The organism is Arthrobacter sp. FW305-BF8 (genome assembly GCF_021789315.1).
Classification (GTDB): domain Bacteria; phylum Actinomycetota; class Actinomycetes; order Actinomycetales; family Micrococcaceae; genus Arthrobacter.
The window spans coordinates 1,717,245-1,773,145 of the sequence record NZ_CP084561.1; the positions used below are offsets into that span (position 1 = coordinate 1,717,245).

The following is a 55,901-nucleotide window of genomic DNA, read 5'->3' on the forward strand; positions in this document are numbered from 1 at the left end:
ACTGGCAGCAGATGCCGTCAAATCCCGGTTTTGAGAGCATTACATGCCAGTTCGCGCTGTTTGGAGGGCTACTGCGGGGGGAGGCCGTAACGGTGTTCGGGCCGCCCGGTGGTGCCGTAGCGGAGCTGGATCTCGACGGCGCCATCATCCGCGAGCGAGGACAGGTACCGCTGCGCGGTGGCCCGGGACACGCCAACCCGCCGGGCGACGTCGGCCGCCGAGTACTGCTCGCCGGGCACCAGTGATTCCAGCACAGCAGCCTCCGTCGCGGATCTCGGCTTGGCCGACGGTGAGACGTCACCGGGAATGAGCGCCCGCTTCGCCCGCTCCACGGTGTCCTGGTCCAGGGAACCGGGCTGGCCGAGGATCCGCCGGTACCGGGCATACGAGCGCAGTTGCTGCGACAGGGATTCGGCCGTGAAGGGCTTGAGCAGGTACCCGAGGGCGCCGCGCCGGAACGCAGTCCGCAGCGACGCCGCATCCGACGCCGCACTGAGAATCATCGTGTCCACGTCCAACTGATGCAGGAGGTCAAGGCCCGAGGCGTCCGGCAGGTACACGTCCAGCAGCACGAGGTCCGGGCGCAGGCTGTGGATGGACTGCAGCGCCAGCGACGCCGAACCCGCCGGGGGCAGCGCCAGGAACCCGGCCACGGAGTCCACATAGGCGGCGTGGAGCTTGGCGACGTGGAAGTCGTCATCCACGATCAGCACCCTGAAATCCTCAGACATCCTCGTCCTTCCGTCCGGTATTCATCGTCCTTGCACGCCCATCAGTCTTTGCGCGCCGTGGTGGTGCCCGGCAGCGTGGCCATGAACACCGCACCGGGTCCACCACGGTTCCCGGGTTCGAGCACTGTAACGTCGCCACCGCGCCGCCGCGCCAGTTGCCGCGCCAACGCCAGGCCCAGGCCTTGGCCGCCGGCGCGGACCTGTCCCTGGAGGGCACTGCCGCCCGCCGTCGTGAACCCTTCGGCGAACACCGCCTCCGGGTCGCCGCCGTCTGGCAGCCCGTCGCCGGAATCGGCGACGACGACGTGCAGGGTGCCCCCGCCGTCGCCCTCCGCATCCAGCAGCTCTAGCTCTACCCAGCGATCGGCGGCCGTACCGGCCACCGCCGCGTTGACCGCGTTGTCGATCAGGTTTCCGAGCACTGTGGTGACGTCCTGCGGCTCCGACACCTGGCCCCGGACCAGGGTTTCGGGCCCGATCCGCAACGATACCCCCCGCTCATCGGCTTCCACGCCCTTGGCCCCGATGAAGGCCTGCAGGTAGGGGTCCTGCAGCAGTTCGGCCTGGTCCACGGGGAACTTCAGCGGGCCTGTAGCGGCGAGCCTTTCGAGGTAATCGCGCGCCTGCTGATGCTGGCCGATGCTCATGAACCCGGCGATCGTGTGCAGCTGGTTGGCGAACTCGTGCCGCTGCGCCCGCAGTGCGGTGGACATGGTCCCCACGGCGTCGAGCTGCCGGGTCAGGTGCTGCAGCTCGGTGCGGTCGCGGAGCATGACCACCCAGCCCAGGTCTTCGCGCCGGTGCAGCGCCTTCCGGGCGCTGGCCACCAGGACCTGCTCCCCGGCCACCAGTTCCACGGCCTCGCCCTCACGGGCGTCAGGCAGGGTGAGGGCCTTGAGCCGGGCCGGTACCGGGGCGTCCTGCCAGAGCTGGCCGGAAAGGTCGGGCTGGCCAAGGAGACGCTGGGCCGCGGCATTGAACACGCTGATCCGGCCGTCAGCGGAGATGCCCACCACCCCCTCGTCCACGCCTTCCAGGACTGCCACCTGGTCGTGCACCAACGCCCCGATCTCCTCCGGCTCCAGGCCGAGCGTGAGCCGCTGCAGCCGGCGCCGGAGCAGGAAGGACGCCAGGACACCGGCGGCCAGCGAGCCGGCCGCTGTCAGCACGATCGGCACGATGTCCCGGGCGAGGCTCTGGCCGATGGACTCGGTGGAGTAGCCGACACTGACCTCGCCCACCACGGAACCGGAACCGGAACCGGGACCCGGTGCGAACACGGGGACCTTCGCCCCGGCCGACGGGCCCAGCGTGCCGGTGTTGCGGGTGGTCACCTCGCGGCCGGCAAGCGCTTCGGACGGGTCCGTACTTACGCGCTCGCCCAGCCGGTCGGCGTCGGGATGGGCCAGCCGCAGCCCTGTTTCGTCGGTGATCACCACGAACAGGGCTCCGGTGCTGGCCCGGGCGCCCTCGGCTACCGCCATGAGCGGCCCGGCCTTCAGTTCCGCGGGCGGGGGAGTGCCGGGCTGCCGGCTGATGGCCTGCACGTTGGCACGGACGGTAGGGTCCGAGGCCACGGTCCGGGCCAGGGTCAGCGCTTGGTTTTCCGCCTCGCGGCCCAGCCGTTCGAACGTCAGCCACGCATGCACCGCGCCGCTAAGGAGCACGACGAGGAGCACCACGCCCAGCTGCAGGAGCAGCGTCTGGGTGGAGAACCTGAGCGGAAGCCTGCCGGCGGGCCTCGTCATGGCACTCCTTAATGGATCGGGCGGCCACAGGGCGGTTTGGGCCGGCAGCGGGGCGTGTGAGCAGAATGAGCAAAATGCTCCCAATAAGCAGTATGCCAATCAATTGAGCCAAAGGCACTGCCGTGATCGGGGCCACTCTAGTCTCTGTAGTACGCATCACACCGGGGTGGTGCTGTTCACTTAGAAGGAGCCGGCTGTGCTGGTATTACTTGGATTCGCCATGATCGCGGTTTTCATGGTGCTGATCATGACGAAGAAGTTGACGCCAGTGCTGGCGCTGATTATTGTCCCCACCGTTTTCGGTCTGTTCGCAGGCGCCGGCCTCGGCATCGGCGACATGGTTATGGACTCGATGAAGTCCATGACCTCCACCGCCGCGCTGCTGATGTTCGCCATCATCTACTTCGGCCTGATGATCGACGTCGGACTGTTCGATCCGCTGGTCCGGTTCATCCTGCGCAAGCTCGGCAATGACCCCGCCAAGGTGGTCCTGGGCACCGCGCTCCTGGCAGCTGCCGTTTCGCTCGATGGCGACGGCTCCACCACCTTCATCCTCACCACTGCGGCCATGCTGCCCATCTACCTTCGCCTGAAGATGAGCCCTGTGGTGCTCACCTGTGTGGCCGGCCTGGCCAACGGCACCATGAACATCGTGCCGTGGGGCGGCCCCACCGCCCGCGCCGCCAGCGCCCTGAAGATCGACGTCAACGAAGTCTTCGTCCCCATGATCCCGTCGCTGGTCGCCGGCCTCGCCGTCGTCCTGGTCTTCGCCTGGGTGCTCGGCCTGCAGGAGCGCAACCGCCTCCGCACCACGCAGCCGGAAATCTGGGGAACGCCGAACACGGCTGAGCAGTTCACCGCTGAAGGGTTCGACGGCGGAGCTCGCGCCGGCGGCGGCCGCACCGGTTCCGGCCACGGTGGTTCGGGCCGCGGTACCGCACCTGTTCCCGCTACCGGCGGCCCCGCCGTCGGCGGTTCGTCGGTGGCTGTCCTGGAACGCACCGAGATTCTGGTTGACGACAGCGACACGGCCATGGCGGACACCGCACTGGACCCCAACCGCAAGACCCTGCGCCCCAAGCTGCAGTGGTTCAACCTGGCCCTCACCGTCGCCGTCATGGGCATGCTCATCGCCGACCTCGTGCCGCTGCCGTACGTCTTCATGGTTGGCTCGGCCATCGCCCTGCTGGTGAACTTCCCGCACGTCAAGGACCAGGCCGCGCAGATCGTGGCCCACGCACCGTCGATCGTCGCCGTTGTGAGCATGGTCATGGCCGCCGCAGTCCTCACCGGCGTCCTGACCGGCACCGGCATGGTTGAAGCAATGTCTGCCTGGCTGGTCCAGATCATCCCGTCCAGCATGGGTCCGCTCATGGCAGTCATCACCGGCGTGCTCAGCATCCCCATGACGTTCTTCATGAGCAACGACGCCTTCTACTTCGGCGTACTGCCCGTCCTGAGCGAGACCGCCGCCCACTACGGCATCAGCGCCGCCGAGATGGCCCGTGCCTCCATCACCGGCCAGCCGTTCCACATGCAGAGCCCGCTGGTTCCCGCCATCCTGCTCCTGGTCTCCCTGGCCAAGGTAGACCTGGGCGACCACCACAAGAAGGTCCTCTGGAGGAGCGCAGTAGTAGCCCTGGTAATGCTCGGAGTAGGAATCCTGACAGGAGCAATCGGCATCCACTAAGGCTCGTCCTCCCGCCCGGTCCGGAGGCCGAGATGGCAGTTCGCGGCAGTGTTTGTGCAAAACACCGCCGTGAACTGCCATTTGGCGTTGAATAGCCGGAAAGCGGCAGGGCAACGTGACAGTAGACTAGTCCGGAAACCCATTCCGAACTTGCAGGGAGATCCATGGCTGCGATCAACCGTGACGACGTCGCGCACCTAGCGCGGCTTGCGCACATTGAGATGAGTGCTGAAGAGCTGGACAGGATGGCCGGCGAACTTGCCGTCATCGTAGACGCGGTGAAATCCGTGAGTGAGGCCGCAGGTGACGGTGTTCCCGCAACGTCGCACCCGATTCCGCTGAGCAACGTGTTCCGCGAGGACGAGGTGGGCCACACCTTCACCGCCGAGCAGGCACTCTCCGGCGCTCCGGACTCAGACGCAGACCGCTTCAAGGTCCCGGCAATCCTGGATGAGGACTAGACCATGACTGAAACCAACAGCACGGAACTCATCCGTCTCTCCGCAGCCCAGCTGGCCGCGAAGCTCGCCGCCCGCGAGGTCACCGCCGTCGAGGTCACCCAGGCGCACCTGGACCGGATCGCCGCCGTTGACGGGGGAGAACGCGGCGTCAACGCGTTCCTGCACGTCAACACCGAGGAGGCACTCGCCGTCGCCGCCGAGGTGGACGCCATCCGTGCCGCAGGCGGGCAGGCCGCCGAGGAGCTGCACGAACTCGCCGGCGTTCCGATCGCCGTCAAGGACCTCATTGTCACCATCGGCCAGCCCACCACGGCCGGTTCCAAGATCCTCGAAGGCTGGCACAGCCCGTACGACGCGACCGTCGTCAAGAAGCTGCGCGCCGCGAAGATGCCGATCCTGGGCAAGACCAACCTGGACGAGTTCGCCATGGGTTCCTCCACCGAGCACTCTGCCTTCGGCCCCACCCGCAACCCGTGGGACCTGGACCGCATCCCCGGCGGTTCGGGCGGCGGGTCGGCAGCCGCCGTCGCAGCCTTCGAAGCACCGCTGGCCCTCGGCACGGACACGGGCGGATCCATCCGCCAGCCTGGCGCCGTCACCGGCACCGTTGGCGTCAAGCCCACCTACGGCGGCGTGTCCCGCTACGGCGCCATCGCCATGGCGTCCTCGCTGGACCAGATCGGCCCCGTCTCCCGCACCGTCCTGGACTCGGCGCTGCTGCAGCAGGTCATCGGCGGCCACGACCCGCACGACTCCACCTCCCTGCCGGACCCGCTGGGCGACCTTGTGGCCGCTGCGCGCCTCGGCAACGTGGACGGCATGAAGATCGGCATCATCAAGGAGCTCCACGGCGAGGGTTACCAGGCCGGCGTCGAGAACCGCTTCAACGAATCCCTGGAGCTGCTGAAAGAAGCGGGTGCGGAGATCGTTGAGGTGTCCTGCCCCAACTTCCAGTACGCGCTGGGCGCCTACTACCTGATCATGCCGTCGGAGGCCTCCTCCAACCTGGCCAAGTTCGACGGCGTCCGCTACGGCCTGCGCGTGCTCCCCGAGGAGCCGCCGCTCACCATCGAGCGTGTCATGGGCGCCACCCGCGCCGCAGGATTCGGCGATGAGGTCAAGCGCCGCATCATCCTCGGCACGTACGCGCTGTCCGCCGGCTACTACGACGCCTACTACGGCTCCGCCCAGAAGGTGCGCACGCTCATCCAGCGCGACTTCGAGGCTGCCTTCGCCAAGGCCGACGTCCTGATTTCCCCCACGGCGCCCACCACGGCGTTCAAGCTGGGCGAGAAGCTGGATGACCCGCTGGCGATGTACCTCAACGACGTCGCCACCATTCCCGCCAACATGGCCGGCGTCCCCGGCCTGTCCCTGCCCGGCGGCCTGGCCGACGAGGACGGACTGCCCGTCGGCATCCAGCTGCTGGCACCGGCCCGCGAGGACGCCCGCCTCTACCGGGTGGGCGCTGTCCTGGAATCCCTGCTGGAAGCGAAATGGGGCGGCCCGCTGCTGGACAAGGCTCCGTCGTTGGCTGAGCTTGCCGAAACCCAGGAGGCAAAATAATGACCACCGATGCAACCCTCAGCTTCGAAGAAGCGATGGAGAAGTACGATCCCGTCCTCGGGTTCGAGGTCCACGTTGAACTCAACACGAAGACCAAGATGTTCTCCTCCGCGCCCAACGTGTTCGGTGACGAGCCCAACACCAACGTCAACGAGGTGGACCTGGGCATGCCCGGCGTCCTGCCGGTGGTGAACAAGACCGCGGTGGAGTCCTCCATCAAGATCGGCCTGGCGCTGAACTGCAAGATCGCCGAGTCCTGCCGCTTCGCCCGGAAGAACTACTTCTACCCGGACACCCCCAAGAACTTCCAGACGTCCCAGTACGACGAGCCGATCGCGTATGACGGCTACCTGGACATCGAGCTCGAGGACGGCACCGTGTTCCGCGTCGAGATCGAACGCGCCCACATGGAGGAGGACGCCGGGAAGCTGACACACCTCGGCGGCTCGGCCGGACGCATCCAGGGCGCCGAATACTCGCTGGTGGACTACAACCGTGCAGGCGTTCCGCTCGTCGAGATCGTCACCAAGCCGATCGAGGGAGCCGGTTCCCGCGCCCCCGAGCTCGCCAAGGCTTACGTTGCCGCCGTGCGGGAAATCGTCAAGAACCTCGGCGTCTCGGATGCCAAGATGGAACGCGGCAACGTCCGCTGCGACGCCAACGTCTCGCTGCGCCCGCACGGCCGCGAACGCTTCGGCATCCGCTCCGAGACGAAGAACGTGAACTCGCTGCGCGCCGTCGAACACGCCGTCCGCTATGAGATCCAGCGCCACGCCGCCGTCCTGGACTCCGGCGAGCCGGTGATCCAGGAAACGCGCCACTGGCACGAGGACACGCGCACGACGACGTCGGGCCGGGAAAAGTCCGACGCCGACGACTACCGCTACTTCCCGGAGCCGGACCTGGTTCCCGTCGTTCCCTCCCGGGAGTGGGTGGAGGAGATCCGCGCGACCCTGCCTGAGCCGCCGGCCGAGCGCCGCAAGCGGCTGAAGCAGGACTGGGGCTACTCGGACCTGGAGTTCCGTGACGTCGTCAACGCCGGCGTGCTGGACGAGATCGAGGAAACCATTACCGCCGGCGCCACGGCTTCCGTGGCCCGCAAGTGGTGGATGGGCGAGATCGTGGGCCGCGCCAAGAACGCCGACGTCGACCCCGGCCAGCTGGGAATCACGCCGGCCACCATCGTGGAACTCAGCAAGATGGTGGAAGCGGGCAAGATCAACAACAAGATGGCCTCCGCGGTGCTGGATGGCGTGCTCGCCGGCGAAGGTACCCCGGCCGAGGTGGTCGAGAAGCGCGGCCTCGCCGTGGTGTCCGACGACGGCCCGCTCCTGGAAGCCATCGACGCAGCCCTGGCCGCTCAGCCCGACGTTGCGGAGAAGATCCGCGGCGGCAAGGTGCAGGCCATCGGCGCCATCGTCGGCGGCGTCATGAAGGCCACCCGCGGCCAGGCCGACGCCGGCCGCGTGCGCGAGCTGATCCTGGAGAAGCTCGGCGTCACCGCCTGAGTACTCCACCCAACTGGGTCGCAGTTAACGTCGTTTTGAGTGCTCAAAACGACAACAACTGCGACCCAGTTGGGTTTAAGCGTGGCTGAGCCGGGCCATGATGTCCTGCAGCGCCTCGCACACCACCCGCACCGACGCGCGCTTGAGGTTTTCCGGTCGCGCCAGGATATCGATCCGGCGCCGGGTGCTGATTCCGTGCAGCGGCCGCAGCACAATGTCCGGGTTCAGTACGGGCCGCGCCGTATACCGCGGCAGCAGGCCGATCACGCTTCCCGAGGCCACCAGCGCCGCCACTGTGGAGTAGTCATTGATCCGGTGCACGATGTTCAGCTCCCGGCTGGACACCGCGGCGACGGCGGACAGCACGTCCGCGGGGGAGTAGCCGGCGCGGCTGGTCACCCAGGGTTCCCCGACGACGTCGGACGCCGTCAGCGTCGCCTGCCCGGCCAGGCGGTGGCCGGCCGGCAGCGCCACGTCCAGCGGCTCATGCGCCAGCGGTATCACCGCCACCCGTTCCTCCGGCCACTTGGGGCTGTGGTCCATCCGGTGCGCCAGCACGAGGTCGTACCTCGCCGTCAGCGCGGGAAAATCCTGCTGGGCCACGTCCTCGTCGGAGAGCAGCACCTTCGGCTTGTCGGGGCCGTCCAGGAGCCGGGCCAGCGGCGCAAACAGCGCCTGCCCCGCGCTGTGGAACCCGCTCACCGTCACCGGCGCCACCGTGGAGCCGTGGTACGCGCCGATCGCCATCCGCGCGTCGGCCATGGCGCTGACGACGGCGGCACCCGCGTCCGCGAGCACCTGGCCGGCCTCCGTGAGGACCAGGTTCCGGCCCTCCTTGCGGGTCAGCGGCACGTCAACGCTTTTCTGCAGCTGGGCAAGCTGCTGGGACACGGCGGAGGGCGTAACGAGCAGGGTGTCGGCTACGGCCTTGACGCTTCCGAGCGCGCCAAGCTCGCGCAGCATTTCGAGCTGGTGGATCTCCATGTGCTTATCCTATTCCTTAGCGATTCCTTAATCGTCGATTGAGAAAATTGCCCTTGTGCTAACGGGTCGAAGGTCGCTCTAATGAAGGGAGAATTCCCTGTATGCCACGCATGCCGAACGTAAGGAAGCCAATGAAGGCCCTCTATAAGGCCGGCGCCCACGCCGGATTTGAACTGACAGACCGCCCGGAACCCGAGGCGGGACCCGGCGAGGTCAAGATCCGTGTGCATACCACCGGCATCTGCGGCACGGACCTGCATATCCAGTCCTGGGACGCCTGGGCGCAGGGCATCATCGAGGCCCCGCTGATCGCCGGCCACGAGTTCTACGGCGAGGTGGTGGCCACCGGCGAGGACGTGCGCTACGTCAAAGTGGGCGACCGGGTGTCCGGGGAAGGCCACATCGTCTGCGGCATCTGCCGCAACTGCCGCGCCGGCCGCCGGCAGATGTGCATCCACACGGTCAGCGTGGGCGTGCAGCGGGACGGCGCGTTCGCGGAATACGTTGTCATCCCGGAGACGAACGTCTGGGTGCACCAGGACCCGTCCGTCACGCCGGAACTTGGTGCCATCTTCGACCCCTTCGGCAACGCCGTGCACACCGCCCTGAGTTTCCCGCTGGTGGGGGAGGACGTGCTGATCACCGGAGCCGGGCCGATCGGCCTCATGGCCATCGCCGTGGCCCGCCACGCCGGCGCCCGCAAGATCGCCATCACCGATGTCTCGGCCCCGCGCCTGGAGCTGGCCCGGCAGCTCGGCGTGGATCTGGCCATTGACGTCTCCAAGACACGGGTCCGGGAAGCGCAGCGGGAGCTGGGCATGCGCGAGGGCTTCGACGTCGGACTGGAGATGTCCGGCCACCCCACGGCGCTGCCGGAGATGATTGACAACATGAACCACGGCGGACGCATCGCCATGCTGGGCCTTCCGAGCCAGTCCATCGACATCGACTGGGGCAAGGTTGTCACGCACATGCTCACCCTGAAGGGCATCTACGGCCGCGAGATGTTCGAGACCTGGTACGCCATGAGCGCCATGCTGTCCTCCAGCCCCGCCGTGCACGCCAGCATCTCCGCCGTCGTCACGGATGTCCTGCCGGCCACCCAGTGGGAGAAGGGCTTCGAAATCGCGAAGGCTGGCGTCGGCGGCAAAGTGGTGCTCGACTGGTCGGAAATCTGACCTGAAATCCGGGCCCCAAAATTGGGCCCCCGCCCTTCCACACCCGTTTTTGACAGTTTCCCAGCCGAGGAGAACCCGCCATGTACTCAGCCATCAAGAACCAGCTCCGCGCAGAGCTTGACGACATCCGCACCGCAGGCCTTTACAAGACGGAGCGCCACATCGACTCCGCCCAGGCCAGCCACATCACCGCCGGGCAGATCGGTGAATCAGGTTCGCCGGTCCTGAACTTCTGCGCCAACAACTACCTGGGCCTGGCCGACCACCCCGAAATCATCGCGGCGGCCAAGTCCGCCATGGACGAGCGCGGCTTCGGCATGGCCAGCGTCCGGTTCATCTGTGGCACCCAGGACCTCCACCTTGAACTCGAAGCCAGGGTCTCAAAGTTCCTGGGCACGGAGGACACCATCCTGTTCTCCAGCTGCTTCGACGCGAACGGCGGCGTTTTCGAATCCCTCTTCGGGCCCGAGGATGCCATCATCTCCGACGCCCTGAACCACGCGTCCATCATCGACGGCATCCGGCTGTGCAAGGCGCAGCGGTTCCGCTACGCCAACCAGGACATGGCCGACCTGGAGGCGAAACTGGTGGAAGCGAAGGATGCCCGGCGGAAGATTATCGTCACCGACGGCGTCTTCTCCATGGACGGCTACCTCGCCCCGCTGGAGGCCATCTGCGACCTCGCTGAAAAGCACGACGCCCTGGTGATGGTGGATGACTCCCACGCCGTGGGCTTCATGGGACCCACCGGGGCCGGGACTCCCGAGCATGCCGGCGTCACCCACCGCGTGGACATCTTCACGGGCACCTTCGGGAAGGCGCTGGGCGGCGCCTCGGGCGGCTACGTGTCCGGCCGCGCCGAAGTGGTGGCCATGCTCCGGCAGAAGGCCCGCCCGTACCTCTTCTCGAACTCCCTCGCGCCCGCCATCGTGGCGGCCACCATCAAAGCCCTGGAACTCGTGCAGACCTCCGGCGAGCTGCGGGCCACGCTGTTCCGGAACGCGGAGCTGTTCCGCCGCCGGATGACGGAGGAAGGCTTCGAACTGCTGGACGGCGAGCACGCCATCGTGCCGGTCATGTTCGGCGACGCCGTCCTGGCAGCGCAGGTGGCCGACCAGATGCTCCAGCACGGGGTCTACGTGACCGCCTTCAGCTTTCCCGTGGTGCCGCGCGGTGCCGCCCGGATCCGCGTCCAGCTGTCCGCCGCGCACAGCGCAGACGACGTCGAAACCTGCGTCCAGGCGTTCGTCAAGAGCAGGGACGCGGTGGCTGCGTAGGTCCCGGTCACCTGTAAAGTCCGGCCATCTGTAAGGATTGTGCCCATGGCATCAACGTATGACGTAGTCATTGTGGGCGGCGGGATTGCCGGACTGTCCCTTGCCTCCGCGCTGGCCGGCAAATGCACCGTGGCCCTCGTGGAGGCGGAGCAGCAGCTGGCGTACCACACGTCCTCGCGTTCGGCCCGGCAGCTGATACCCAGTTACGGCCCGCCGGTGGTGCAGGAACTGACTGTCCGCACCCTGGAACTGATCGCGGCGGACGACGCCGGACAGTCCCGGCCCGTGCTGTCGCCGCGGAGCTTTCTGCTCATCGGAGACGACGAAACGGTGCGCGCCGAGGCCAGCGGCGAGATGCGCCTGATAAGCCATGACGAAGCGCTCGGGTTGTGCCCGGCTTTGAAGCCCGAATCCTTCTCCGCCGCCGGCCTGGACACCGGGTCCTTCGGGTGCGACGCCCCGGTGCTGCTGGAAAGGCACCGGGCGCGTGCCGAGGCTGCCGGCGTGGACATCATCACCGGCGCCCGCGTCCACTCGGCCCAGCGGCTGGGATCGGGCTGGGAGATCGGCGCCGGGCAGGAAGGCTTCTCCGCCGGCGTGCTGGTCAACGCGGCCGGCGCCTGGGCCGACGAGCTTGCGGTGCTGAGCGGCGTCGAGAAGATCGGCCTGCAGCCCTACCGGCGCACGGCAGCGATTGTCGGCGTCGGCCATCCGCTGCCGGAAGGCAGCCCCATGGTGGCCGCCGCAGACGACTCCTTCTACTTCCGCAAGGAAGGCGGCGACGTGCTGATCTCGCCGTCGGAACACGTGGCCAGCCCGGCGGAGGACGCACGTCCCCGTCCCGGGGACGTGGAGCGGCTCATCTCCCGGCTCAACACCCTGACGACGCTGGGGATCGGAACCGTCCGGACGGCCTGGACCGGCCTGCGCACCGAGGCGGCCGACGGCGTGCCTGTCGTGGGGTTCGACGCCGAGGCCCGCGGATTCTTCTGGCTCGCCGGCCAGGGCGGCTACGGTTTCCAGACCTCGTCCGGAATCGCGGAACTGGCCGCGGCCCAGATTCTGGCGGGCCCGAACGGCCGTGACGGACAGAGTGCCGGACACGCGGGGCAGGACACTGGCAGCCGTCCGGTATCCCGGACGGCTGATGCGCTTGCTGCGACGCGCTGGTCCATCCGGCGCTGAAGAATGGATCCATGAGCACGCTGATCACCAACATCGCCGAACTGATGACCCAGGACGCGGAGCACCGTGTCCTCAAGAATGCGGCAGTGGTGATCGAGGGTGAACGGATCTCGTGGATCGGCCAGGCCTCCGCCGCCCCCGCGGCCGACGAAGCCGTGGACGCGGGCGGCCGGGCCGTGCTCCCCGGCTGGGTGGACTCCCACACGCACCTCATTTTCGCGGGCGACCGGACGGCGGAGTTCGAGGCCCGGATGGCAGGGGAGGAGTACAGCGCCGGCGGCATCGCCGTCACCACTGAAGCCACCCGGAACACCGGCGACTACGACCTTACGCGGCTGGCGCAGGGCCGGGTCGCCGAAGCAGTGTCGCAGGGCACGACGTACCTCGAGACGAAAACCGGCTACGGCCTCGATGTCGAGCAGGAAGCCCGGGGCGCGCGGATCGCCTCGACGGTGGCGGACGAAGTCACCTATTTGGGCGCCCACCTGGTGCCGGCCGGGGCGGATGCGGATGACTACACCAAGCTCGTCTGCGGCCCGATGCTGGATGCGGTCCGCCCTTACGTCCGCTGGGCCGACGTGTTCTGCGAACGGGGCGCCTTCTCGGAGGAACAGTCACGTGCCGTGCTGCAGGCCTGCCGCGACGCCGGCCTGGGGCTGCGGGTGCACGGCAACCAGCTGGGCTACGGCGCCGGCGTCCGCCTCGCGGTGGAGTTCGGCGCGGCAAGCGTGGACCACGTCAACTATCTTTCGGAGCAGGACATCGCAGACCTCGCCGCCGGCTGGTCGGGCTGGGATGCCGCCGCGGGAACGGGCGGCCGGGGAACGGTGGCCACCTGCCTGCCGGCCTGCGACCTCTCCACCCGCCAGCCGCTGGCCCCCGGCCGTCAGCTCCTGGACGCCGGCGTGCCCGTGGCGCTCGCGTCCAACTGCAACCCCGGCACGTCCTACACGAGCTCCATGGCGTTCTGCGTCACCACCGCCGTCCTCCAGATGGGACTGAGTGTCCATGAGGCCGTCCGGGCGGCGACGTACGGCGGCGCCCTGGCGCTGCAGCGCGACTCCGGTAGCGACGTCGACGGCGAACGCGCCGTGGGCTCACTCGCCGTCGGACACCGGGCGGACCTGCACGTCCTTAACGCCCCGTCCGCCACCCACCTCGCCTACCGCCCCGGCATGCCGCTGACCCACGCGGTGTGGCGTGCAGGGGTGCGGGCACGGTAGTGTCAGGCGGTGCCATTCCCCCCGGGAGTGACGCAAGATGATCGTTCAGGGTCTGATACAATCACAAAGCGTCATTTCTTTGTGGCGTTTTTGGATCTTGAAAGGCCCTGCATGACACGCACCGACCGACTGACGGCCATCCTTGATCTCCTTGCCGAGGCCGGCCAGGTGGAAGTCGAGGAAATCGTCACCCGGCTCGGCGTGTCACCTGCCACCGCCCGGCGGGACCTGGACAGCCTTGCCAAGCGGCGGCTGCTGACCCGGACCCGCGGCGGCGCCACCACCGGCGCCCTCGCCTACGACCTTCCCGGCAGGTACAACCGGGACGACCACGCCGTAGCCAAGCAGGAGATCGCCCTGGCCGCCTCGGCGCTCATCAGCCCGGGCATGGTCATCGGCCTGTGCGGCGGCACCACGAGTACCGCCCTCGCACAGATCCTGGCCACCCGCGAGGACCTTAACTCGCCGTCGAACCAGCCCACCCTGACCGTGGTCACCAATGCGATCAACATCGCCTCCCAGCTTGCCGTCCGGCCCAACATCAAGGTGATGGTGACCGGCGGCATCCTCAACCCGCGGTCCTATGAACTCGTGGGCCCGTACACGGACATCATCATGCAGAAGGTGGTGCTGGACATCGCCTTCATCGGGGTCAACGGCGTCGACCCGGAGGTGGGGCCCACCAACACCGGCGAGGCCGAGGCTACGGTCAACGCCCTGCTGGCCAGCCGCGCCAGCGAGTCCTACGTGATCGCAGACTCCTCGAAGGTGGGCCGCCGGGCGTTTGCCACCATGGACGGCTACAACTTCACCCGGCTCATCACCGACTCCGGCATTTCCGCGGCCGACAAGGCCGCCTTCGAAGCCCGCGGCACCGAAGTGCTCGTGGCCGGCGCCTAGAAAAGAAGACGGCTCAGAAAATCACCGGCGGGGCGTCCAGCACGGTTTCGTCCACCCTCCGGTCCACCCACTGTGTGAACGGTGTGTCGAGTTCGTACTTGCCCAGGCTGTTGCGCACCAGCATGCGGACCTCGGCGTTTTCGGGGTTGTTCAGCGACTCGAAATACTCCACGGACCAGTGGAACCAGCGCATGCAGAACAGGCGCATGGTCAGCCCGTGCGTGACCAGCAGGGCGTTCGGGGAGTAGTCGGGCTTGGACCAGTGCCGGTACAGGGTCTCCATGAACGAGGAGATCCGGTCGTAGACGTCGGAGCCGGACTCGCCCTCCCGGAAGCGGTAAAAGAAGTGGCCATAGGCGTTGCGGAGTTCCTTCTGGTCCTCGATGTCGCCGGAAATCTGGAAGTTGGCCCAGTCCTGTTCGCGCAGCCGCGGTTCCTCGATCACCCGCTCCGTCAGATGGCCAAGATCCAGTGCCTCAAGGGTCTGGTAGGCGCGCAGGTACGGTGAGACGTAGACGCTCACCTGCCGGCCGTCCAGCTCGCGCCGGATGCGTTCCCCGGCGGCTTTCGCCTGCTCCAGGCCAAGCTCTGTCAGCGGAATCCGGTAGTCGGGCACCCTGTTGTAAATGGAGGTATCCGCGTTGGCCGCCGACTGGCCGTGCCGGATCATGATGATTTTCCCGGGAGCGCTCATAGTTCCCCAGCATAGGGTCAGCCCGCGGCCGGACAGGAACCGACTGGCTGACAGGAAAGTACCAGCCGGTGCAGGCAAGATAGGAACATGTTGGTTCCCTCCCGCCGTCGGCTGCGGTTCGAAGTCTGGATCGTCCTTGGGCTGTCGCTCGGCCAGTCCGCCGTCTACTCCGTGGTGCAGCTGCTGGACAAAATGACCCGGGCACCGCTGGCGCAGGGGACGTCCACCCTGAACAGGTCGCAAAGCACGCGGGAGTACTTCGACCTCACCTACCAGCTGCTGGACATCATCTTCGCCCTGGTGCCGGTCCTGCTGGTGATCTACTTTCTGACAGACCAGCGCCAGGCGAAGGCCGGAGGCGGGCACGAGGCCGGCTCGGCGTTCCGGAAGCTGGGATTCAACTTTGCCCGGCCGGGCAGGGACCTGCTGCAGGGGCTCGGGCTGGCCGCCCTGATCGGGATCCCGTCGCTGGGCCTCTACGCCGCGGGGCGTGCCCTGGGCATTACGACGGCGATCATCCCCAGCGGTCTGGACGCCTACTGGTGGACGGTGCCCGTGCTGATACTGTCCGCACTGCGCCACGCGGTCGTGGAGGAGGTCATTGTGGTGGGCTACCTGCTGGACCGGTTCGGCAAGTTCGGCTGGTCCGTGCCGCTGGCGATTTTTGTGTCCGCAATGCTCCGCGGCAGCTACCACCTGTACCAGGGGTTCGGACCATTCATTGGAAACGCCATCATGGGCGTGGTCTTCGCCTGGATCTACACCAGGACCCGGAGGGTGATGCCGCTCGTCATCGCGCACGCCTTGCTGGACATCGTCGCGTTCGTCGGGTTCAGCCTGTTCGGCAAAGCGGTTGGCCTGGGCTAGGAAGCGCCCGGCCCTTAAAAGTGATTCGGCCGCCATCGGCGGGTGACGTCATTGGCACCCGCTGATGGCGGCCGAAGTGAAGGGCGGAGAGTGCGTCAGATGGTGACGGCGCCCGCTGCGGTTTCGAACGTGACCGAGAGAATGCCCGGCGTTCCGTGCGGGGCGACCCAGTTCACGGCGACGTCCTCCAGCGGCCTTTCGACGGGCTCGCCGAGCCACTCGGTCACGCGCTCGGCAGAGCCCGCGATCGTGAGGCTGGACATCTTCACATTGCTGTCATAGGCGTTGGACGGGTGCAGCTCCGCATCGCCCTCCCACTTCAGCATGTAGGGGACCTGCGGGTCCGCGATTAGGCCCAGGATGCCGATCTGCTTCCAGACAAGCTCCCGGCCGTCGGGGAACTTGCGGTTGCCGTTGACCGCGGAGCGGCCCAGGCGTTCCTCGAATGGGGCGAGGTCGTCAACTTCGACGCACCAGCCCATCCAGCCGCCGCCCGCCGCGGACCGGGCCCGGACGGCCTGGCCGAACGGTGCCTTGTCCGACGCCGGGTGGTCCAGTACCTCAACAACCTCGAGGTACTTGTGGCCGGCCAGGGGAATGATCATGTTCCGGGTCCCAAACCGGGGGTGCACCCCGCCCTTTACGGCTTCGACGCCGAGGGCAGAGGAGATACGTTCGGTGGTGGCCGCCAGGCCATCGTGTTCACAGGCGTAAGAGACGTGATCCATGCGCATGACCTCATCTTGGCACTTTGTGAGGTGGCTCTCAGCTTAGGTGCACCTAACCTTGCGAAAAGTCCATACTTTGACGAAGTTCTTCACAAAGCTGTGCGCGTAACAGTCCCATTCCTACACTGATCGCAGGTCATGAGTGCCAGCGAAGAAAGCCCCGGCTCGCTGGCCGGCAACCCTCCAACCGCGGCGGGGTGCCCCGGGTGAAGACCTGGCTGCGCGGCGCCCGCCGTGCGGCAAGCGCGGGCCTGTGCCGGGACCAGCACACGCCCTTCAGCAGAGGAGCCTCATGTCCAACGCATGGTCATTCGAAACCCGCCAGATCCATGCCGGCCAGGCGCCGGACGGCACCACCGGCGCCCGGGCACTGCCGATCTACCAGACGACGTCGTTCGTCTTCCCCAGCGCCGAGAGTGCAGCGGACCGCTTTGCGCTGGCCGAGATCGCACCCATCTACACGCGGATCGGCAACCCTACCCAGGACGCCGTCGAACAGCGCATCGCCAGTCTGGAAGGAGGGCTTGCGGCACTGCTCCTGAGCTCGGGCCAGGCCGCCGAAACGTACGCCATCCTTAACATCGCCGAAGCCGGCGACCACGTTGTTGCCAGCCCCAGCCTCTATGGCGGTACCTACAACCTGCTGGCACACACGCTGAAGAAGTTCGGAGTCTCCGTCACCTTCGTGGCAGACCCGGACAACCTGGAGCAGTGGCGCGACGCCGTGCGGCCGAACACCAAGCTCTTCTTTGCCGAGGTGGTGTCGAACCCCCGGCAGGACGTGCTGGACATCGAAGGCGTTGCCCGGACAGCGCACGAGGCCGGCGTGCCGCTGATCGTGGACAACACCCTGTCCACGCCCTACCTCATCCGCCCGCTCGAGTGGGGTGCGGACATCGTGGTGCACTCGGCCACCAAATACCTCGGCGGGCACGGTGCCGCCATTGCCGGCGTCATCGTGGATTCAGGCAACTTCGACTTCGGCAAGGACCCGGAGCGTTTCCCCGGCTTCAATACACCGGACCCCACCTACAACGGGCTGGTCTACGCCCGGGACCTCGGCGCCGGCGGCGCCCTGGGAGCCAACCTGTCCTACATCCTCAAGGCCCGCGTCCAGCTGCTCCGCGACCTGGGCTCCGCGGTGTCCCCGTTCAATGCCTTCCTCATCGCGCAGGGCCTGGAAACCCTGAGCCTTCGGGTGGAGCGCCACGTGGCCAACGCAGCAGCCGTGGCCGGCTGGCTGGAAGCCCGGGAAGACGTGGAGTCCGTGGCCTACGCCGGGCTGCCGTCCAGCCCCTGGTACGAGCGCGGCCTGAAGTACGGGCCCAAGGGCACCGGCGCGGTGGTGGCCTTTACGCTGGCCGGCGGCGCCGAGGCCGGAAAGCGCTTCGTGGATGCCCTGGAACTGCACTCCCACGTGGCAAACATTGGCGACGTCCGCTCCCTCGTCATCCACCCGGCGTCGACCACCCACAGCCAGCTCACGCCGGAGCAGCAGGCCGTGGCGGGGGTTGCCCCCGGCCTGGTCCGGCTGTCGGTGGGCCTGGAGCACATCGATGACATCCTGGCCGACCTCGACGCCGGATTCCGCGCGGCAAAGGGCGCCTGACTTCCCGCGCTGCCGGTGTGGCTCCCGGCCGGTGAGGGGCCGGGAGTCACACAGCCGTCACATTCTTAGCGCAGATGTCCGCCTGTTTCGTAAACTGGGCAACAGGTCATGAGTGCCAGCGACAGCCCCGGCTTGCTGGCCGGCAACCCTCCTTCCGCGGTGGGGTGCCCCGGGTGAAGACCTGGCCTGCCGGACAGCTGCCGGCGGGCAAGCGCGTAGAAGAGGTTTACCTATGACGATTTCTGTCAGCACTGATGTACCCGCCGCCGTAGTACCGAACGGCAAGGCTCCGCAAGGCACGGCTGGGAGCAGCACTGTTCCGCATGGCACCGTCCCCACTAGCACTGTTCCGAATGGCACCGTCCCCAACGGCACTGTCCAATACGTCAACATCGGCAGCCTGGAACTCGAGGCCGGGGGATTCCTGCCGGACGTGACCCTGGCCTACGAAACCTGGGGAACGCTCAACGAGGACGGCTCCAACGCCATCCTCGTTCAGCATGCCCTCACCGGGGACACGCACGTGACCCGGGGCGGCGCGGGAACTGAAGAGGGCTGGTGGGAACAGCTCGCCGGGCCCGGTGCGCCGGCGGACACCGACAGGTTCTTCGTCATTTCCATTAACATCCTGGGTGGCTGTTACGGGTCCACCGGGCCGTCGTCGACAGCTCCGGACGGCAAGCCCTGGGGTTCACGCTTTCCGCTGGTGACGCTGAGGGATTCCACGGCGGCCGAGGCGCGGCTGGCTGACCGGCTCGGCATCAGCAGCTGGCATGCTGTGGTGGGCGGCTCCATGGGCGGGGCGCGCGCCCTCGAATGGGCAGTAACTTTCCCGGAACGGGTGCGGCGCTGCGGTGTCATCTCCGTCGGTGCCAGGAGCACGGCCGAACAGATCGCGTTCGCGCAGGCACAGACGCTTGCCATTCGGCAGGACCGCCACTTCAACGGCGGCGACTACTACGGCGGACCGGAACCCGCGGATGGCCTGGCGCTCGCTCGGCGGATTGCCCACATCACCTACCGGTCTGCCTACGAACTCGATTTCCGGTTCGGCAGGAACGCCCAGGCCGCTGAACAGCCGCTGCAGGCCGATGCCCTGGCGGGCCGCGGCCGTTACCAGGTGGAGAGCTACCTCGACCACCAGGGCAACAAACTGGTCCGGCGCTTCGACGCCAACAGCTACATCGCCCTGACGGAAGCGCTCATGAGCCACGACGTCACCCGCGGGCGGGGAACGCTCAAGGAGACCCTCGCCCGGACCACCGCCGACTTCTTCGTGGCCGCCGTGGAGTCGGACCGTCTGTACTTTCCCGCCCAGTCGCAGGAACTGGCCGAGTCCCTGCCTGGAACAGTGGATGTCCATATGATCGATTCCCCGATCGGCCACGACGGCTTCCTCACGGAGATCGGCCAGCTGAACGCCCAGCTCAGGGCGCACCTCCTCAACTGACCTCAGGCCCGCTCCACGCGGCCGGGGCCGGCCGTGCCGTGACAACGCCAACGCAGCTTGTGTGCATAAATGCAGATGGGCCCTGCACTATTTGGCGTTGAGCTTGCTTCATCGGCAGACCATACTCGTTGAATCCGGCGTTCGTGGTGTGCATCACACACCCGTCGCCATCGACCGGTCCCCGTGGCGTCGAGGAAGACGCCGAAGGAGTTTGCAATGAGTACGGAAAGCTCCGCCGCAAGGCGTGTAGAGGAAACCGACGTCAAGGCCTCAGGCCTCAAGAAAGTTGTCACGGCATCCATGGCCGGCACCGTCGTGGAGTGGTATGAGTTCTTCCTCTACGCTTCGGCTGCCACCCTGGTCTTCGGCAAGACCTTCTTCCCCAACGCCGGCACCGAGCTGGACGGCATCATCGCCGCCTTCCTCACGTACGCCGTCGGATTCGTTGCCCGCCCGATCGGCGGCATCGTCTTCGGCCACTTCGGCGACAAGTTCGGCCGCAAGCAGCTGCTGCAGCTGAGCATCATCCTGGTGGGCGTCTCCACCTTCCTGATGGGCTGCCTGCCGACGTTCCAGCAGATCGGTTACTGGGCGCCCGCACTCCTGGTGTTCCTGCGGTTCGCGCAGGGCTTCGCCGTCGGCGGCGAATGGGGCGGCGCGGTTCTCCTCGTCGCCGAGCACAGCCCCAGCAAGTCCCGCGGCTTCTGGGCCAGCTGGCCGCAGTCGGCCGTACCCATGGGCAACCTGCTCGCCACGGCGGTGCTGTTCATCCTGTCCTCGACGCTGACCCAGGAAGCCTTCCTTGGCTGGGGCTGGCGCGTAGCGTTCTGGCTCTCCGCGGTGATCGTCCTGATCGGCTACTACATCCGCACCAAGGTCAATGACGCCCCGATCTTCCTCGAAGCCCGCAAAGAGGTCGAGGCCGGGCACAAGGGCTACGGCGTTGCCGAGGTCTTCAAGCGCTACCCGCGTGGCGTCTTCACCGCCATGGGCCTGCGCTTTGCGGAAAACATCCTCTACTACCTCGTGGTGACGTTCTCCATCACCTACCTCAAGACCGTGGTCCAGGCCGACACGACGCGGATCCTGCTGCTGCTGCTGGTGGCCCACGCCGTGCACTTCGTTGCCGTTCCGCTGGTGGGCAAGCTGTCGGACCGCTTCGGCCGCAAGCCCGTCTACATGGCCGGCGCAATCCTGGGCGCCACCTGGGGCTTCTTCGCCTTCCCGATGATGGAAACCGGGAACGACATGATTATCCTGGCGTCCATCATGATCGGCCTGCTGTTCCACGCGCTCATGTACGCCGGCCAGCCGGCGATCATGGCCGAAATGTTCCCCACCCGGATGCGTTACTCCGGCGTCTCCCTGGGCTACCAGGTGACCTCCATCGTCGCCGGTTCGCTGGCCCCGATCATCGCCGCATCGCTCCTTTCCACCTACAAGTCCTCCGTTCCGGTGGCCATCTACCTGCTCATCGCCTGCGCCATCACCGCCGTCGCTGTGTTCTTCCTGAAGGAGACCCGTGGCGTCTCGCTCCACGACGTGGACGCGGCCGACGCCCAGGGCACTGCCGACCTGCTCGCGGCGAGCAAGAAGTAGACCGGCTTCAGCCCCAAGCTACGAGCATTCAGCAGCTGCCCGGACCGCCATGCGCGCGGGCCGGGCAGTTGCCGGTTCACCGACACCAAGGATTTCCATGAAAGCAGCAGTCCTCTACTCGACCGTCGCCAAGGCCGACACTGCACCGCCGAAGCCCAGCTACGCGGACGCCCGGCCCCTGGTGGTGCAGGAGCTGGAGCGGCCGGAACCGCGCGCCGGTGAGCTGGGCGTTGCCATCACCTACTCAAGCCTGTGCCATTCGGATCTTTCCGTGGTGGACGGTTCGCGGGTCCGGCCCCTTCCCATGGCGCTGGGCCACGAGGCGGTGGGGCGCGTCGTGTCCGTCGGCGCCGGTGTGTCCGACGTGTCGGTTGGAGACCACGTGGTGCTGGTTTTCGTGCCGAGCTGCGGGGACTGCCGCGCGTGCCGCGCCGGCCGTCCTGCGCTCTGCCACCGGGCGGCGGAGGTCAACGGCTCCGGCGACCTGCTGCACGGCGAGGCCCTGCTGCGGACGCCGTCGGGGGAGCGGATCAACCACCACCTGGGGGTTTCGGCTTTCGCCGACTATGCCGTGGTGGCCCGGGAATCGGTGGTGGTGATTGACGACGACGTCCCGGACACCGTTGCGGCGATGTTCGGTTGCGCTGTGCTCACCGGAATGGGAGCGGTGCTGAACACCGCCGCTGTCACGGCCGGCCAGTCGGTGGCCGTCTTTGGGCTCGGGGCGGTAGGCCTATCCGCTGTCATGGCCGCCTCCCTCGCCGGGGCCGGCAGCGTGATCGCCATCGATCCCAATCCGGGCAAGCACCAGCTCGCCCTCGACTGCGGCGCCACCGTGGTGGGGACGCCCGACGACGCGGCCAGTCTTATCAGGGACGCCGCGGCCGCCGGCGACGGCGTCGACGTCGCCATCGAAGCGGTTGGCTCGGCCGGTGTGATTGCCGCCTGCCTCGGCCACGTGACGCGGGGCGGCGCCGTGGTTTCGGTCGGACTTCCCCACCCGTCAGCCGAGCTGACCGTGCCGGCGTTGCAGTTCGCGGGAGCCGGCAAACGGCTCCTCGGGTCCTACATGGGCGACGCCGTTCCCGCGCGGGACATCCCGCTGTACCTGGGCTACTGGCGCGAGGGCAGGCTGCCGGTGGAGCTGCTGCACACCGACACCAGGCCGCTCACCGAGATCAACGAGGGGCTGGATGCGCTGGCATCAGGGCAGGTGGTACGGCGCCTGTTCCAGGCCTGAACGGAGGCACACCCGAACCGGGCGCAGGCCTGACGCCAGGGGTGCCGGCGCCCGCGTCAGCCCGCCAGCACTCCTGCCCGTGCCTTCACTTCCTCCTTGAGTGACGCAACGACCGCCTGCACCGCGGCCGAGCGGAGGGATTCCGGCCGTGCCACCGCCCAGATGGGGAGCTGGCGCTCGAAGTCATCGGCGAGCACCGGAACGAAGCCCGGCTGCCCCGCCACCATGAAGTTCGGCAGCAGCCCGATGCCTGCGCCCTGCCGCACTGCCTCCATCTGGGCGAACACACTCGTGGCCTGGAAGCTCGAAGAGGGCATGGGCAGCTGTGAGGACCAGCGGTGCCCCAGCTCCGCCACCTGGAGCGCAGACTCAACGTAAGAGACAAAGCCGTGCTGCCCGACGTCGTCGAGCGTTTCCGGCAGACCGTGCTCCGCGGCGTAGCCGGGGCTGGCGTAGAGGCGCAGGTAGTAGTTGCTCAGGAAGATGGTCTGGGCGTTGCTGACGTCGGTCCGGCCCACCACGATCTCCAGGTCCACGCCGGATCTGTTCTGGCTGACCTTCCGCGTGGCGCTCAGCATCTCGATGTTCAGCTGCGGGTTCTGCTGCTGCAGCCGCACCAGCGCGGGCGTGACCAACACCGCTCCTACGCCGTCCGTCGTCGCCACACGCACCAGCCCTGACAGGGCGCTTTGGTCCTGGCTGATCAGGCCGGAGAGCGATCCGAGGGTGCTCTCGATGGCCTCCGCCGCCTCCACTGCCGACGCGCCGAGCTGGGTCAGTTCCCAGCCGTGGGGGCTGCGTTCGAGAGTTCGCCCGCCCAGCTGCCTGTCCAGGGCGAGGATCCGGCGGGAGATCGTGGTGTGGGTGGTGCCCAGCGTTTCCGCCACCGCGTTGAACCTGCCCAGGCGCGCCACTGTCAGCAGGATCAGCAGGTCGTCCGGGCTGGGAAGCCGCCTCTGGTCCACGGCAAGCCTTTCATCAGTGTTCAGCGGTGTGCATCGGTGCACATACCGTCTGTAATTTTTCCCCTTGATTGCACTCTAGCAGGGTGTGATGGTGGACACAGACCTTCCGGCCCGCACGGCCGGATCCGAAGCAAAGGAGCTTGCAAAATGGCAGTAATCGGTTGGATCGGCCTCGGAAACATGGGCGGTTTCATGTCCGCCAACCTGGCAAAGGCCGGGCACGATGTCCGCGGCTTCGACCTCAACCCCGCGGCGCTCGCCGCGGCCGAGGAAGCCGGCGTGAAGCCGGCCGGCAGCATTGCCGAGGCCGTAGCCGGCGCCGACGTGGTGTTCACCATGCTGCCCAAGGGTGAGCACGCCCGCGCGGTCTACCTGGGCGAGGACGGCGTCCTCGGCCATGCTGACACCCGCACGCTGCTGGTGGACTCCTCCACCATCGATATCGCGTCGGCCCAGGAACTGCACGACGCCGCTGCTGCCGCCGGCTTCCGCTTTGTGGACGCCCCGGTGTCCGGCGGCATGAGCGGGGCCAAGGCAGGGACGCTGACCTTCATGGTGGGCGGCGAGGAGGGTGCCGTCGCAGACGCCACCGGCTACATCCGCCCGATGGCAGCCAACATCATCCCCACCGGCGGCGCCACCACCGGGCAAGCGGCCAAAATCTGCAACAACCTGATGCTCTTCATCAACCTGGCGTCCACCGCCGAAGGTGCCGTCCTGGCTGACAGGCTGGGCCTGGACAAGCAGGTCTTCTGGGACATCGCGTCCGTTTCCTCGGGCGACTCCTGGGCGCTGCGGACCTGGTACCCGGTGCCCGGGGTGGTCCCCACCGCCGCCTCCAACAACGACTTTGCGCCCACCTTCACCACTGAACTGGCGAACAAGGACATCGGCCTTGCCATCAGCGCCGCCGAGGACACCGGCACACCGCTCGAGATCGGCAAGCACGTCCAGCAGCTGTTCCAGCAGCTCATCGACGCCGGCGAAGCGGGCAAGGACTGCTCCATGATCATCAAGCTCGCCGACGGCTCGCTGGACTCCGCCAAGTAGCACTGCCGCCACATCTTCCCGCATTCTGAAACACGAAAGAGACGTCCCTTGGAAACCATTCCGCATTTCATCAACGGCAACCGCGTCAGCGACGCCGAACGCTTCGGTCCCGTCTTCAACCCCGCCACCGGCGAGCAGGAGAAGCAGGTCCCCCTCGCCTCGGCGGCGCGGACCGAGGAGGCCATCGCGGCCGCCCGTGCCGCGCTGCCGGCGTGGCGGGCCACCAGCCTGGCCAAGCGCACCAACATCTTCTTCCGGGTCCGCGAGATCCTGAACCAGCGCAAGCCCGAGCTCGCAGCGATTCTCACCAGCGAGCACGGCAAGGTCCTCTCCGACGCCGCGGGTGAAATTTCCCGCGGCCTGGAAAACATCGAGTTCGCCACCGGCCTGTCCCACATGCTCAAAGGTGAGCGCTCCGAGCAGGTCTCCAGCGGCGTCGACGTCCACTCTGTGCGCCAGCCGGTGGGCGTCGTGGCCTGCATTACCCCGTTCAACTTCCCGGCCATGGTGCCGCTGTGGATGATCGGCAGCGCCCTGGCCTGCGGCAATACCGTGCTGCTGAAGCCCAGCGAGAAGGATCCGTCGGCCGCCATCTTCATTGCCGAGGCCTTTGCCGAAGCGGGACTGCCCGCCGGCGTGCTGAACGTGGTGCAGGGGGACAAGGAAGCCGTTGACGTCCTGCTCGAGCACCCCGACGTGAAAGCGGTGAGCTTCGTGGGCTCGACGCCCATCGCGCAGTCGATCTACAAGCGGGCGGCCGACCACGGCAAGCGGGTCCAGGCCCTGGGCGGCGCGAAGAACCACATGGTGGTGCTGCCCGACGCCGACCTGGACATGGCGGCAGACGCTGCCGTTTCCGCGGCCTACGGTTCGGCGGGTGAACGCTGCATGGCCGTCAGCGTCCTGGTGGCGGTGGGCAACATCGCCGACGACCTGGTGCAGGCGATCTCCAGCCGGATGGCGGGCCTGAAGATCGGCCCGGGAACCGATCCGGCCTCCCAGATGGGTCCGCTGATTACCGGGGAGCACCGGGACCGTGTGGCCTCCTACGTTGCGGGAGCGGAAAACGAAGGTGCCACCGTGGTCGTTGACGGGCGCTCGCAGGAGTTCGATTCGAACGGCTTCTTCATCGGCGTCAGCCTGGTGGACCATGTGAAGCCGGGCATGAAGGTGTACGACGACGAGATCTTCGGCCCGGTCCTGTCAGTCGTCCGCGTCGACACTTACAGCGACGCCGTCCGGCTGGTCAACGAGAACGAGTTCGGTAACGGCACGGCCATCTTCACCCGCGACGGCGGTGCCGCACGGCAGTTCGAGTTCGACGTCGACGCCGGCATGGTGGGCGTCAATGTGCCCATTCCGGTCCCCGTGGGCACCTTCTCGTTCGGCGGCTGGAAGAACTCCCTGTTCGGCGACACCCACATGTACGGCCCGGACAGCATCCGGTTCTACACCCGTGGAAAGGTGGTTACCACGCGCTGGCCTGACCCGTCCACCTCGGTCATTGACCTCGGCTTCCCGCAGATCGACTAGACTCGATTCTCGGTTTACATCAAAACTTGAATTCGGGCCGGTCAAGACCGTCCCGGGCCTCAGCCCGCGTCCCGCAGCCACAAGCAGCGGTACGCGGGCTGTTCCTTTTCCGGCGCGGACGGTCGCTTGAGAGCCCAAACCGCGCACCGCCGTCGTACTCCCTGCCCCTAATAACTGGAGTTTTTGTCCAGATAATGGCCTCAGGCGGGGCGTTAGCGGCCATTATCTGGACAAAAACTCCGGCTCAGCGGGAGCTATCCCTCGGTCTACCCGTTCATGATGTCGTTGCGCCGGGCCATGTACTCCTCCATGGAGAGCTGGCCTTCGCTGTACTGCTGGTCCAGTTCCGCCAGTTTCCGTGCACGGAACCCCTGGGGAGCGGACGGCGGCGGGGGAGTCGAGGGTGCAGGTCCGGTGGCAGGAGACGGATTTTGCTGTGGCTGGGGCGGGTTGGCATGGTATTCCGGGCTGTCCTCATAGGGAACCTGTCCCTGCTGCCAGGACGGCGCGCCGGTGACGCCAGGACCGGGCTGGTTGGGATACTGCTGGTTCGGATACTGCGGGTTCTGCTGATCCGGGTAAGGCTGGTTCAGGGGCGGAAACTCGTCCCTGCCACCGCGCTGGGGGAATCCCAAGCCGCCGCCGAAGTAGTCCTGCTGCGTGTAGCCATCCCGCGGCCGGTTGTCCGGACGGCCCTGGAACGGGCCTCCGAACGGGCTGCCCGGCTGGTTGCCGAACTGGTCGGGTCCCTGACCGGGAAACTGGCCCGGGTACTGTCCGGGCAGGCCGGGCCCCTGGTTGCGCTGTTGGACTGACCGCCGGTACATCCGCATGCCCATGGGAATCAGGACGGCCAGAATGATGATCCAGAAAAACAAGTCGAACACGGTGAAGCCTCCCGGTGAGTGTCCATTCCAGCTTAGTCCTGTCAGGAAACCCGCCAGGATTCCGGGACCGCCCGGCTGTACCGGAAGGCCGCGCTGGAACTCAGGAACCCGCCGGAATCCGGACAGTCGGCACTTCGAGGAAGTCCGCGTACCGGGCTACAGCAGTCTCCAAGGCCTGCTCGGCAGCGTCTCCCAGCGGCCGGGAGAGGCGGATGTCGAGTTCGCAGCGCTGCGCGGCGGACCCGCGCCGGACCAGCGAGTGCCGCCAGGAGCCCGCCAGCATTCCGTCCGCCAGGACCACATGCATGGGAGTGTCGCCAAAGGGATAGGCGGGCGCCGTTCCGCCGAAGTAATGCCGTGAAACCGAATAGCCCATGATGTATTCGTCGTAGCACTGGACCAGATCCATCTGCGGCCGCCCATTCCGGGCCCGCTCCGGTTCCAAGCGCCGCCCCGGTCCGCCACCGTGCAATGTCTCCCCTGCGGAATCCGGAGGCCGAAGGTAGAAGTCCGCCCCGTCGAAGCTGGCCGCAACGATGGCGCCCGGAGCGATCTCCTCCGCCAGCGCCAGCCCCTTGCGCACATCAGTCATCGTGAGTCCGGACCAGTCCGCGCAGTCCCGGACCGTGGCAGGCCCGCGGCTCCCGAAATACCTCAGCGCCAGGGCCGCCAACGACTCCTCCCGGGAGGGCATGGCAGCCGGTGCGGCCCCGGCGACGCGCTCATCGAACGCCGCATACGTCTGCCGCAGCGCGCCGCCGGGACTTCTCACGGCCGCGCCGCTCACCAGCACCCCGCTGATTTCGGCATGCATGATCAGGTACGCGAGGACGAGTCCCTGCGCGGCGAAGCCGGCACCCTGAAGTCTGACGGCCAGTTGCTCACGGGTGAGATGCACCCCGCCGGCCACCGCTTCCGCGAGCACCTCGGCGCTCCTGGTCGCCGCCTCACTGTCGATCCCGGTGCTGCGGTAGGTGCCGCCATTCGCCTGGTGCAGCCGGGGTGCGGACAGGGCCCGCAGCCACGGCAGGTCATCGCGGTGCACAAAATGCCAGGTGGGCCGCAGGATGTGGGTCCGGAGAATGCGGCCGTCGGCAAGTGCCTGCTCCACATCGGCGGCCGTCGCGCCAGCGGTCCGCTGGGCCAGGGACCATCGCGCATAGGGGAACTCCTGCGCCTGGACGGCCAGCAGGTTCTTCACGGCTTCCTCCGCCGTGGCCGCCCGCGGCTCCCTCAGCTGTTGGCCGGCCAGTCGTATCCGCAGCACCTCATGGGGTTCCATGCCCGACGCCGCTCCTCACCGTTGTCAGTTCGGTCACCTTGGGAGTTCCATCCTGTACCGCCGCCGCCTGGCTACGCCACCGTAGGTTGCTACCAGTGGGTAACTGTAAGAATGGAGCCATGACTTTAGCCGACTCCTTTCCTGCCCCCGTTGTTCTGTGGTCCAAGCCTGAGGAAGCCAGGGCCGGCAAGCCATTGCTCGTCCTGCTGCACGGCTACGGCGCGAACGAGCAGGACCTCCTCAGCCTGGCTGACATGCTCCCGGACGAGTTCACGGTTGCATCGGTCCGGGCCCCCATCGCCATGGGGCCGGGCTTTTCCTGGTTCCCGCTGACGGGGTCGATCGAATATTCCGTGGACGCCGTCAAGGACGCGTCGGCGTACCTGCTGGACTGGCTGGACACGGTCAAGGCCAGCCACCCCTCCGTCACGCTGCTCGGGTTCTCGATGGGGATGGCCATGGCCACCACGCTGCTGCGTCAGCGGCCCGCGGACTTCGCCGCCGTCGTCGGACTTTCAGGTTTTGTGGTTAACGCGGAGTCCGACGGCGAGTTCCGCGACGCCGAGCTGGACGGAACAGTGCCGCTGTTCTGGGGCCGGGACCAGCAGGATCCGGTCATCACGCCGGACAAGATCGAATACACGATGGGCTGGGTGCGCAAGCACGTGAAGCTGACCAAGGTCCTCTACACCGGCATGTGGCACGGCATCAACGCCCAGGAGATCGGGCACGTGTCCGAGTTCCTCACCCACGAGGTCCTGAACAAGTAGGCCCCTACCAGGGAAGCAAACTACTACCCCTGAGGAGCGCTGACCCGGACGGTCTGGCCGTTCACCGTCACGGTGTCGCCGTTGTGAAGCTGCCGGCCGCGACGGTCGTCGATCTCGCCGTTGACCTTGACCAGGCCGTTCTTGATCAGCTCCGTTGCCTCCACACCGTCCTCCACGAGGTTGGCGAGCTTCAGGAGCTGGCCCAGGCGGATCATGGTGTCGCGGATGGTGATCTCTTCGATTTCCGGGTTGCTCATACCAGTAATGATGCCTGACGTAAGGTGAAACGAATGACCCATGCACCCCGGCTGCCGCTTGCCGTCGGCCTCCCGATGGCCGTGGCCTCCGGCCTTGCCATTCCCGTCCAGGGACGGATCAACGGGGCACTTGGTGCACGCCTCGGTGACGGCATTGCCGCCGCCGTCGTCAGTTTCAGCACCGGGCTGATCGTGATGGTCGTCGTGTCCCTGCTGGCGCCCCGCGGGCGGGCCGGCCTCGCACGAATCCTGCCCGCGCTGCGTGAACGCCGCTTCCCGCCGTACTACGCGCTCGCAGGCGGCATTGGTGCATTCTTTGTCTTCGCGCAGTCCTTCACCGTGGGGCTGCTGGGCATCGCCCTCTTCACCGTGGCAACCGTCACCGGACAGACACTCAGCGGACTCCTTGTGGACCGCCTGGGCATCGGTCCGGCAGGCAAGAAGTCGGTGACCGGCATCCGGGTCATCGGCTGCATCCTCACCATCGCCGCCGTCTCTTGGGCGGTGTCACCCCGGTTCACCGGCGCGCTAGGTGCGGCGGGTGCGTCCGGTGCTTCCAACAGTGCGGCTGCCGGTGGGGTTGCCGACCCCGCGGCGCTGCTGCTGCCGGTCATCCTGCCGGTTCTCGCCGGTTTCCTCATGAGCTTCCAGCAGGCCATGAACGGCACCGCCACCGTGCACTACGGCACCCCGATCGCGGCAACGCTGGTGAACTTCATCGCGGGCAGCTGCGTGCTGTGGGTGGCCTGGTCCGTCAAGGTGGCCGTCGCCGGGCCGGCCAACCCGCTGCCGGCGGAATGGTGGTACTACCTCGGCGGGCCCATGGGCTGCGTGTTCATCGGCCTCGGCGCGCTGCTGGTGCGCAGCCTCGGGGTGCTGGTGACGGGTCTCGGCATGATTGCCGGCCAGCTGCTGGGGTCGCTCGGCCTGGACCTGCTGGCACCGACGCCGGGTACCGTGGTGGAGGCTGCCACGATCCTGGGGACCCTGCTGACCCTCGCTTCCATCGTCGTGGCCACCCTGCCCTGGCCCCGGGGCGCGTTCCGAAGGTGACGCGGTGCCTTCCGAAGGTGAAGCGGCGCGTTCCGAAGGTGAAGGGGCGCGTTCCGATGGTGACGGGGTGCCTGTCGGAAGTGATGCGGCGCTTTCCGCAGATGAGGGCGCCTTCCGGAGGCGGCTCCCGGTAGGCTAGGTCTCGCAGCTTCCTGCACTGTTTTCCCTTTCCCGCGCCCCCGCCCGGCATCCAGCCGCGGTCCAGGGCCACAGACACCGCGGACCGCACCCAGCGGCCCTGTAGAAATTGGAGTTCCCATGGCAGCAAAATCCGTCCTCGACCAGGTCATTTCCCTTTCCAAGCGGAGAGGCTTCGTTTTCCAGGCCGGCGAGATCTACGGAGGCTCGCGTTCCGCATGGGACTACGGACCCCTCGGTGCCGAGCTGAAGGAAAACATCAAGCGCCAGTGGTGGCAGTCCGTGGTGCGCGGCCGCGAGGACGTGGTGGGCCTGGACTCCTCCGTGATCCTGCCCCGCCAGGTATGGGAAGCCTCGGGCCACGTAGACGTCTTCTCCGACCCGCTCGTTGAGTGCCTCTCCTGCCACAAGCGCTACCGCGCCGACCACCTCGAAGAGGAATACGAGGAGAAGAAGGGCCGCCCGGCCGAGAACGGCCTCAAGGACATCGCCTGCGCCAACTGCGGAACCCGCGGTGAATGGACCGAGCCGCAGGAATTCTCCGGCCTCCTGAAGACCTTCCTGGGCCCGGTGGCCAGTGAGGAAGGCCTGCACTACCTGCGCCCCGAAACCGCGCAGGGCATCTTCGTGAACTTCAACAACGTGCTCACCACCTCCCGGAAGAAGCCGCCGTTCGGCATCGGCCAGATCGGCAAGTCCTTCCGCAACGAGATCACGCCCGGAAACTTCATCTTCCGCACCCGTGAGTTCGAGCAGATGGAAATGGAATTCTTCGTGGAGCCGGGAACGGACGAAGAGTGGCACCAGTACTGGATGAAGGAGCGCATGTCCTGGTACACCGGCCTGGGCATCCGCGAGGAGAACCTGCGCTTCTTCGAGCACCCGCTGGAAAAGCTCAGCCACTACTCCAAGGGCACCACGGACATCGAGTACCGCTTTGGCTTCCAGGGCTCCGAGTGGGGCGAGCTGGAAGGCATCGCCAACCGCACCGACTTCGACCTCTCCACGCACGCCAAGGCCTCCGGGACGGACCTCAGCTACTTCAACCAGGCCACCAACGAGCGGTTCACCCCGTACGTGATCGAGCCGGCCGCCGGCCTGACCAGGTCCTTCATGGCGTTCCTCATCGACGCCTACACCGAGGACGAGGCCCCCAACGCCAAGGGCGGCGTGGACGTCCGCACCGTGCTCAAGCTTGATCCGCGGCTCGCCCCGGTCAAGGCTGCAGTGCTGCCGCTCAGCCGCAACGAGGACCTCTCCCCGAAGGCCAAGGACCTGGGCACCCAGCTGCGCAAGAACTGGAACATCGACTTCGACGACGCCGGCGCCATCGGCCGCCGCTACCGCCGCCAGGACGAGATCGGCACCCCGTTCTGCATCACCGTGGACTTCGACACGCTCGAGGACCAGGCGGTCACCATCCGCGAACGCGACACCATGAGCCAGGAACGCGTGTCCCTGGACAAGGTGGAGGGCTACCTGGCCGCACGGCTGATCGGCGCCTAGCCGTGGCGATCCAATACCGTGAATGGCGCGAAGGCGACGACCTCGCGCTGCTGGAGGTCTGGGGCGACCCCGAAACCGATCAGGCGGGCCAGTTCCGCGGCACCCTCGCGCCCTCGGGCAACGCGCCGTGGCGGCGCTGCATCGTGGCCGAGGACGTCGTCGACGGCGAGGCCATCCCGGTCGCCGCCGGCGTGGTCCACGAGGCCAGCCTGCACCCGGAGCGGCTGTGGGTGTACGTCGAAGTGGCCCGGGACCACCGCCGGTCGGGCATCGGTTCCACGCTGCTCATGATGCTGCGCCGCGAGGCGGAAGGGTCGCCGTCGGGCGTTACCCGGCTGCGCTGCAAGGTGGAGCCGGGCACCACCGGTGCCGCCTTCGCGGAAGCTGCGGGGCTCACTCCGATCCAGCACACCCGGCTCGTCGTGGTGGAGCCGGCGGCCCTGAAGCTGCCGGTCTTCGGCGACGGTTCCGAGGAAGCGGCGTCGGAGCGCATCCAGGACCTGGCCACCGGTTCGGTGGAGCTGTCCGACGTCGTGGGACGGTACTACTCGTCCGTCCACGGCTGGGACAGCCCGGGGGAACTGGGCATCGGCACGGTGCAGCGGCTGTTCCTGGACGAGCTCAGCGGTGCGCATGGCGCGATCGTGCTCCGCGCCCCGAAAGCCAGCGCCTTCGGCTCAGGCGTGCCGGCAACCCGCAAGGGCAAGATCCAGGCCTTCGCGATCAGCTATGCACAGGGGAGTTCCGATCACCCCTCCGACGTGTTCGTCGGCCATGAGCCGGAGCTGGACGCCGACGAGGCCCAGGCCGCGGTCCGCGACCTGCTGGCACTCATCGCGTACCAATACCCGGTGCTCATGGAAGTGGACGATTCGATGACAGCGCTTCGCGCCGTCGTCGAGCCCCTGATGGAAGCGGGCAAGGCCCGGCGCCAGGGCTCGGAGACGTTCGTCGTCTCCGACTGACCCCAACTGTGTAGCACCCCAAGTAGGTAGCAGATCAGGGCGTTCCCAGCCTTGGGAACGCCCTGATCTGCTACTCAGTCGGGGGGATTTACCTCAGGGGCCGCTGTTGTTCGGGAAGAACGACGGCGGTCCCTCGCCAGGTCTGCGGCATCGAGCCTTTGGCGTTCCGCCCCTGAGATGGCGCCGCCGCCGAGGTCCGCCGGCATCCACCAGTCGCCGGGCTGCGCCGCCACGGGAAAGCTCGCGATGGCGGCGTCGATTCCCGCCTGGAGCGTCCTGCGGAGCCGTGCCGTTTCAGCCTCCGCGTCGATGCCCGCAGCCAAATGCACCGGCTCGCCGATATGCACCCGTACCGGAGCACGCCCGACGCGGTGCAACGGAAGGCCGTTGCCGCGGGTCAGGATCCGGTGGGCACCCCAGACGGAGACCGGAATGAGCGGCACGCCTGCCTCCGCCGCCATCCGCACGGCGCCCGTCTTGCATTCGCGGACCTTGAAGCTGCGGCTGACGCCGGCCTCGGGCAGGACGGCCAGGTAGTCGCCGGCACGGAGCCTGGCCACGGCGTCGTCGTACGCAGCAGTTCCCGAACCGTAGGGCACCACCACCTGGCCCGTTGCGCTGATGAAGGGACCCGCGAGCCAGTGGTCCGCGGCTCCCTGATGGATCATGAACCGCAGTTGCCCGCGGTTGTGCGCCCAAAACACCAGTTCGGCGGCGGCGAAGTCCAGATAGCCGAAGTGGGTGATGGCGACGACGGCGCCGGCTTTTCCCTCCGGCAGGTTTTCCTGTCCCGTCACCATCAGGCGGATCCCGAACAGCCACCGCAGGAATAGCCCTGCCCCTACGAGGAGGCGGTAGAAGCGGTTGCTGCCGGCCGGGGTCCAGGGCATGCGGTGCTGCCGGATCTCAGTGCCGCCGGGGCGGCCAGGGAATGAAGCCGCTGGTGGACTGCACATAGTCACTGTAGCCGGGGCGGCCGGACATGGCCTTCTCCGTGAGCGGCTTCCCGGTCTTGGCGGTCAGCGTCCAGATCATCAGGGCAGGGGAGAGGATGGTCAGGACGCCGGGCCAGGACTCCGCCGCAATGAGGAACAGCCCGGCCCAGACGGCGGCGTCGCCAAAGTAGTTGGGGTGCCTTGTGTAGCGCCACAGCCCGGTGTTCAGGACGGTTCCCCTGCGGGCGGGGTCGTTCTTGAACTGCTCCAGCTGCCGGTCGCCCACCGACTCGAAGATGAATCCGGTCAGCCATACTGCCGAACCAGCCACGGCGAGAGGCCCGAGCGGACCGGCGGCGAACATGCCCACCTGGATGGTCAGCGAGACGAAGAACATCACCAGGCCCTGCGGCAGGTAGACACGGCGGAGGGCGTAGGCGTTCCGGGACCCGCGTGCTCCTTTGAGCAACGCCACGTAGCGGGGGTCCTCATGGCCGCCGCGCGCCCGGCGGCCGATGTGGGTGCCGAGCCGGATGCCCCAGATGCCCGTCAGAACCAGCAGGAGTACCCGCCTGCCGCTGGCGCCCTCCCCGGCCGAGAGGACAAAGGAGATCAACGCGATGACGACAAAGCCCGGGCCCCACGCCACGTCCATCACCGAATGCCGTGCTTGGCCAGCGGCCACAGTACCGTCGGCCACAGTACCGTCAGCCCCGGCCCCGATGGCAACAGCGTAGGTGACAGCGAGCACCAGCACCACGCCCAGGGCTGCCCACGGCAGGCTGGCCACGAACGCCTCCAGCGCAAACGGGCTCATGAAAGATGCTTCACAGAACGGGTCGCCTCACAGCACCAGGGGCAGTGCCTCGCCGGACGGGGGCAGCACCCTGTCCAGGGCCGCGGCGGACGCGGAGGACCCTGCCTCGGGAACTCCGGTCCGTTCCAAGAAGGCCTTCATCAGGAACCCGGTGGCCAGCCTGTGCCATAGCCGGACCCTCCGGAACATGAAGTGCCCGGCCCCGCGGAGCGAGACGTACCTCAACTCCGCCGCTCCCGCCGCCGCTCGCCGCGCGAACCGCAGTGATGCCGCCGGGCTCGTCCACCGGTCCTCGTCCCCGTGCACGATCAGCACTTTACGTCCCGTGACCACGGCGGCGGGAGTGGCACCGTCGAGCCACGGGGCCAGCGCCACCACAGCGTCCACGTTCGGTTCGTCCGCCGCGCAGATGGCGGTGAGGCCGCCCATCGAATGCCCCAGCAGGTAGATGGGCACGCCGGGATGCGCCGCACGGATTTTGGCCAGCGCCCAGCGTGCATCCTTCAGTGGCGTCATGTCCTCGCCGTTCCAGCCGCGCACGCTGTTCCGCAGGATCCACACCTCCAGGCCGTGCTTTTTGCCGGCACCGTGCAGATGGCGGGCGAACGGCACCATCCGCGCCGGGCTCAGGTGCCTGGCCTGGACGGGCTCGAAGCTGCGCGACTTGCCGCCGTGCAACACCAGGGCCACGCCGCGGGTGGGACCGGACGGGGCCAGAACCGTCAGCACCGCTTCGTTGTCAGTTCGGCGTTGGCTCACTGCTGCATCCTCCGACGTTTCGTCGTTCATTTATCAACCCTATGGCGGCCGCCGTAGAGTTCAAGCATGAGGTTTAGCTGCTGATGGGTGCAGGTCACTCCCACGGTCATACAGGGCATACGGAGCCAACCGCTGAAGCGATGGCCGCCCGCACGAAAGCAAACAGGATTCTGGCTGCGGTACTGATCCCGCTGACCCTGCTGACCCTTGCGGCCATGGCCGCTCTTTGGCCCTCGGGCAGCAAGGAAGGCCTCACCCTGGCCAACCCGTATGCCGCAGCCCCGGGAGTCACTTTCGACACCGGGCGGATCCAGCGCGTCGTCACCGAGAGCTGCACGCAGGCCTCAGCTGGAGACGCGGCAGCCCAAAACGGTACAGCCCAGGGCAGCACAGACGGCGGCTCGCAATGCACCTTCGCGTTCACCGAGCCGGACAAGGGCGGCAATCCGGTCAAGGTGGTGATCAACCCGGACATCGCCAAGTCGCACGGCGTCAAGGTGGGCGACAACATCCGCTACCTGAACCTGTCCCACGCCCAGGCGGCTGCCACCGGCGCCGATGCCCCGGCGGCCCAGGGGTCGCCGTCGTACATCTTTGTGGACTTTGTCCGCACCATGCCGATCATCCTGCTGGCCATCCTCTACGCCGTCGTGGTGGTGGCCGTGGCGCGCTGGCGGGGGCTGCGCGCCCTGATCGGCCTCGTCGGCGCCTACTTTGTGCTGGGCAGCTTCATGCTCCCGGGCCTCGTGGAGGGCAAACCGCCGCTCCTGCTGGCCCTGGTGGGTTCGACGGTGATCATGATCGGCGTGCTGTACTTCGCGCACGGCTTCTCGGCGCGGACTTCGACGGCGCTGCTGGGCACCATTTTCGGGCTCGGCATCACCGCCCTGCTCGCGGCCTGGGCCACCGACGCCGCGAACCTCGCCGGCGTGGGAAGCCACGACGCCGCCACGCTCGTGAACATCTCGGACAGCATCTCCATCTCCGGCATCATCCTGTGCGGACTCATCATCTCCGGGCTCGGCGTGCTGAACGACGTCACCATCACGCAATCGTCCGCGGTGTGGGAACTGTACGAACTCGCTCCCAACACGAGTGCCCGGAAGCTGTTCTCCTCGGCGATGCGGATCGGCCGCGACCACATCGCCTCCACCGTGTACACCATTGCGTTCGCCTATGCGGGCGCCGCCCTGCCCATCCTCATCATCGTGATGCTCTACAACCGTCCGCTGGGGGAGGCGCTGACCAGCGCCGAACTGTCCGAGGAGGTCATCCGCACCCTCGTCGGCTCGATAGGCCTGGTGCTGGCGATTCCGGTCACCACGCTGATCGCCGTGCTGGTGGTCAAGGCCACGGGCGTCCGGTCCGGCGGCCATGCCGCCATAACGGCCGACGACGTCGATGACGCCGGTGCGCTCGCGGCCGCTGCGGCGGTGGCTGGCCGGGAACGTGCTGAAGCTGACGCGCCGCCGGCGACCCGGCGGGGACGGCGTGCCGCGCCGCGTGACCAAACCCAGCGGGACTGAGTGCCGCCGTCGGCCTCCCGCCCGGGATTCCGCCCGATTTGCCCGCCTTTGAGACAATGGACGGGTGACTGTTGTAGCAACGCCGCCCGCCCCCCGGCTGGAACTTCCGCCGCTGAAACTCGGCCCCATCACCGTGGACACCCCGGTGGTGCTCGCCCCCATGGCCGGAATCACCAACACCGCCTTCCGCAGGCTCTGCCGTGAATACGGCGGCGGGCTGTACGTGGCTGAGATGGTCACCTCCCGTGCCCTGGTGGAGCGCACCCCGGAATCGCTGCGCATCATCTCCCACGACGACGACGAGAAAGTCCGGTCCGTCCAGCTCTACGGCGTGGACCCCGTCACCGTGGGTGCGGCCGTCCGCATGCTGGTGGAGGAGGACCGGGCAGACCACATCGACCTCAACTTCGGCTGCCCCGTGCCCAAGGTCACCCGGCGCGGCGGCGGATCGGCCCTGCCGTGGAAAATCGACCTCTTCACGGCTATCGTCCAGACCGCCGTCCGGGAGGCGTCCAAGGGCGGCATCCCGCTGACCATCAAGATGCGCAAGGGCATCGACGATGACCACCTGACGTACCTCGACGCCGGCCGGATCGCGCGCGATTCCGGCGTTGCCGCCGTCGCCCTGCACGGCCGCACGGCGGCGCAGTTCTACTCCGGCCAGGCGGACTGGTCCGCCATCGCCCGCCTGCGCGAGGCCCTTCCGGACATTCCGGTGCTGGGCAACGGTGACATCTGGTCCGCCGAGGACGCCGTCCGGATGGTCCGCGAAACCGGCGTCGACGGCGTCGTCATCGGCCGCGGCTGCCAGGGCCGGCCCTGGCTGTTCGGCGACCTGCAGGCAGCGTTCGAGGGCAGCGACCAGCGGCACCGTCCCAGCCTGCGCGAGGTGGCCGAGGGCGTCTACCGGCACGCTGAACTCATGGTCGAAACCTTCGGAAATGACGAATACAAGGCGCTGCGGGAGATCCGCAAGCACATGGCCTGGTACTTCAAGGGTTACGTGGTGGGCAGCGACCTGAGGACGAAACTGGCCACCGTGCCCACCCTCGAAGTGCTCCGCGAACTGCTGGACCAGCTGAACATGGACCTGCCGTATCCCGGCGTCGACTCCGAAGGGCCCCGCGGGCGCGCCGGTTCACCCAAGAAGCCGGCCCTGCCCAAGGACTGGCTGCTCAGCCGCCAGCTGAACGAGGACCAGTCGCGGGACATCGCTGCGGCGGAACTGGATGTGTCCGGTGGCTGAAAGCCGGCTGGCGGAAGCCCGCACCACCCCGCAGGCACTGCCGGGCTACGAAACCCGCGACACCGCCCGCTGGGTGGAGGAGCCGCCCAAGAGCACGTACCGCTCCGACTTCGAGCGCGACCGCGCCCGTGTGCTGCACTCCTCGGCGCTGCGCAGGCTCGGCGCGAAGACGCAGGTGGTTGCCCCGGACACGGACGACTTCGTCCGCACCCGGCTGACGCACAGCCTTGAGGTGGCGCAGGTGGGCCGGGAACTGGGCCGTGCCCTGGGCTGCGACCCGGATGTCGTGGACACCGCGTGCCTCAGCCATGACCTCGGCCACCCGCCCTTCGGGCACAACGGCGAATCGGCGCTCAACGAGATGGCCCACGCGATCGGTGGGTTCGAGGGCAACGCCCAGACCCTGCGGCTGCTCACCCGGCTGGAACCGAAGGTGCTCGACCCGGAAGGCAGGCCGGCAGGCCTGAACCTCACCCGGGCCAGCCTTGACGCGGCCGCGAAGTACCCCTGGTCCGCCCTGGACGCCCCCGTGATCCACGGCCAGCGCACCAGCAAGTTCGGCGCCTACGAGGACGACCTGCCCATCTTCAACTGGATCAGGGAAGGCGCCCCGGAACGCCGGTCCTGTCTCGAAGCGCAGGTCATGGACCTGGCGGACGACATCTCGTACTCCGTGCATGACGTCGAGGACGCGATCGTGGCCGGGCACTTCCAGCTGCGGTGGATGGACAACCCGGACCACCGGGCCCGCGTCGTGGGGTACGCCAAGCAGTGGTACCTGCCGCACAACGATCCTGCCGCCATCGACGCCGCCCTGGCCCGGCTGGAAGCCACCGATGTCTGGGTGCGCGAGGCGGACGGCAGCCGCAAGTCCATGGCGGCGCTGAAGGACATGACCAGCCAGCTCATCGGCAGGTTCTGCCAGAGCGCGCTGGAAACCACCCGCGCCGTCTACGGCCCGGCGAACCTGACCCGCTACAACGCCGAACTCATGGTCCCGGACGAGACCGTCCTGGAGATCGCGGTGATGAAGGGCCTGGCCACCACGTTCGTGATGACCACCGACCACCGGCAGCCCATCTACGAGCGCCAGCGCGAGGTGCTCCACGCCCTGGTGACGGCGCTGAACGCCTCCGGGGACCGGCACCTCGAACCGATGTTCGCCGCTGACTGGCGCGAAGCCGCCGACGACGCCGCCCGGCTCCGCGTGGTCATCGACCAGGTGGCATCGCTGACGGACGGCTCGGCGCTGGCCATGTACGAACGGCTCGTGGGCAGCCTGCCGTCCCTGTGGTGACGTTGGACTCAGCAGTCCACATATGCCCCGGAAGCGCTGCTCGTGCCAGTGGGCCAGAGACTAGGATTGCTTCGTGGCTGGGCTGATTAAACGGGAAGACATCGATGAAGTCCGCCAGCGCACGGACATCAAGGAAGTCGTCGACGGCTACGTCACGCTCAAGGGCGCCGGCCTCGGCTCCTACAAAGGCCTGTGCCCCTTCCACGACGAGCGCTCGCCGTCGTTCACCGTCCGCCCCCAGGTGGGCCGCTACCACTGCTTCGGCTGCGGCGAGGACGGCGACGTCATCTCCTTCGTGCAGAAGCTGGACCACACCTCCTTCCACGAGGCCGTGGAGAAGCTGGCCGCGCGGATCGGGTACGAGCTCCGCTACGAGGACGGCGGCACGGGTCCCAGCCGCGAGGAGGTCGGCAAGCGCCAGCGGCTCCTCGATGCCCACAAGATCGCCGACGAGTTCTTCCGCGCCCAGCTGCTGACAGCCGGCGCCGCCGAGGGCCGGAAGTTCCTGCAGCAGCGGGGCTTCGACCGGGCAGCGGCCGACCACTTCGGCGTCGGCTACGCACCCCAGGGCTGGGATGCGCTGCTCAAGCATCTGCGGGGCCGGGGCTTTACTGATCCCGAGCTGAAGCTCACGGGCATGTTCTCCGAAGGCAACCGGGGCATCTACGACCGCTTCCGGGGCCGCCTGATCTGGCCCATCCGGGACATCGCCGGCGACACCATCGGCTTCGGCGCCCGAAAGCTCTACGAGGACGACCAAGGCCCCAAGTACCTCAACACGCCGGAAACCACGCTCTACAAGAAGTCACAGGTGCTCTACGGGATCGACCTTGCCAAACGGAACATCGCCAAGGACCGGCAGCTGGTGGTGGTGGAGGGCTACACCGACGTCATGGCCTGCCACCTTGCCGGAATTCCGACGGCGGTGGCCACCTGCGGTACAGCGTTCGCCGCCGACCACATCAAGATTGCCCGCCGGCTGCTGTCCGACGACGGCACCGGGGGAGAGGTCATCTTCACCTTCGACGGCGATGCGGCCGGCCAGAAGGCGGCCCTGCGGGCCTTCGAGGAGGACCAGCGCTTCGTGGCCCAGACCTACGTGGCCGTCGAACCCACCGGGGCCGACCCCTGCGACCTGCGCCAGACGAGGGGTGACGCCGCCGTCCGCGACCTCATCGCGTCCCGGCGGCCGCTTTTCGAATTCGCCATCCGAGCCACCCTGCGGAAGCACAACCTGGACACTGTGGAGGGGCGGGTCGCCGCGCTGCGTGAGTCCGCCCCCGTGGTGGCCCAGATCCGCGACGCCGGGCTCCGGCCCGGCTATGCCCGGGAACTGGCCGGGTGGCTGGGAATGCCCATCGAGGACGTCTCCAGGGCAGTGGTGGCCGCCGCTAAGCGCGGCAGTGACCAGAGCAGCCAGAACGTGCCCGGCGTAGCCGCGCTCCCGCCGTCGGGCGTCATTCCGTCCTTCCATCGTCCCGATCCCCGGGACCCGGTGGCGTCCATGGAGCGGCAGGCCCTCGAGGTGGCGCTGCAGGAGCCGGCGATGCTGGGGGGTGCGGCCTGGGAGCGGTTCGCGACCGCCCGGTTCGCCACGCCCGCCTACCAGGCCATCCACGACGCCATCCGCGCCACGGCTCCAGGCTTCTCCGGCGATGCCGTGCAGTGGGTGGAAGCGTTGCGGCAGGAGGTTCCCGAGCCGCTGCAGCCGCTGGTGTCGGAGCTCGCCGTGGTGCCGCTGCCGGCCAACACTGCCGAAGCGGTGCAGAAGTACTGCCGGGACATCCTCGCCAGGCTGTTCGAGCTGCAGATCACCCGCATCAAGGCAGACAAACTGGGGCAGTTGCAGCGGCTCGATGCCACTGCCCACCCCGAGGAGTTCCAGCAGCTGAACCGCGAGCTCATGATGCTCGAAATGGAGCGCCGGTCGCTGCGCTCCGACGCCTAGGGTGGACAGCCAAAGACGCCGATTTCGTTTCCGGGCAGGGTGTTGCTAGGCTAGTACCCGCTTCATTCCTCCTTAGCTCAATTGGCAGAGCATTCGACTGTTAATCGAAGGGTTGCTGGTTCAAGTCCAGCAGGAGGAGCGCGCAGTCCCCGTTCCGGCTTCCGGAACGGGGACTTTTTTATACCCAGGAGGGGTATTCGAGCCCACTACTGGCGCCGATTTCCCATTGCGGCAGAACGTTTGCTAATGTCATACCTGCTTCATTCCTCCTTAGCTCAATTGGCAGAGCATTCGACTGTTAATCGAAGGGTTGCTGGTTCAAGTCCAGCAGGAGGAGCGCGCAGTCCCGCGGTTGGCCCCAGAGCCGGCCGCGGGACTTTTTTGTGCCGCCAGTGCGGCGTCAGGCGCTGCGGCGTCAGACGAAATCCATCTCCACCTGGAGGAAGCGCTCTGCCTCCGCTATGGCGGCTTCAAACGCCTCCCGCTCCGTGGGGGACTTCCGCGGCTCGCGGGGGTGCCACTCGTGGGGCGAGGAGTGCACGCGTGTGAAGCCGCCGTCGGGCGGGGCATAGAAGATGCCGAACCGCTGGACGGGCCATTCGGGAGAGGTTTCGGGGGCCACCAGCAGGGCGGCATTGAAAGCCGGGTTGAACCACTGGGCTATGGGCCGGCGCCGGTCCTCGGTGAAAAGTCCCGCCGCATAGAGCGCTGCCGACTGCGCACTGGTCTGGGTGCACAGCCGGTCCCACCACAACGGCAGAATGCCGGAGTCGCACCGCTGCCACGTGGCCGGAAGCGGGGGATGATCCTGCCAGTGGGGCACGTAACAACTTTATCGCGCAGGTACCCCAGCGAACAGATGGCCTGACGTCGATCGCCCCCGGTCCGGAGGTACGGCGCGGCTTAGTGGGAGCCGCGGGTCAGGACCGGTTCCACGGTCCTGGATTGACGCGGTACAGCAGGGCAGAACCGACGACGGCGCCCACCAGGATGCCCAGCGCTGCGTTGCCCATCATCCTGCCGGCAAAGAATCCGGCCACGGCGCCGAGGATGGCTCCGAGGAACAGCCCTCTGCCGTTGCGGTGGGGTTTGCGGGTCATGCTGCCAGCCTACCCGGGGTGCCGCAGGGGACGTCAGTGGATCGAAGGCACCGTCCGGGGCCGGACCACAAGCCACAGGGCGGCGGCTGCGAGGAAGATGCAGCAGGCCTGGACCGCGCCCATGGGGGTGGCGGAATTACCTCCCAGCCACCCGACGACGGGGGAGATGATGCCGGCCATCATGAACGTGGACGCGCCGAGCAGGGACGCAGCCGTGCCGGCCTGCGCCCCGTGGCTGGCCAGCGCCAGGACCTGCACGCAGGGGAAGGTGAATCCGGTGCCCAGGATGTAGAACCACAGCGGAACCAGGACGCCCCAGAGCCCGAACCCCAGCTGGTCGAACACGACGATCAGCACGGCCATCAGGAACATCCAGGCCGTGGAGCAGGCCAGGATCCACTGCGGCGGGACGCGCCTTATCAGCCGGGAGCTTGTCTGGACCCCCGCGACGATGCCCAGCGAGTTGATGCCGAAGAGCAGGCCGTACTGCTGGGGTGAGAACCCGAAGACGTCCTGGAACAGGAAAGGGGAGGCCGAGAGGTAGGTAAACAGGCCACCGAAGTTCATCCCGCCAAGCATCAGCAGCCCCACGAAGATCCGGTCGGAGAAGAGCACACCGTACCGCTGCCGGGCCGTCAGTCCGGACTGGCCGCGTTTCTCCCGCGGCAGCGTCTCCCGGACCAGCACGATGGCGGCCAGGATCACCACGGTGCCGTAGCAGGCCAGGAACACGAAGATGCCGGGCCACGGCATGACCAGGAGCAGCTGGGATCCAATGACGGGCGCCAGGATGGGCGCGAGCCCGTTGACCAGCGCCATCCGGGAGAACATCCGGACCATGGCGTACCCGCTGAACAGGTCGCGGACCATGGCCATCGCCACCACGCCGCCGCCGGCCGCGCCGATACCCATGAGGACGCGGAACACGCCAAGGGTCGCGATGTCGGTCGAGAACGCCGCCCCGAGGGAGGCAGCAATGTGCAGGGCCGTGGCCAGGATCAGCGGGAGCCTGCGCCCGAACTTGTCGCTGAAAGGTCCCACCACCAGCTGCCCCAGGGCGAAGCCGACAGTGGTGCCGGTGAGCGTCAGCTGGACGGCGGCTTCCGAGACGTTGAGGCTCGCTTCCAGGGCAGGGAAGGCGGGCAGGTAGAGGTCCACGGTGAAGGGCCCGAGGGCGGTGAGCGCGCCGAGTAGAAGGATGTACAGGAGTTTCTGCCGGCGGCTGAGCGCATCGCCCGGGTTGGTGGTGGTCACAGAGAACCATCCTAGGGCTGACAGATCAGACTTTTACAGCGTTGGAGGGCTCGCCGGGGCTAATTCCAGAAGTTCAGGCTGACCCTGAATGATAGTTTTGTCAGCGGGGGCGCGCGGACGCACCGGAAACCCCCGAAAGCAGCGAAAAAAATCGACGACGGACCAGTAAGGCGGAACCTATGAGCGGGCGTCACAGCGGGCGGACCAACCAAGGACTGCGTATCACTGCGCTGCCAAAGACAGTGAAACTGGCCCTCAAACTTGCGCCGCGCCAGCTCAATGATGAGATCGCCCTGGCCAAGATCGAAGCGAAGCGCAAAGGCAAGCAGCTCGGCGTCGCCGGTGCGTTCTTCGGCGTGGCCGCCGTTTTCCTTGCACTGCTGGTCACCGGTCTGATCGTGGCAGCCATCATGGGCCTGGCCACCATCATGCCGGCCTGGCTGGCTGCGCTGCTCGTCAGCGCGGTCTTCCTGCTTATTGCGCTGATTGGCGGGCTCATCGGCCTCCGGAAGTTCAAGCAGGCCATGCCGCTGATTCCGGAGGACACGGTCCGCGGCCTGAAACACGATCTGGGCATCGCCAAAGAGGGCTCGGACTTCAACGCCGCCGTGCTTGATCCCAATTCGCCCCAGGCGAAGGCCGCCGCGGAAGCAAAGGCCGCGCAGAAGGCCAGAGAGAAGGCGGACAAGGAAGCCAAGAAGTCGGCCGAGGCCGTGGATGTCCCCGTGGCCACCGAGCCTGAACTCCGCCGCCGGCTGAAGCAGCGCCGTGAACACCTGACCGGTGTGCGCGATGAGCTTGGCGAGGAACTGGACGTGAAGACCCAGGCCCAGGCCCTGCTCGGCGTCGCGAAGCACCGCGCCGCGGAGGGCAACGAGAAGTTCCAGGAGGCCCGCGGACGTGCCGCCGAACGTTTCGCCGCCATGTCGGCGTCGGCGCGCTCCGGGGCTTCGGAGGCCTCGCTGCCCGGACAGCTGGAGGCGCGCTGGAAGCCGCTGCTGGCCCTCGCTGCATCCACGGCCGTCCTGCTCACGCTGCTGCGGAAACTCTTCAAGAGCTGAGCCTTGCCCTGAACGAAGACTGTAAGAGGCCGCCGGCCGCGGAGAGGGAGGCCTGATGAGATTCATCGGCGCTGGTTCCCGTGCCGGGCGGCCGCATGTCGATCGTGATCTGGTCTACACCGTCCCCAACCTCCTCACGGTACTGCGCTTCATGGGCGTGCCGATTTTCGTCTGGCTTGTTTTGGCCCGGAAGGAATACGGAGTAGCAGTGCTGGTGCTGGCCATCATGGGCAGCACCGACTGGATTGACGGATATGTCGCCCGGCGGTTCAACCAGACTTCCAAACTGGGGCGCGTCCTGGACCCCATCGCCGACCGGCTGGCCCTGATAGCCGTCGCGGTCACCCTGGTGATCGCCGGCGTCGTGCAGTGGTGGTACCTGGCAGCGTTGGTGGTCCCCGATGCCGTCCTGCTGGGCATGTCGCTGTTCTACTTCCGCGGCCACCCGGACCTTCCCGTCAGCCTGGTGGGCAAGGCCCGCACGGGCCTGCTGCTGCTGGGTACTCCGCTCCTGATGCTGTCCAAGCTGCCCATTCCGTTCGCCGGGGCATGGTTCGTGGCAGCCTGGGTGGTTTTGGGGCTGGGTCTCGTTGGACACTGGATTGCCGGCTACAACTATTTCTGGGCGATCCGCCGCAAAGGAAAAATGCTGGCTCCCGACAACGGCGGGAACGGCTGATGGTCTGGGTGGCGGTTGCGCTTGCGGTCATGGGCGCCTTTTGCCTCGCCTTTGGCGCCCAGCGCCAGGGCAGTGCCGTCAAGGCGGACACCGGGGGGCTGGCGCTGAGTTCCAACGGCTTCCTGCGGCTCCTGCGGAACCCACGGTGGGTCTTTGGCCTCTTCCTCCTCTGCCTCGGCATGGCCATGAACTCGGTAGCACTGGTTACGGCACCGCTGACCGTGGTCCAGCCCATTGGCGCCATCGCCCTGGTGATCACCACCGTGGTCAACACCAAGGACCAGGGGTTGAGCATCAACCGGGCCACGGTGGTGGCCATCACCGCGTGCGTTACGGGTTCGGCGCTGTTCGTCCTGCTTGCCGTGACTGTCACGCAGGAGAGCCACCACGTCACGCCTGAAGACGAACTCACGATTGTGCTGCTGCTTGCACTGGCGGTGGGCATCTTCGGCAGCCTCGCGGCCATGTTCAAGCACCGCATGAGCGCGTTCATTTACATTTTGGGTGCCGGCATCCTGTTTGGTTTCGTGGCCGTGCTGACCCGGATCATCGGCAAGCATCTCCTGGACCCGAACGGCCTGTTCCTCCTCAACGTGCCGTGGTATTCGGTGGTGGCCATTGCAGCGGCCGGGGGACTCGGGTCATGGTTCGTCCAGAGCGCCTACTCCTCCGGTCCGCCGGATCTGGTGATCGCCGGCCTCACCGTGGTGGACCCTATTGTGGGCATCGCGATTGGCATCACGATCCTCGGCGAGCTGCGCCCCGATGTCCACGCCGTCCAGGCGATTGCCATGGGTACGGCGGCAACCCTTGCTATCGTGGGGGTAATTGCCCTTTCAAGACACCATCCCGAGGTCACCAAGCGGAAGAAGGACGTTCGGAAGGCCACGGGCAGGGCGTCCCACTAGCCGGTTTTACTGCGGAACAGGCAAGAATGTGCCGGTGCATCACGTGCCGGCACCGGCCGGTGTGGTCAGCCGCAGCCGACCACCATGACCACCAGGAGCTTTCTACGTGACCATGCCCGACGCCCAGCGTCCACTGACCATCCTTATCGCGGCCGACACGTACCCGCCACACGTTAACGGAGCCGCCCAGTTCGGCTACCGGCTGGCCAAAGGCATGACGGCTCGCGGACACGATGTCCACGTGCTGGCGTGCCGGCAGGACAAGGGCAGGAGCTTTACGGAGTTCCGCGCCGAAGCCACCGTCCACCGCCTCCGCTCGCACAGCGTTTTCACGCACGAGTACTTCAGGGTCTGTTTCCCGTGGGAGATCAAGAAAGAAATCAGCCTCCTGTTCGACAAGGTCCAGCCGGACGTAGTGCACATCCAAAGCCACTACATGATCGGCGAGCACGTCCTCTATGAGGCAGTGAAGCGCGGCGTCCGCGTCGTCGCCACCAACCACTTCATGCCGGAGAACCTCAACCCGTTCCTGCCGTTCCCGCAGTGGTTCAAGGACATCATCGGAAAGATCTCCTGGAAGGACATGGGGAAGGTCATGGGCCAGGCGGACGTCGTTACGACGCCCACGCCGCTGGCCGCGAAGGCCATGCACCAGCATGCCTTCCTGCGCAAGGTACTGCCGCTGTCCAACGGCATCGACTCGGCAGCCTACGAACCCAAGCCCGACGAGGTCATTGAGCCGCACGAACACCCCACGGTGCTGTTCGCGGGCCGCCTGGCCGAGGAGAAGCACGTGGACGTGCTGATCAAGGCGGTGGCCGCCACCCCCGCGGACCTGAAGGTCCATCTTGAAATCGTCGGCGGCGGCGAGGTCCGCCCGTCGCTGGAGGCCCTGGTGGAACGGCTCGGCCTGCAGGACCGGGTGAAGTTCCTGGGCCTGGCCAGTGATGACGAACTGCGTGAGGCCTACATCCGGGCTGACCTGTTCTGCATGCCCGGTACCGCGGAACTGCAGTCACTGGTGACCCTGGAGGCCATGTCCGCGTCGACGCCTGTCCTGCTGGCGGACGCGATGGCCCTTCCGCACCTGGTGCGCGACGGCGAGAACGGCTACCTGTTCACGCCCAACGACAGCGCAGACCTGGCAGCTAAGATCACCCGGATTCTCCGGCTGCCGGCCGAAGAGCGCAAGGCCATGGGCGACGCCAGCCGGTGCATGGTGGAACCGCACAGCATCCAGGGGACCCTGCAGACATTTGAGGACCTCTACTACGGGGCGAACTACGAGGACAAAGTCGTCTAGGTGCCGGGGTTGCTTGAGGTTGGCGGTGTGTGAAGTGGTCTGAAGCCCTTCGCCGGTTTGCTAGAGTGAATCTGCCCCGCCGACGACGGGCCCCCTTCCGGGCCGGCGCTGGCCGGGCGCACCTCCCGGTATGCGGGGCCGGTGCACGGGGCTATAGCTCAGCTGGTTAGAGCGCGGGACTCATAATCCTAAGGTCCTCGGTTCAAGTCCGAGTAGCCCTACCTCCAGAGCCCTGATTCGCGTCATCGCGGGTCAGGGCTCTTCTTCTTTTCCAGGCTGGTCGCCGGGCATAGAGTTCGGCCATGACCATAGACGTCTCCACGGCCGGGTTGCTGGCGGAGGTCATTCCCGCCCTTCTCGTTTTCCTGGCACTCGAGGACCGGCTGTCACCATCCAACATCCCGCGCCGAAAATGGCGGCGGCGGCTGACGCGCTGGCGTGAAGCTGCAGTAGTGGCCAACCTGTTTGCACTCGCTTTCTGCCTGGCCATTGTTGTGACCAAGGCCGAGTACTTTCTGCTGAGTTGGTTCATCGCGGCCAGTGTCGCCTACCTCGTCGGAGTGCTCGCGCTGCTGTTCGCCGGCATGTTCCGAAGCGAAGAGGGCCGGGTTCCCCGGGAGGACTGAGCCAGGGAGGATCAGGCGGTGTTGCGCTTTCCTTCTGCCTTCCCGTGCTGTAAGTTACTCATCAGTAACAAGTCCTGGCCGCGGCCTTCTCCGCCGCGGCCGCAGGGCACTGGGTCACTGCAAGGAGCGCCATGTCCGCCGCTGAAACCGACATCAACAGCCTGCCCTACGCCGACGGCGACTTCTTCTCCTTCGAGCAGCTGCTCACTTCCAAGGAGCGGGACAGGCTGGCCGAGGTCCGCTGCTTCCTGGCCCGGGAAGTGAAGCCCATTGCGGTGGACTGCTGGAACCGCGGCGAATTTCCCATGGACCTGATTCCCAGGCTGGCCGAGCTCGACCTCGTCAGCCCGGTGCGGCGGCAGGGCTATTCCAATCTGTTCGCCGGCATTGTGCACGCGGAGGTGACCCGCGCGGACGCGTCCATCGCCACCTTCATGGGTGTGCACGACGGGCTCTTCGCCGGCTCCATCGAAGCCCTGGCTTCCCAGGAGCAGCAGGATGCCTGGCTGCCGGACATCTACTCGCTGCGCAAGATCGGTGCCTTCGGGCTGACGGAACCCCTCGGCGGTTCCGACGTCGCCGGCGGCACGCGCACCACCGCAAGGCGGGACGGTGACCGCTGGGTTCTCAACGGCGCCAAGCGCTGGATCGGCAACGCAACATTCTGCGACTGGGTGGTGGTCTACGCGCGTGATGTGGCTGACAACCAGGTCAAGGCTTTTCTCGTGGACACCACGCTGCCGGGGTTCAGTGCAACGAAGATCGAGAACAAGATCTCGCTGCGGACCGTGCAGAACGCGGACATCACCCTCGACAATGTGGTGGTGCCGGACTTCTTCAAGCTGGCCAACGCCAACAGCTTCCGGGATACCAACAAGGTCCTCAAGGTCACCCGCCTCGCCGTTGCCTGGCAGGCAGTGGGCCAGCAGCTCGCCGCCTTCGACGTGGCCCGGCGCTACGCCGTGGAGCGGCACCAGTTCGGGCGCCCGCTGGCCGCCTTCCAGCTGGTGCAGAGCCAGCTGGTCCAGATCCTGGGGAACGCCGTCAGTTCCATGGGCATGATGGTGCGGCTCGCCCAGCTCGAGGATGCCGGCCAGGCCAAGGATGAGCAGTCAGCCCTCGCCAAGGCCTTCACCACTGCGCGGATGCGGGAAAGCGTGGCCATCGGCCGGAGCCTGCTCGGCGGAAACGGCATTGTGACGGACTTCGAGATGGCAAAGATCTTCGCCGACGCCGAGGCGATCTACTCCTATGAGGGCACCCACGAAGTCAATACCCTGGTGGCGGGGCGGGCCATCACCGGCGTCTCCGCGATCGTCTAGTCCGCGATCGTCCAGTCCGCGATCGTCGGGCAGCTCAGTTCAGCAGCTCAGTTCAACAGCTCAGTTCAGCGGCAGCAGCACCGAGGGCCGCAGGTCCAGGATGAAGGACAATGGGTTGAGGTACTGCTCTCCGCGGCGGACGCCCCAGTGCACGCAGGGCGAGGAGCCGCAATGGCCGGCCAGTAGGGTGCCCACCACGGCGCCCTTGGCCACGGAAGCGCCCTTCCTGAGTGTGCTCCGCACCGGTTCGAAGCTGCTGCGCAGGCCATTGCCGTGATCAATGGTGATGACGGGCCGGTCCACCACCACGCCCACGAAGCTGACGGTGCCGGACTCCGGGGCGGTGACCGGACCGCCGTCGGACGCTGATCCAAGGTCCACGCCCCGGTGCCCGCTCAGCCACGGTTTGTCAGGAGGGTCGAATGGGCGCAGGACCGCCGGCCGCGGCGCAAGTGGCCAGCTCCAGCCCGCCGGCGCCGCCGTGGTGGCCCAAGCGGGGGAAGCCGGTGCTAAGACAAATGGGGCGGGTGCGGCGGCCGCGGTCGTGAGCAGGAGCAGCGCCGCCATCACAAAAGCTCTCATGTCCCCAGCATGGGCGCCCGATCCACCGGCAGGAACGGGGCCTCCGGCCTATGTGGAAAACGCCGCACGTTGCAGCAGTGATGCGGCAGGACCGGTGCATTTGCCGCGGTCCGCTGTAGTACACTTGGTGGAGCAGTTTGCTGTGCCCTCAACGCATTCCATTTCGTGGCTAGCGTCAGCACGCCCCATTCAGGAGTGCGGGGGAGCAGCAGCTGACTACGCGTATCCAGCCCTCCACCACCGGTAAGCAGTCGCTTGCTGCTGCGGAGGATTGTGCCTCTTGCGGTCAGGCCCGGCAACGGTCCTGATGAGAAGTGCAATGGATGCCAGGAGCCTGTGCCCGCCCGGGTAAGGCTAATTAACCGTCAACTATTGGCAGGGTAAGAGCGGCCGCGGCCGCTCTCATGAATGACCTGCCGGAAGGAGCGTCGGCATGCCCGTCGTAACCATGCGCCAGCTGCTTGACAGCGGCGTCCACTTTGGACACCAGACCCGCCGTTGGAACCCGAAGATGAAGCGCTTCATCTTCACCGAGCGCAACGGCATCTACATCATTGACCTCCAGCAGTCGCTGTCCTACATCGACCGTGCCTACGAGTTCGTCAAGGCCACCGTTGCCCACGGCGGCACCGTGCTGTTCGTCGGCACCAAGAAGCAGGCTCAGGAAGCCATCGCCGAGCAGGCCACCCGCGTTGGCCAGCCGTACGTCAACCAGCGTTGGCTCGGCGGTATGCTCACCAACTTCCAGACTGTTGCCAAGCGTATCCAGCGCATGAAGGAACTCGAAGAGATCGACTTCGACGACGTCGCCGGCTCCGCTTACACCAAGAAGGAACTGCTGCTTCTGCGCCGCGAGCTCACCAAGCTCGAGTCCAACCTCGGCGGTATCCGCAACCTGACCAAGGCACCGTCCGTGCTGTGGGTTGTCGACACCAAGAAGGAGCACCTGGCTGTTGACGAGGCCAAGAAGCTCAACATCCCGGTTGTTGCCATCCTGGACACCAACTGCGATCCGGACGAAGTCGACTTCCCGATCCCGGGCAACGACGACGCCATCCGCTCCGTGAACCTCCTGACCCGCGTTGTTGCTGACGCCGTTGCTGAGGGCCTCATCGCCCGCAACCAGCGCGCAACCGGCACCACCGAGACCCCGGAAGAGCCGCTGGCTGAGTGGGAGCGCGAGCTCCTCGAAGGCAGCAAGACCGAGGAAGCCCCGGCTGCCGAGGCTGCTCCCGCCGCAGAAGAAGCTCCCGCCGCAGAGGAAGCCCCGGCTGCTGCCGAGGGTACCGACTCCGCGAAGTAACAACTTCATCGGGATTTCCGGGCGCTGTCCGCAGCGTCCGGGCAACTGACAGGATGGCCGCTCACTGTGTGAGCTGCCGTCCTGTCGGTCCGTACACACAAAAATTTTCTAGACAGAGGGGTTCACATGGCGAACTACACTGCCGCTGATATCAAGGCTCTGCGCGAGCGCACCGGCGCCGGCATGATGGATGTCAAGAAGGCTCTCGACGAAGCCAACGGCGACGCCGAGAAGGCGATCGAGATCATCCGCATCAAGGGCCTGAAGGGCGCCACCAAGCGCGAAGGCCGCTCCACCGCTGAAGGCCTGGTTGCTGCCAAGGTCGCGGGCGGCGTCGGCGTAATGATCGAGGTCAACTGCGAGACCGACTTCGTCGCCAAGGCTGACAAGTTCATCCAGCTGGCTGACAAGGTCCTGGCCGTCGCCGTCGAGTCCGGCGCTGCCGACCTCGAGACCCTGCTCGCCACCGATGTTGACGGCAAGCCGCTGTCCGAGGTTGTCGTCGAAGAGGGCGCAATTCTCGGCGAAAAGGTCGTTGTCCGCCGCATCTCCCGCATCGAGGGTGCTACGGTCGACGCTTACCTGCACAAGACGTCCAAGGACCTCCCGGCCCAGGTCGGCGTCCTGTTCGCTGTTGACGGCGAAGGCGAAGCAGCTGCCACCGCCGCGCACGATGTTGCCGTTCACGTTGCAGCCATGGCCCCGAACTACCTCTCCCGTGAGGATGTTCCGGCTGAGCTCGTCGAGTCCGAGCGCCGCATCGCCGAGGAAACCGCAAAGGCCGAGGGCAAGCCCGAAGCTGCGATGACCAAGATCGTCGAAGGCCGCGTTACCGGCTTCTACAAGGGTGAGGTCCTGGTTGACCAGGCCTTCGCCAAGGACGCCAAGAAGTCTGTGGCGCAGGTCCTCGAAGAGGCCGGCGTCAAGGGAACCGCGTTCACGCGTTTCCGCGTCGGCTCCTAGTCTGACAAGCAAGGGGGTGGCCACTTCGGTGGCCGCCCCTTTTGCATGCACCGGCCACATAAGAAATATGAGCGCTGGCCGGATGCGCGATAACCTAGCTCAGAGTTCACCAACCGGAAGGCACCATGGAAGCCGTCAATACTCCCGTCCAGTCAGAGAAGAGCAGGCGCCGGGTTCTCCTGAAGCTGTCCGGTGAAGTCTTCGGCGGCGGCAAGCTGGGCGTCGACCCGGACACCGTTCGCGCAGTGGCCAAGCAGATCGCTGCCGCCGTTCCCGACGTCGAGGTGGCCATCGTGGTTGGCGGCGGCAACTTCTTCCGCGGTGCCGAGCTGTCCCAGAGCGGGATGGACCGTTCGCGTGCCGACTACATGGGCATGCTGGGAACCGTCATGAACTGCCTCGCCTTGCAGGACTTCCTGGAGCAAGCCGGTGTTGAGACCCGGGTCCAGAGCGCCATCACCATGGGACAGGTGGCCGAGGCCTACATTCCCCGCCGCGCCATCCGCCACATGGAAAAGAACCGCGTAGTCATCTTCGGTGCCGGCGCAGGCCTGCCGTACTTCTCCACGGACACCGTGGCTGCCCAGCGCGCACTCGAGGTGCACGCCGACGTGGTGCTCATGGCCAAGAGCGGCGTGGACGGCGTATACACCGCCGACCCCAAGAAGGACCCGACCGCTGAAAAGCTGGAAAACCTCAGCTACGACGACGCGCTGCGCCGCGACATCCGCGTCATGGACCAGACCGCCATGACGATGTGCAAGGACAACAAGCTCTCCATGGTGGTGTTCGGCATGGAAGGCGAAGGCAACGTCACGCGTGCCATCCGCGGCGAAAAGCTGGGAACGCTGGTCACGCCCTAGTTACAGCTAGGATATTTCTAGGACGGTTCCGCCCACTGGGCGGGACCAGGATTGTGAAATGCCCGGTTTGCCGGGAACCAATTTCTGAGGAGAGACCGTGATCGAAGAAACCCTGCTCGAAGCCGGGGACAAGATGGACAAGGCTGTTGAGGTCGCCAAGGAAGACTTCGCCTCGATCCGCACCGGGCGGGCAAACCCGGGCCTGTACAACAAGGTCATGGTGGAGTACTACGGCACCCCCACCCCGCTGCAGCAGCTGGCATCCTTCGCGATCCCGGATGCCCGCACCATCCTCATCACGCCGTTCGACAAGACCGCCCTGCGCGACATCGAACGGGCACTGAGCGACTCCGAGGTCGGCGCCAACCCGTCCAACGACGGCAACGTCATCCGCATCACCATTCCGGAGCTGACGAAGGAACGCCGCAAGGAATACGTCAAGATCGTCAAGGCCAAGGGCGAGGACGCCAAGGTGTCCATCCGCAACATTCGCCGCAAGGCCAAGGAAACCCTGGACCGGCTTGTCAAGGACGGCGAAGCCGGCGAGGACGAGGGCACCCGCGGTGAAAAGGAACTCGACGCGATCACCAAGCAGCACGTCGAGGGAATCGACGAGCTCCTCAAGCGCAAGGAAGCTGAGCTGCTCGAGGTCTGATGGGCCAGGCACAGCAGGCCCCCGGTGCGCGGGCCCGAACCCGGACCCGCCAGCCAAGGCCCAACCCCACTCCTGGGGCCGGGCGTAACCTTCCGGCGGCAATCGCCGTGGGCCTGGCCATGCTCCTGGCGGTGCTCGGCGGGCTGCTCTTCCTGCCGCTCGGCTTTGTTGCCGTGGTTACGGCCTTCGCCGCCTTCGGCGTGTGGGAGGTCTTCCGCGCGCTCGAAGCCAACGGCACACGCCTGCCCATTGTGCCCGTCATGGTGGGCACGGTGGCCATGCCGTTCTCGGCCTACTTCGGCGGGCTGGAAAGCCTGCTGTTCGCGATGCTCGCCAGCAGCGTGGCGGCGCTGCTCTGGCGGTCCGTGGAAAGCGCAACCGGCTCGGCCCGCAGCATTTTCGCCGGGGTGTTCACCCTCGCCTGGGTGCCCTTCCTGATCAGTTTCGCCGCGCTGCCGCTGCACGTCGAGGGCGGCGCCTCCCCGGTGGGCCCATGGCCGGGCGGAACTGTGCCGGAGGGCGCCTGGCAGATCGTCATCCTGCTGCTCCTGGTGGTTTCCAACGACACTTTTGGGTACCTCGTAGGCGCGCGGCTGGGCAAGCACCCCATGGCGCCAAAGATCAGCCCGAAAAAGTCCTGGGAGGGTTTTGCCGGATCCATTGCGGGCGCCATGGTCGTCGGGATCCTGGCCAGCATCTTCCTGCTGAACAAGCCCTGGTGGGTGGGCGTCGTGCTGGCCATCGGCATGGTTGCGGCCGCCACCGCCGGAGACCTCGCCGAATCGATGGTCAAACGCGAACTCGGCGTCAAGGACATGAGCAGCATCCTGCCGGGACACGGCGGGGTGATGGACCGGCTCGACTCGATCGTGTTCGCCTCGCCGGTGGCCTTCATGCTGTTCGTCCTGTTTTCCGGGACCTGAGTTCCGCCAGGCCTGCTTGTCGCAGGAGTGCCTTCCCGCAGGTGCCTCTGGCACCCGGCCATCCGCGACGCCCTAGAATAATGCGGTTACGAACCGCCGAAGAAGTATCGAAGGAAACATGGTGAGAGTGGACAGCAAGCGGCAGATTCCGGCGTCGTTCGAACGCGTGGCGCGGACGGACTACGGCTACAACGCAAAGCAGGTGGACCAGTTCCTGCAGCAGGCCCGCGTATCACTGGAGACGCCCGAAGCGGCCGCCCACCCGCTCAAGAGCGCCGACGTCCGGTCCGTGTCCTTCGACCCCATCAAGGGCGGATACTCCGCCACCGCCGTGGACGCCGCCCTGGACCGTCTGGAAGACGCCTTCGCCCGCAGGGAGCGGGACGACCTTATCGCCGAACGCGGCGAGGACGCCTGGCTCCGGCAGATCGGACAGCTTTCCGGAACGCTGCGGGGCCGCCTTCACCGGCCCGACGGCGAGAGGTTCCGCCGCCCGGTCAAGAAAAAGGCGCGCAGCTACAACACCAAAGACGTGGACGCCCTGTGCCTGGACCTGATCGGCTACCTGGAACAGGACAAGCCCCTCAGCGTTGACAACGTACGCCGGGCCGTCTTCCGGCCTGCCGCCGGCAAGGACGGCTATGAGGAGACCCAGGTGGACGCCTTCCTCGACCGGGTGGTCGAGCTGATGGCCGCCATCGACTGACAGCCTGGCCAGCAGTGCTGGCTGGCCGCTCAGCGCTCCGTGGCCAGCGGCCGCTCGGGCGTGTGGAGCCGGGTCATCACC

Annotated in this window: 53 protein-coding genes, 3 tRNA genes and 2 riboswitches (1 of these 58 only partly in view); of the genes, 39 read left to right on the top strand and 17 right to left on the bottom strand. The window is 66.9% G+C overall.

The window, feature by feature from the left end; all coding sequences use genetic code 11:
• Positions 1-68: 68 nt before the first annotated feature.
• Entirely contained in the window at positions 69-731 is a 663-nt protein-coding gene (locus tag LFT45_RS07595) for a response regulator (protein ID WP_102970760.1), read from the bottom strand.
• 41 nt (positions 732-772) lie between these two features.
• Positions 773-2,479, bottom strand: a complete 1,707-nt coding sequence (locus tag LFT45_RS07600) for a sensor histidine kinase (protein WP_236807781.1) — start codon at positions 2,477-2,479, stop codon at positions 773-775.
• A gap of 196 nt (positions 2,480-2,675) precedes the next feature.
• Here LFT45_RS07600 and LFT45_RS07605 point away from each other — a divergent pair, with 196 nt between their 5' ends.
• The 4 genes from LFT45_RS07605 to gatB all read left to right on the top strand — a co-directional run bounded on the left by LFT45_RS07605 (position 2,676) and on the right by gatB (position 7,704).
• Positions 2,676-4,169 carry a CitMHS family transporter gene (locus LFT45_RS07605; RefSeq protein WP_236807782.1) on the top strand — a complete coding sequence of 498 codons (1,494 nt, stop codon included), beginning with the start codon at positions 2,676-2,678 and terminating at the stop codon, positions 4,167-4,169.
• Between the two features lie 164 nt (positions 4,170-4,333).
• Positions 4,334-4,630 (top strand): Asp-tRNA(Asn)/Glu-tRNA(Gln) amidotransferase subunit GatC, encoded by a 297-nt coding sequence (gatC, locus tag LFT45_RS07610; protein ID WP_003802035.1) that lies wholly within the window; start codon positions 4,334-4,336, stop codon positions 4,628-4,630.
• Positions 4,631-4,633: 3 nt separating this feature from the next.
• Positions 4,634-6,196, top strand: coding sequence for an Asp-tRNA(Asn)/Glu-tRNA(Gln) amidotransferase subunit GatA (gatA, locus tag LFT45_RS07615; protein WP_236807783.1), 1,563 nt, complete (start codon positions 4,634-4,636; stop codon positions 6,194-6,196).
• Positions 6,196-7,704, top strand: a complete 1,509-nt coding sequence (gene gatB / locus LFT45_RS07620) for an Asp-tRNA(Asn)/Glu-tRNA(Gln) amidotransferase subunit GatB (protein ID WP_236807784.1) — start codon at positions 6,196-6,198, stop codon at positions 7,702-7,704. Before gatA ends, gatB begins: the two co-directional genes overlap by 1 nt.
• A 75-nt stretch (positions 7,705-7,779) precedes the next feature.
• Here gatB and LFT45_RS07625 read toward each other — a convergent pair whose 3' ends face one another.
• A complete protein-coding gene (locus LFT45_RS07625; RefSeq protein ID WP_236807785.1) occupies positions 7,780-8,688 on the bottom strand; it encodes a LysR family transcriptional regulator in 909 nt (302 codons plus the stop codon).
• Between the two features lie 131 nt (positions 8,689-8,819).
• Between LFT45_RS07625 and tdh the strand changes: the two genes are divergently transcribed.
• The 5 genes from tdh to LFT45_RS07650 all read left to right on the top strand — a co-directional run bounded on the left by tdh (position 8,820) and on the right by LFT45_RS07650 (position 14,451).
• Entirely contained in the window at positions 8,820-9,866 is a 1,047-nt protein-coding gene (gene tdh / locus LFT45_RS07630; RefSeq protein WP_236807786.1) for an L-threonine 3-dehydrogenase, read from the top strand.
• 80 nt (positions 9,867-9,946) lie between these two features.
• The gene (locus LFT45_RS07635) at positions 9,947-11,143 is read left to right on the top strand and encodes a glycine C-acetyltransferase (protein ID WP_236807787.1); all 1,197 of its coding nucleotides are present in this window, start codon (positions 9,947-9,949) and stop codon (positions 11,141-11,143) included.
• A 45-nt stretch (positions 11,144-11,188) separates the two neighbouring features.
• On the top strand, positions 11,189-12,328 hold the full coding sequence (locus tag LFT45_RS07640) for an NAD(P)/FAD-dependent oxidoreductase (RefSeq protein ID WP_236807788.1): 1,140 nt from the start codon (positions 11,189-11,191) through the stop codon (positions 12,326-12,328).
• Positions 12,329-12,339: 11 nt separating this feature from the next.
• Positions 12,340-13,551 carry an imidazolonepropionase gene (hutI, locus tag LFT45_RS07645; RefSeq protein WP_236807789.1) on the top strand — a complete coding sequence of 404 codons (1,212 nt, stop codon included), beginning with the start codon at positions 12,340-12,342 and terminating at the stop codon, positions 13,549-13,551.
• A gap of 111 nt (positions 13,552-13,662) precedes the next feature.
• Entirely contained in the window at positions 13,663-14,451 is a 789-nt protein-coding gene (locus LFT45_RS07650; RefSeq protein ID WP_236807790.1) for a DeoR/GlpR family DNA-binding transcription regulator, read from the top strand.
• 13 nt (positions 14,452-14,464) lie between these two features.
• On the opposite strand, the gene LFT45_RS07655 is transcribed toward LFT45_RS07650, so the two are convergent.
• Positions 14,465-15,145, bottom strand: coding sequence for a histidine phosphatase family protein (locus LFT45_RS07655; RefSeq protein WP_236807791.1), 681 nt, complete (start codon positions 15,143-15,145; stop codon positions 14,465-14,467).
• An 87-nt stretch (positions 15,146-15,232) separates the two neighbouring features.
• Between LFT45_RS07655 and LFT45_RS07660 the strand changes: the two genes are divergently transcribed.
• Positions 15,233-16,012: a CPBP family intramembrane glutamic endopeptidase gene (locus LFT45_RS07660; protein ID WP_236807792.1), complete on the top strand. Its 780-nt coding sequence runs from the start codon at positions 15,233-15,235 to the stop codon at positions 16,010-16,012.
• 95 nt (positions 16,013-16,107) lie between these two features.
• Here LFT45_RS07660 and LFT45_RS07665 read toward each other — a convergent pair whose 3' ends face one another.
• On the bottom strand, positions 16,108-16,746 hold the full coding sequence (locus LFT45_RS07665) for a VOC family protein (RefSeq protein ID WP_102970773.1): 639 nt from the start codon (positions 16,744-16,746) through the stop codon (positions 16,108-16,110).
• 128 nt (positions 16,747-16,874) lie between these two features.
• Positions 16,875-16,992, top strand: a riboswitch (SAM riboswitch).
• Positions 16,993-17,032: 40 nt separating this feature from the next.
• On the opposite strand from LFT45_RS07665, the gene LFT45_RS07670 reads away from it, so the two are divergent.
• The 4 genes from LFT45_RS07670 (at position 17,033) to LFT45_RS07685 (ending at position 22,638) form a co-directional block, all read left to right on the top strand.
• Entirely contained in the window at positions 17,033-18,349 is a 1,317-nt protein-coding gene (locus LFT45_RS07670) for a bifunctional o-acetylhomoserine/o-acetylserine sulfhydrylase (protein WP_236807793.1), read from the top strand.
• A gap of 104 nt (positions 18,350-18,453) precedes the next feature.
• Positions 18,454-18,569: riboswitch (SAM riboswitch) on the top strand.
• Positions 18,570-18,581: 12 nt separating this feature from the next.
• Entirely contained in the window at positions 18,582-19,799 is a 1,218-nt protein-coding gene (gene metX, locus LFT45_RS07675; protein WP_236807794.1) for a homoserine O-acetyltransferase MetX, read from the top strand.
• Positions 19,800-20,015: 216 nt separating this feature from the next.
• Positions 20,016-21,398, top strand: coding sequence for an MFS transporter (locus tag LFT45_RS07680; RefSeq protein ID WP_236807795.1), 1,383 nt, complete (start codon positions 20,016-20,018; stop codon positions 21,396-21,398).
• Between the two features lie 97 nt (positions 21,399-21,495).
• Positions 21,496-22,638 (top strand): alcohol dehydrogenase catalytic domain-containing protein, encoded by a 1,143-nt coding sequence (locus LFT45_RS07685; protein ID WP_236807796.1) that lies wholly within the window; start codon positions 21,496-21,498, stop codon positions 22,636-22,638.
• A 56-nt stretch (positions 22,639-22,694) separates the two neighbouring features.
• Here the strand turns inward: LFT45_RS07685 and LFT45_RS07690 are convergent, their stop codons facing one another.
• Positions 22,695-23,603: a LysR family transcriptional regulator gene (locus LFT45_RS07690; RefSeq protein ID WP_236807797.1), complete on the bottom strand. Its 909-nt coding sequence runs from the start codon at positions 23,601-23,603 to the stop codon at positions 22,695-22,697.
• Between the two features lie 147 nt (positions 23,604-23,750).
• On the opposite strand from LFT45_RS07690, the gene mmsB reads away from it, so the two are divergent.
• Both mmsB and LFT45_RS07700 read left to right on the top strand, forming a co-directional pair.
• A complete protein-coding gene (mmsB, locus tag LFT45_RS07695) occupies positions 23,751-24,653 on the top strand; it encodes a 3-hydroxyisobutyrate dehydrogenase (RefSeq protein WP_236807798.1) in 903 nt (300 codons plus the stop codon).
• Between the two features lie 48 nt (positions 24,654-24,701).
• Complete coding sequence (locus LFT45_RS07700; RefSeq protein WP_236807799.1) at positions 24,702-26,186, top strand: CoA-acylating methylmalonate-semialdehyde dehydrogenase; 1,485 nt, start codon at positions 24,702-24,704, stop codon at positions 26,184-26,186.
• A 266-nt stretch (positions 26,187-26,452) separates the two neighbouring features.
• Here the strand turns inward: LFT45_RS07700 and LFT45_RS07705 are convergent, their stop codons facing one another.
• Both LFT45_RS07705 and LFT45_RS07710 read right to left on the bottom strand, forming a co-directional pair.
• Positions 26,453-27,073 carry a hypothetical protein gene (locus LFT45_RS07705; protein WP_236807800.1) on the bottom strand — a complete coding sequence of 207 codons (621 nt, stop codon included), beginning with the start codon at positions 27,071-27,073 and terminating at the stop codon, positions 26,453-26,455.
• A gap of 100 nt (positions 27,074-27,173) precedes the next feature.
• Positions 27,174-28,355, bottom strand: coding sequence for a winged helix DNA-binding domain-containing protein (locus LFT45_RS07710; RefSeq protein ID WP_236807801.1), 1,182 nt, complete (start codon positions 28,353-28,355; stop codon positions 27,174-27,176).
• Positions 28,356-28,474: 119 nt separating this feature from the next.
• On the opposite strand from LFT45_RS07710, the gene LFT45_RS07715 reads away from it, so the two are divergent.
• On the top strand, positions 28,475-29,125 hold the full coding sequence (locus LFT45_RS07715; protein WP_236807802.1) for an alpha/beta hydrolase: 651 nt from the start codon (positions 28,475-28,477) through the stop codon (positions 29,123-29,125).
• Between the two features lie 23 nt (positions 29,126-29,148).
• On the opposite strand, the gene LFT45_RS07720 is transcribed toward LFT45_RS07715, so the two are convergent.
• On the bottom strand, positions 29,149-29,382 hold the full coding sequence (locus LFT45_RS07720) for an RNA-binding S4 domain-containing protein (RefSeq protein WP_111904576.1): 234 nt from the start codon (positions 29,380-29,382) through the stop codon (positions 29,149-29,151).
• Between the two features lie 33 nt (positions 29,383-29,415).
• Between LFT45_RS07720 and LFT45_RS07725 the strand changes: the two genes are divergently transcribed.
• From LFT45_RS07725 to LFT45_RS07735, 3 genes are all read left to right on the top strand, one after another.
• Positions 29,416-30,435, top strand: coding sequence for a DMT family transporter (locus LFT45_RS07725; RefSeq protein ID WP_236807803.1), 1,020 nt, complete (start codon positions 29,416-29,418; stop codon positions 30,433-30,435).
• 258 nt (positions 30,436-30,693) lie between these two features.
• On the top strand, positions 30,694-32,079 hold the full coding sequence (locus tag LFT45_RS07730; protein ID WP_102970794.1) for a glycine--tRNA ligase: 1,386 nt from the start codon (positions 30,694-30,696) through the stop codon (positions 32,077-32,079).
• Positions 32,080-32,081: 2 nt separating this feature from the next.
• The gene (locus tag LFT45_RS07735) at positions 32,082-33,044 is read left to right on the top strand and encodes a GNAT family N-acetyltransferase (RefSeq protein WP_236807804.1); all 963 of its coding nucleotides are present in this window, start codon (positions 32,082-32,084) and stop codon (positions 33,042-33,044) included.
• Positions 33,045-33,118: 74 nt separating this feature from the next.
• Here LFT45_RS07735 and LFT45_RS07740 read toward each other — a convergent pair whose 3' ends face one another.
• From LFT45_RS07740 to LFT45_RS07750, 3 genes are read right to left on the bottom strand one after another with little or no spacing between them, the layout of a single operon-like run.
• The gene (locus LFT45_RS07740) at positions 33,119-33,934 is read right to left on the bottom strand and encodes a lysophospholipid acyltransferase family protein (protein ID WP_236807805.1); all 816 of its coding nucleotides are present in this window, start codon (positions 33,932-33,934) and stop codon (positions 33,119-33,121) included.
• Between the two features lie 16 nt (positions 33,935-33,950).
• On the bottom strand, positions 33,951-34,796 hold the full coding sequence (locus tag LFT45_RS07745) for a DUF1295 domain-containing protein (RefSeq protein WP_236807806.1): 846 nt from the start codon (positions 34,794-34,796) through the stop codon (positions 33,951-33,953).
• Between the two features lie 27 nt (positions 34,797-34,823).
• Entirely contained in the window at positions 34,824-35,585 is a 762-nt protein-coding gene (locus LFT45_RS07750; RefSeq protein ID WP_236807807.1) for an alpha/beta hydrolase, read from the bottom strand.
• Positions 35,586-35,638: 53 nt separating this feature from the next.
• Between LFT45_RS07750 and LFT45_RS07755 the strand changes: the two genes are divergently transcribed.
• The 6 genes from LFT45_RS07755 to LFT45_RS07780 all read left to right on the top strand — a co-directional run bounded on the left by LFT45_RS07755 (position 35,639) and on the right by LFT45_RS07780 (position 41,909).
• Positions 35,639-37,081 (top strand): YibE/F family protein, encoded by a 1,443-nt coding sequence (locus LFT45_RS07755; RefSeq protein ID WP_236807808.1) that lies wholly within the window; start codon positions 35,639-35,641, stop codon positions 37,079-37,081.
• Positions 37,082-37,145: 64 nt separating this feature from the next.
• A complete protein-coding gene (gene dusB / locus LFT45_RS07760; RefSeq protein ID WP_236807809.1) occupies positions 37,146-38,327 on the top strand; it encodes a tRNA dihydrouridine synthase DusB in 1,182 nt (393 codons plus the stop codon).
• A complete protein-coding gene (locus LFT45_RS07765; RefSeq protein WP_236807810.1) occupies positions 38,311-39,624 on the top strand; it encodes a deoxyguanosinetriphosphate triphosphohydrolase in 1,314 nt (437 codons plus the stop codon). Before dusB ends, LFT45_RS07765 begins: the two co-directional genes overlap by 17 nt.
• A gap of 73 nt (positions 39,625-39,697) precedes the next feature.
• A complete protein-coding gene (gene dnaG / locus LFT45_RS07770) occupies positions 39,698-41,572 on the top strand; it encodes a DNA primase (protein ID WP_236807811.1) in 1,875 nt (624 codons plus the stop codon).
• A gap of 66 nt (positions 41,573-41,638) precedes the next feature.
• A tRNA-Asn gene (locus LFT45_RS07775) sits at positions 41,639-41,711 on the top strand.
• 125 nt (positions 41,712-41,836) lie between these two features.
• Positions 41,837-41,909, top strand: a tRNA-Asn gene (locus LFT45_RS07780).
• 78 nt (positions 41,910-41,987) lie between these two features.
• Here LFT45_RS07780 and LFT45_RS07785 read toward each other — a convergent pair.
• The 3 genes from LFT45_RS07785 to LFT45_RS07795 form a co-directional block, all read right to left on the bottom strand.
• The gene (locus tag LFT45_RS07785) at positions 41,988-42,395 is read right to left on the bottom strand and encodes a hypothetical protein (RefSeq protein WP_076798221.1); all 408 of its coding nucleotides are present in this window, start codon (positions 42,393-42,395) and stop codon (positions 41,988-41,990) included.
• Between the two features lie 97 nt (positions 42,396-42,492).
• Positions 42,493-42,672, bottom strand: coding sequence for a complement resistance protein TraT (locus LFT45_RS07790; RefSeq protein WP_236807812.1), 180 nt, complete (start codon positions 42,670-42,672; stop codon positions 42,493-42,495).
• A 33-nt stretch (positions 42,673-42,705) separates the two neighbouring features.
• Positions 42,706-43,926, bottom strand: coding sequence for a multidrug effflux MFS transporter (locus tag LFT45_RS07795; protein WP_236807813.1), 1,221 nt, complete (start codon positions 43,924-43,926; stop codon positions 42,706-42,708).
• 179 nt (positions 43,927-44,105) lie between these two features.
• Here LFT45_RS07795 and LFT45_RS07800 point away from each other — a divergent pair, with 179 nt between their 5' ends.
• From LFT45_RS07800 to LFT45_RS07830, 7 genes are all read left to right on the top strand, one after another.
• Positions 44,106-44,987, top strand: coding sequence for a phage holin family protein (locus LFT45_RS07800; protein WP_236807814.1), 882 nt, complete (start codon positions 44,106-44,108; stop codon positions 44,985-44,987).
• A gap of 55 nt (positions 44,988-45,042) precedes the next feature.
• Entirely contained in the window at positions 45,043-45,666 is a 624-nt protein-coding gene (locus tag LFT45_RS07805; protein ID WP_236807815.1) for a CDP-alcohol phosphatidyltransferase family protein, read from the top strand.
• Entirely contained in the window at positions 45,666-46,574 is a 909-nt protein-coding gene (locus LFT45_RS07810; RefSeq protein WP_236807816.1) for a DMT family transporter, read from the top strand. Before LFT45_RS07805 ends, LFT45_RS07810 begins: the two co-directional genes overlap by 1 nt.
• Before the next feature lie 106 nt (positions 46,575-46,680).
• Positions 46,681-47,877 (top strand): glycosyltransferase, encoded by a 1,197-nt coding sequence (locus LFT45_RS07815; protein ID WP_236807817.1) that lies wholly within the window; start codon positions 46,681-46,683, stop codon positions 47,875-47,877.
• A 147-nt stretch (positions 47,878-48,024) separates the two neighbouring features.
• Positions 48,025-48,098, top strand: a tRNA-Ile gene (locus tag LFT45_RS07820).
• An 81-nt stretch (positions 48,099-48,179) separates the two neighbouring features.
• Entirely contained in the window at positions 48,180-48,503 is a 324-nt protein-coding gene (locus LFT45_RS07825; protein ID WP_236807818.1) for a hypothetical protein, read from the top strand.
• 131 nt (positions 48,504-48,634) lie between these two features.
• A complete protein-coding gene (locus LFT45_RS07830) occupies positions 48,635-49,825 on the top strand; it encodes an acyl-CoA dehydrogenase family protein (RefSeq protein ID WP_236807819.1) in 1,191 nt (396 codons plus the stop codon).
• Positions 49,826-49,885: 60 nt separating this feature from the next.
• Here the strand turns inward: LFT45_RS07830 and LFT45_RS07835 are convergent, their stop codons facing one another.
• Positions 49,886-50,407 carry a M23 family metallopeptidase gene (locus LFT45_RS07835; RefSeq protein ID WP_236807820.1) on the bottom strand — a complete coding sequence of 174 codons (522 nt, stop codon included), beginning with the start codon at positions 50,405-50,407 and terminating at the stop codon, positions 49,886-49,888.
• Positions 50,408-50,840: 433 nt separating this feature from the next.
• On the opposite strand from LFT45_RS07835, the gene rpsB reads away from it, so the two are divergent.
• From rpsB to LFT45_RS07865, 6 genes are all read left to right on the top strand, one after another.
• Positions 50,841-51,710 carry a 30S ribosomal protein S2 gene (gene rpsB / locus LFT45_RS07840; RefSeq protein ID WP_102970810.1) on the top strand — a complete coding sequence of 290 codons (870 nt, stop codon included), beginning with the start codon at positions 50,841-50,843 and terminating at the stop codon, positions 51,708-51,710.
• Between the two features lie 126 nt (positions 51,711-51,836).
• Positions 51,837-52,673 carry a translation elongation factor Ts gene (gene tsf / locus LFT45_RS07845; RefSeq protein ID WP_102970811.1) on the top strand — a complete coding sequence of 279 codons (837 nt, stop codon included), beginning with the start codon at positions 51,837-51,839 and terminating at the stop codon, positions 52,671-52,673.
• A gap of 125 nt (positions 52,674-52,798) precedes the next feature.
• Entirely contained in the window at positions 52,799-53,536 is a 738-nt protein-coding gene (gene pyrH / locus LFT45_RS07850) for a UMP kinase (protein WP_236807821.1), read from the top strand.
• Between the two features lie 97 nt (positions 53,537-53,633).
• Positions 53,634-54,191: a ribosome recycling factor gene (gene frr, locus LFT45_RS07855; protein WP_102970813.1), complete on the top strand. Its 558-nt coding sequence runs from the start codon at positions 53,634-53,636 to the stop codon at positions 54,189-54,191.
• Positions 54,191-55,114, top strand: a complete 924-nt coding sequence (locus LFT45_RS07860) for a phosphatidate cytidylyltransferase (protein ID WP_236807822.1) — start codon at positions 54,191-54,193, stop codon at positions 55,112-55,114. The genes frr and LFT45_RS07860 overlap by 1 nt, the downstream gene beginning before the upstream one ends.
• A 118-nt stretch (positions 55,115-55,232) precedes the next feature.
• The gene (locus tag LFT45_RS07865) at positions 55,233-55,820 is read left to right on the top strand and encodes a DivIVA domain-containing protein (protein ID WP_440155533.1); all 588 of its coding nucleotides are present in this window, start codon (positions 55,233-55,235) and stop codon (positions 55,818-55,820) included.
• Between the two features lie 29 nt (positions 55,821-55,849).
• On the opposite strand, the gene LFT45_RS07870 is transcribed toward LFT45_RS07865, so the two are convergent.
• A protein-coding gene (locus LFT45_RS07870) for a sodium/solute symporter (RefSeq protein ID WP_236807824.1) crosses the window boundary here: on the bottom strand, positions 55,850-55,901 show its end. It continues 1,415 nt past the right edge of the window; only the last 52 of its 1,467 coding nucleotides appear in the window; the start codon falls outside the window, past its right edge; its stop codon occupies positions 55,850-55,852.

What these genes read in the sequence shown, in the direction of transcription:
- LFT45_RS07745 (WP_236807806.1), bottom strand. Translation starts at nt 34,796, where the DNA reads ATGAGCCCGTTTGCGCTGGAGGCGTTCGTGGCCAGCCTGCCGTGGGCA.
- metX (WP_236807794.1), top strand. Translation starts at nt 18,582, where the DNA reads ATGACGATTTCTGTCAGCACTGATGTACCCGCCGCCGTAGTACCGAAC.
- LFT45_RS07750 (WP_236807807.1), bottom strand. Translation starts at nt 35,585, where the DNA reads ATGAACGACGAAACGTCGGAGGATGCAGCAGTGAGCCAACGCCGAACT.
- LFT45_RS07710 (WP_236807801.1), bottom strand. Translation starts at nt 28,355, where the DNA reads ATGGAACCCCATGAGGTGCTGCGGATACGACTGGCCGGCCAACAGCTG.
- LFT45_RS07730 (WP_102970794.1), top strand. Translation starts at nt 30,694, where the DNA reads ATGGCAGCAAAATCCGTCCTCGACCAGGTCATTTCCCTTTCCAAGCGG.
- LFT45_RS07635 (WP_236807787.1), top strand. Translation starts at nt 9,947, where the DNA reads ATGTACTCAGCCATCAAGAACCAGCTCCGCGCAGAGCTTGACGACATC.
- mmsB (WP_236807798.1), top strand. Translation starts at nt 23,751, where the DNA reads ATGGCAGTAATCGGTTGGATCGGCCTCGGAAACATGGGCGGTTTCATG.
- LFT45_RS07625 (WP_236807785.1), bottom strand. Translation starts at nt 8,688, where the DNA reads ATGGAGATCCACCAGCTCGAAATGCTGCGCGAGCTTGGCGCGCTCGGA.
- LFT45_RS07755 (WP_236807808.1), top strand. Translation starts at nt 35,639, where the DNA reads ATGGGTGCAGGTCACTCCCACGGTCATACAGGGCATACGGAGCCAACC.
- LFT45_RS07725 (WP_236807803.1), top strand. Translation starts at nt 29,416, where the DNA reads ATGACCCATGCACCCCGGCTGCCGCTTGCCGTCGGCCTCCCGATGGCC.
- tdh (WP_236807786.1), top strand. Translation starts at nt 8,820, where the DNA reads ATGAAGGCCCTCTATAAGGCCGGCGCCCACGCCGGATTTGAACTGACA.
- LFT45_RS07670 (WP_236807793.1), top strand. Translation starts at nt 17,033, where the DNA reads ATGTCCAACGCATGGTCATTCGAAACCCGCCAGATCCATGCCGGCCAG.
- LFT45_RS07860 (WP_236807822.1), top strand. Translation starts at nt 54,191, where the DNA reads ATGGGCCAGGCACAGCAGGCCCCCGGTGCGCGGGCCCGAACCCGGACC.
- pyrH (WP_236807821.1), top strand. Translation starts at nt 52,799, where the DNA reads ATGGAAGCCGTCAATACTCCCGTCCAGTCAGAGAAGAGCAGGCGCCGG.
- LFT45_RS07640 (WP_236807788.1), top strand. Translation starts at nt 11,189, where the DNA reads ATGGCATCAACGTATGACGTAGTCATTGTGGGCGGCGGGATTGCCGGA.
- LFT45_RS07790 (WP_236807812.1), bottom strand. Translation starts at nt 42,672, where the DNA reads ATGACCCGCAAACCCCACCGCAACGGCAGAGGGCTGTTCCTCGGAGCC.
- hutI (WP_236807789.1), top strand. Translation starts at nt 12,340, where the DNA reads ATGAGCACGCTGATCACCAACATCGCCGAACTGATGACCCAGGACGCG.
- LFT45_RS07865 (WP_440155533.1), top strand. Translation starts at nt 55,233, where the DNA reads ATGGTGAGAGTGGACAGCAAGCGGCAGATTCCGGCGTCGTTCGAACGC.
- rpsB (WP_102970810.1), top strand. Translation starts at nt 50,841, where the DNA reads ATGCCCGTCGTAACCATGCGCCAGCTGCTTGACAGCGGCGTCCACTTT.
- gatB (WP_236807784.1), top strand. Translation starts at nt 6,196, where the DNA reads ATGACCACCGATGCAACCCTCAGCTTCGAAGAAGCGATGGAGAAGTAC.
- LFT45_RS07600 (WP_236807781.1), bottom strand. Translation starts at nt 2,479, where the DNA reads ATGACGAGGCCCGCCGGCAGGCTTCCGCTCAGGTTCTCCACCCAGACG.
- LFT45_RS07835 (WP_236807820.1), bottom strand. Translation starts at nt 50,407, where the DNA reads ATGAGAGCTTTTGTGATGGCGGCGCTGCTCCTGCTCACGACCGCGGCC.
- LFT45_RS07810 (WP_236807816.1), top strand. Translation starts at nt 45,666, where the DNA reads ATGGTCTGGGTGGCGGTTGCGCTTGCGGTCATGGGCGCCTTTTGCCTC.
- LFT45_RS07740 (WP_236807805.1), bottom strand. Translation starts at nt 33,934, where the DNA reads ATGCCCTGGACCCCGGCCGGCAGCAACCGCTTCTACCGCCTCCTCGTA.
- gatC (WP_003802035.1), top strand. Translation starts at nt 4,334, where the DNA reads ATGGCTGCGATCAACCGTGACGACGTCGCGCACCTAGCGCGGCTTGCG.
- LFT45_RS07720 (WP_111904576.1), bottom strand. Translation starts at nt 29,382, where the DNA reads ATGAGCAACCCGGAAATCGAAGAGATCACCATCCGCGACACCATGATC.
- LFT45_RS07800 (WP_236807814.1), top strand. Translation starts at nt 44,106, where the DNA reads ATGAGCGGGCGTCACAGCGGGCGGACCAACCAAGGACTGCGTATCACT.
- LFT45_RS07805 (WP_236807815.1), top strand. Translation starts at nt 45,043, where the DNA reads ATGAGATTCATCGGCGCTGGTTCCCGTGCCGGGCGGCCGCATGTCGAT.
- LFT45_RS07595 (WP_102970760.1), bottom strand. Translation starts at nt 731, where the DNA reads ATGTCTGAGGATTTCAGGGTGCTGATCGTGGATGACGACTTCCACGTC.
- LFT45_RS07665 (WP_102970773.1), bottom strand. Translation starts at nt 16,746, where the DNA reads ATGCGCATGGATCACGTCTCTTACGCCTGTGAACACGATGGCCTGGCG.
- LFT45_RS07650 (WP_236807790.1), top strand. Translation starts at nt 13,663, where the DNA reads ATGACACGCACCGACCGACTGACGGCCATCCTTGATCTCCTTGCCGAG.
- LFT45_RS07830 (WP_236807819.1), top strand. Translation starts at nt 48,635, where the DNA reads ATGTCCGCCGCTGAAACCGACATCAACAGCCTGCCCTACGCCGACGGC.
- LFT45_RS07765 (WP_236807810.1), top strand. Translation starts at nt 38,311, where the DNA reads ATGTGTCCGGTGGCTGAAAGCCGGCTGGCGGAAGCCCGCACCACCCCG.
- LFT45_RS07685 (WP_236807796.1), top strand. Translation starts at nt 21,496, where the DNA reads ATGAAAGCAGCAGTCCTCTACTCGACCGTCGCCAAGGCCGACACTGCA.
- LFT45_RS07660 (WP_236807792.1), top strand. Translation starts at nt 15,233, where the DNA reads ATGTTGGTTCCCTCCCGCCGTCGGCTGCGGTTCGAAGTCTGGATCGTC.
- LFT45_RS07715 (WP_236807802.1), top strand. Translation starts at nt 28,475, where the DNA reads ATGACTTTAGCCGACTCCTTTCCTGCCCCCGTTGTTCTGTGGTCCAAG.
- LFT45_RS07655 (WP_236807791.1), bottom strand. Translation starts at nt 15,145, where the DNA reads ATGAGCGCTCCCGGGAAAATCATCATGATCCGGCACGGCCAGTCGGCG.
- LFT45_RS07680 (WP_236807795.1), top strand. Translation starts at nt 20,016, where the DNA reads ATGAGTACGGAAAGCTCCGCCGCAAGGCGTGTAGAGGAAACCGACGTC.
- gatA (WP_236807783.1), top strand. Translation starts at nt 4,634, where the DNA reads ATGACTGAAACCAACAGCACGGAACTCATCCGTCTCTCCGCAGCCCAG.
- tsf (WP_102970811.1), top strand. Translation starts at nt 51,837, where the DNA reads ATGGCGAACTACACTGCCGCTGATATCAAGGCTCTGCGCGAGCGCACC.
- LFT45_RS07825 (WP_236807818.1), top strand. Translation starts at nt 48,180, where the DNA reads ATGACCATAGACGTCTCCACGGCCGGGTTGCTGGCGGAGGTCATTCCC.